The 57,671-nt window shown below is 44.6% G+C and carries 54 protein-coding genes and 1 pseudogene (2 of these 55 cut by a window edge); 27 read left to right on the forward strand and 28 right to left on the reverse strand.

All coding sequences use genetic code 11. The annotated features are described in order from the left end of the window. The 4 genes from sbcC to addB form a co-directional block, all read right to left on the reverse strand. A protein-coding gene (gene sbcC / locus CJU60_RS09735) for an exonuclease subunit SbcC (protein ID WP_095713671.1) crosses the window boundary here: on the reverse strand, positions 1-963 show its 5' portion. 2,430 nt of this gene lie to the left of the window's left edge; only the first 963 of its 3,393 coding nucleotides appear in the window; the start codon lies at positions 961-963; its stop codon lies beyond the left edge, outside the window. Next, the gene (gene sbcD / locus CJU60_RS09740; protein ID WP_095713672.1) at positions 960-2,138 is read right to left on the reverse strand and encodes an exonuclease subunit SbcD; all 1,179 of its coding nucleotides are present in this window, start codon (positions 2,136-2,138) and stop codon (positions 960-962) included. The genes sbcC and sbcD overlap by 4 nt, the downstream gene beginning before the upstream one ends. A 71-nt stretch (positions 2,139-2,209) precedes the next feature. Further along, the gene (addA, locus tag CJU60_RS09745; RefSeq protein WP_095713673.1) at positions 2,210-5,914 is read right to left on the reverse strand and encodes a helicase-exonuclease AddAB subunit AddA; all 3,705 of its coding nucleotides are present in this window, start codon (positions 5,912-5,914) and stop codon (positions 2,210-2,212) included. Continuing rightward, complete coding sequence (addB, locus tag CJU60_RS09750; RefSeq protein ID WP_095713674.1) at positions 5,901-9,401, reverse strand: helicase-exonuclease AddAB subunit AddB; 3,501 nt, start codon at positions 9,399-9,401, stop codon at positions 5,901-5,903. The genes addA and addB overlap by 14 nt, the downstream gene beginning before the upstream one ends. A 183-nt stretch (positions 9,402-9,584) precedes the next feature. Here addB and CJU60_RS09755 point away from each other — a divergent pair, with 183 nt between their 5' ends. Continuing rightward, positions 9,585-10,022, forward strand: a complete 438-nt coding sequence (locus tag CJU60_RS09755; RefSeq protein ID WP_095713675.1) for a ferritin family protein — start codon at positions 9,585-9,587, stop codon at positions 10,020-10,022. 128 nt (positions 10,023-10,150) lie between these two features. Beyond that, on the forward strand, positions 10,151-10,465 hold the full coding sequence (locus CJU60_RS09760; RefSeq protein WP_024120836.1) for a four-helix bundle copper-binding protein: 315 nt from the start codon (positions 10,151-10,153) through the stop codon (positions 10,463-10,465). Between the two features lie 33 nt (positions 10,466-10,498). Here the strand turns inward: CJU60_RS09760 and CJU60_RS09765 are convergent, their stop codons facing one another. Then, entirely contained in the window at positions 10,499-12,229 is a 1,731-nt protein-coding gene (locus CJU60_RS09765; protein ID WP_095713676.1) for an SgrR family transcriptional regulator, read from the reverse strand. Between the two features lie 115 nt (positions 12,230-12,344). Between CJU60_RS09765 and CJU60_RS09770 the strand changes: the two genes are divergently transcribed. Both CJU60_RS09770 and CJU60_RS09775 read left to right on the forward strand, forming a co-directional pair. Then, a complete protein-coding gene (locus CJU60_RS09770; protein ID WP_095713677.1) occupies positions 12,345-13,550 on the forward strand; it encodes an MDR family MFS transporter in 1,206 nt (401 codons plus the stop codon). Positions 13,551-13,657: 107 nt separating this feature from the next. Next, complete coding sequence (locus tag CJU60_RS09775) at positions 13,658-14,812, forward strand: AbrB family transcriptional regulator (RefSeq protein WP_024120833.1); 1,155 nt, start codon at positions 13,658-13,660, stop codon at positions 14,810-14,812. A gap of 172 nt (positions 14,813-14,984) precedes the next feature. On the opposite strand, the gene ntdR is transcribed toward CJU60_RS09775, so the two are convergent. Next, positions 14,985-15,974 carry an NTD biosynthesis operon transcriptional regulator NtdR gene (ntdR, locus tag CJU60_RS09780; RefSeq protein ID WP_095713678.1) on the reverse strand — a complete coding sequence of 330 codons (990 nt, stop codon included), beginning with the start codon at positions 15,972-15,974 and terminating at the stop codon, positions 14,985-14,987. 105 nt (positions 15,975-16,079) lie between these two features. Between ntdR and ntdA the strand changes: the two genes are divergently transcribed. The 5 genes from ntdA to CJU60_RS09805 all read left to right on the forward strand — a co-directional run bounded on the left by ntdA (position 16,080) and on the right by CJU60_RS09805 (position 21,115). Beyond that, positions 16,080-17,405, forward strand: coding sequence for a 3-dehydro-glucose-6-phosphate--glutamate transaminase (gene ntdA / locus CJU60_RS09785; RefSeq protein WP_095713679.1), 1,326 nt, complete (start codon positions 16,080-16,082; stop codon positions 17,403-17,405). Beyond that, complete coding sequence (gene ntdB / locus CJU60_RS09790; RefSeq protein WP_024120830.1) at positions 17,377-18,225, forward strand: kanosamine-6-phosphate phosphatase; 849 nt, start codon at positions 17,377-17,379, stop codon at positions 18,223-18,225. Before ntdA ends, ntdB begins: the two co-directional genes overlap by 29 nt. Positions 18,226-18,239: 14 nt before the next feature. Next, positions 18,240-19,292, forward strand: a complete 1,053-nt coding sequence (ntdC, locus tag CJU60_RS09795; protein ID WP_024120829.1) for a glucose-6-phosphate 3-dehydrogenase NdtC — start codon at positions 18,240-18,242, stop codon at positions 19,290-19,292. Between the two features lie 71 nt (positions 19,293-19,363). Next, a complete protein-coding gene (gene glcP, locus CJU60_RS09800) occupies positions 19,364-20,569 on the forward strand; it encodes a glucose/mannose transporter GlcP (protein WP_095713680.1) in 1,206 nt (401 codons plus the stop codon). A 348-nt stretch (positions 20,570-20,917) separates the two neighbouring features. Continuing rightward, positions 20,918-21,115, forward strand: a complete 198-nt coding sequence (locus tag CJU60_RS09805) for a hypothetical protein (protein WP_032731040.1) — start codon at positions 20,918-20,920, stop codon at positions 21,113-21,115. A 26-nt stretch (positions 21,116-21,141) separates the two neighbouring features. Here CJU60_RS09805 and CJU60_RS09810 read toward each other — a convergent pair whose 3' ends face one another. From CJU60_RS09810 to CJU60_RS09825, 4 genes are all read right to left on the reverse strand, one after another. Then, entirely contained in the window at positions 21,142-21,669 is a 528-nt protein-coding gene (locus CJU60_RS09810; protein WP_095713681.1) for a MarR family transcriptional regulator, read from the reverse strand. Between the two features lie 77 nt (positions 21,670-21,746). Beyond that, the gene (locus CJU60_RS09815; RefSeq protein WP_095713682.1) at positions 21,747-23,246 is read right to left on the reverse strand and encodes a monooxygenase; all 1,500 of its coding nucleotides are present in this window, start codon (positions 23,244-23,246) and stop codon (positions 21,747-21,749) included. 197 nt (positions 23,247-23,443) lie between these two features. After that, complete coding sequence (gene lepB, locus CJU60_RS09820) at positions 23,444-23,944, reverse strand: signal peptidase I (RefSeq protein WP_024120824.1); 501 nt, start codon at positions 23,942-23,944, stop codon at positions 23,444-23,446. Position 23,945: 1 nt separating this feature from the next. Further along, positions 23,946-24,566, reverse strand: a complete 621-nt coding sequence (locus CJU60_RS09825; protein ID WP_024120823.1) for a TVP38/TMEM64 family protein — start codon at positions 24,564-24,566, stop codon at positions 23,946-23,948. A 155-nt stretch (positions 24,567-24,721) separates the two neighbouring features. Here CJU60_RS09825 and CJU60_RS09830 point away from each other — a divergent pair, with 155 nt between their 5' ends. The 3 genes from CJU60_RS09830 to CJU60_RS09840 all read left to right on the forward strand — a co-directional run bounded on the left by CJU60_RS09830 (position 24,722) and on the right by CJU60_RS09840 (position 26,976). Continuing rightward, on the forward strand, positions 24,722-25,084 hold the full coding sequence (locus CJU60_RS09830; protein ID WP_095713683.1) for a YhjD family protein: 363 nt from the start codon (positions 24,722-24,724) through the stop codon (positions 25,082-25,084). Positions 25,085-25,309: 225 nt separating this feature from the next. Continuing rightward, on the forward strand, positions 25,310-25,510 hold the full coding sequence (locus CJU60_RS09835) for a DUF3311 domain-containing protein (protein WP_010333642.1): 201 nt from the start codon (positions 25,310-25,312) through the stop codon (positions 25,508-25,510). Continuing rightward, on the forward strand, positions 25,507-26,976 hold the full coding sequence (locus CJU60_RS09840) for a sodium:solute symporter family protein (protein ID WP_024120821.1): 1,470 nt from the start codon (positions 25,507-25,509) through the stop codon (positions 26,974-26,976). Before CJU60_RS09835 ends, CJU60_RS09840 begins: the two co-directional genes overlap by 4 nt. Positions 26,977-27,016: 40 nt before the next feature. On the opposite strand, the gene CJU60_RS09845 is transcribed toward CJU60_RS09840, so the two are convergent. Next, positions 27,017-27,286 carry an excalibur calcium-binding domain-containing protein gene (locus CJU60_RS09845; RefSeq protein WP_010333640.1) on the reverse strand — a complete coding sequence of 90 codons (270 nt, stop codon included), beginning with the start codon at positions 27,284-27,286 and terminating at the stop codon, positions 27,017-27,019. A 212-nt stretch (positions 27,287-27,498) separates the two neighbouring features. Between CJU60_RS09845 and CJU60_RS09850 the strand changes: the two genes are divergently transcribed. Both CJU60_RS09850 and CJU60_RS09855 read left to right on the forward strand, forming a co-directional pair. Next, positions 27,499-28,398, forward strand: coding sequence for an SDR family oxidoreductase (locus CJU60_RS09850; RefSeq protein ID WP_095713684.1), 900 nt, complete (start codon positions 27,499-27,501; stop codon positions 28,396-28,398). A gap of 189 nt (positions 28,399-28,587) precedes the next feature. After that, positions 28,588-29,007, forward strand: a complete 420-nt coding sequence (locus tag CJU60_RS09855; protein WP_095713685.1) for a hypothetical protein — start codon at positions 28,588-28,590, stop codon at positions 29,005-29,007. Positions 29,008-29,166: 159 nt separating this feature from the next. On the opposite strand, the gene comK is transcribed toward CJU60_RS09855, so the two are convergent. Then, positions 29,167-29,745: a competence transcription factor ComK gene (gene comK, locus CJU60_RS09860; protein ID WP_095713686.1), complete on the reverse strand. Its 579-nt coding sequence runs from the start codon at positions 29,743-29,745 to the stop codon at positions 29,167-29,169. A gap of 293 nt (positions 29,746-30,038) precedes the next feature. Here comK and CJU60_RS09865 point away from each other — a divergent pair, with 293 nt between their 5' ends. Then, entirely contained in the window at positions 30,039-30,272 is a 234-nt protein-coding gene (locus CJU60_RS09865) for an IDEAL domain-containing protein (protein ID WP_010333637.1), read from the forward strand. 28 nt (positions 30,273-30,300) lie between these two features. On the opposite strand, the gene CJU60_RS09870 is transcribed toward CJU60_RS09865, so the two are convergent. Further along, complete coding sequence (locus CJU60_RS09870; protein WP_059293097.1) at positions 30,301-31,158, reverse strand: SDR family oxidoreductase; 858 nt, start codon at positions 31,156-31,158, stop codon at positions 30,301-30,303. Between the two features lie 111 nt (positions 31,159-31,269). Between CJU60_RS09870 and CJU60_RS09875 the strand changes: the two genes are divergently transcribed. The 7 genes and pseudogenes from CJU60_RS09875 (at position 31,270) to CJU60_RS09900 (ending at position 38,120) form a co-directional block, all read left to right on the forward strand. Beyond that, positions 31,270-32,799, forward strand: a complete 1,530-nt coding sequence (locus tag CJU60_RS09875) for an FAD-dependent oxidoreductase (protein ID WP_095713687.1) — start codon at positions 31,270-31,272, stop codon at positions 32,797-32,799. A 257-nt stretch (positions 32,800-33,056) separates the two neighbouring features. Further along, positions 33,057-33,434, forward strand: a pseudogene (locus CJU60_RS22175) (protoglobin domain-containing protein); the annotation flags it as partial. A 9-nt stretch (positions 33,435-33,443) separates the two neighbouring features. Next, complete coding sequence (locus tag CJU60_RS22180; protein ID WP_373271219.1) at positions 33,444-34,238, forward strand: methyl-accepting chemotaxis protein; 795 nt, start codon at positions 33,444-33,446, stop codon at positions 34,236-34,238. 134 nt (positions 34,239-34,372) lie between these two features. Then, positions 34,373-34,930, forward strand: a complete 558-nt coding sequence (locus tag CJU60_RS09885; protein ID WP_024120814.1) for a biotin transporter BioY — start codon at positions 34,373-34,375, stop codon at positions 34,928-34,930. Between the two features lie 6 nt (positions 34,931-34,936). After that, positions 34,937-36,376, forward strand: a complete 1,440-nt coding sequence (locus CJU60_RS09890; RefSeq protein ID WP_095713689.1) for an acyl-CoA synthetase — start codon at positions 34,937-34,939, stop codon at positions 36,374-36,376. Further along, on the forward strand, positions 36,373-37,467 hold the full coding sequence (locus tag CJU60_RS09895) for an acetyl-CoA C-acyltransferase (RefSeq protein WP_095713690.1): 1,095 nt from the start codon (positions 36,373-36,375) through the stop codon (positions 37,465-37,467). The genes CJU60_RS09890 and CJU60_RS09895 overlap by 4 nt, the downstream gene beginning before the upstream one ends. Before the next feature lie 71 nt (positions 37,468-37,538). Further along, on the forward strand, positions 37,539-38,120 hold the full coding sequence (locus tag CJU60_RS09900; RefSeq protein WP_095713691.1) for a histidine phosphatase family protein: 582 nt from the start codon (positions 37,539-37,541) through the stop codon (positions 38,118-38,120). A gap of 28 nt (positions 38,121-38,148) precedes the next feature. Here the strand turns inward: CJU60_RS09900 and CJU60_RS09905 are convergent, their stop codons facing one another. The 3 genes from CJU60_RS09905 to CJU60_RS09915 form a co-directional block, all read right to left on the reverse strand. Next, positions 38,149-39,120, reverse strand: a complete 972-nt coding sequence (locus CJU60_RS09905; protein WP_095713692.1) for an ABC transporter substrate-binding protein — start codon at positions 39,118-39,120, stop codon at positions 38,149-38,151. A gap of 225 nt (positions 39,121-39,345) precedes the next feature. Beyond that, a complete protein-coding gene (locus CJU60_RS09910) occupies positions 39,346-40,338 on the reverse strand; it encodes an NADPH:quinone oxidoreductase family protein (protein ID WP_095713693.1) in 993 nt (330 codons plus the stop codon). Positions 40,339-40,409: 71 nt separating this feature from the next. Then, entirely contained in the window at positions 40,410-40,859 is a 450-nt protein-coding gene (locus CJU60_RS09915; protein ID WP_095713694.1) for a GNAT family N-acetyltransferase, read from the reverse strand. A gap of 441 nt (positions 40,860-41,300) precedes the next feature. Here CJU60_RS09915 and aprE point away from each other — a divergent pair, with 441 nt between their 5' ends. Beyond that, positions 41,301-42,446, forward strand: coding sequence for a subtilisin AprE (gene aprE / locus CJU60_RS09920; protein ID WP_095713695.1), 1,146 nt, complete (start codon positions 41,301-41,303; stop codon positions 42,444-42,446). A 40-nt stretch (positions 42,447-42,486) separates the two neighbouring features. Here aprE and CJU60_RS09925 read toward each other — a convergent pair whose 3' ends face one another. After that, positions 42,487-43,779: a M48 family metallopeptidase gene (locus tag CJU60_RS09925; RefSeq protein WP_095713696.1), complete on the reverse strand. Its 1,293-nt coding sequence runs from the start codon at positions 43,777-43,779 to the stop codon at positions 42,487-42,489. A gap of 142 nt (positions 43,780-43,921) precedes the next feature. Between CJU60_RS09925 and CJU60_RS09930 the strand changes: the two genes are divergently transcribed. Beyond that, a complete protein-coding gene (locus CJU60_RS09930; RefSeq protein ID WP_095713760.1) occupies positions 43,922-44,317 on the forward strand; it encodes a YhfM domain-containing protein in 396 nt (131 codons plus the stop codon). A 41-nt stretch (positions 44,318-44,358) separates the two neighbouring features. Here CJU60_RS09930 and CJU60_RS09935 read toward each other — a convergent pair whose 3' ends face one another. From CJU60_RS09935 to CJU60_RS09950, 4 genes are all read right to left on the reverse strand, one after another. Further along, positions 44,359-45,900: a fatty acid--CoA ligase family protein gene (locus tag CJU60_RS09935; RefSeq protein WP_024120803.1), complete on the reverse strand. Its 1,542-nt coding sequence runs from the start codon at positions 45,898-45,900 to the stop codon at positions 44,359-44,361. A gap of 117 nt (positions 45,901-46,017) precedes the next feature. Next, positions 46,018-46,662 (reverse strand): SDR family oxidoreductase, encoded by a 645-nt coding sequence (locus CJU60_RS09940; protein ID WP_095713697.1) that lies wholly within the window; start codon positions 46,660-46,662, stop codon positions 46,018-46,020. 63 nt (positions 46,663-46,725) lie between these two features. Continuing rightward, complete coding sequence (lplA, locus tag CJU60_RS09945) at positions 46,726-47,721, reverse strand: lipoate--protein ligase (protein WP_095713698.1); 996 nt, start codon at positions 47,719-47,721, stop codon at positions 46,726-46,728. Positions 47,722-47,733: 12 nt separating this feature from the next. Then, the gene (locus tag CJU60_RS09950) at positions 47,734-48,468 is read right to left on the reverse strand and encodes an MBL fold metallo-hydrolase (protein WP_095713699.1); all 735 of its coding nucleotides are present in this window, start codon (positions 48,466-48,468) and stop codon (positions 47,734-47,736) included. 157 nt (positions 48,469-48,625) lie between these two features. On the opposite strand from CJU60_RS09950, the gene yhfH reads away from it, so the two are divergent. Next, entirely contained in the window at positions 48,626-48,760 is a 135-nt protein-coding gene (gene yhfH / locus CJU60_RS09955) for a protein YhfH (RefSeq protein ID WP_024120799.1), read from the forward strand. Positions 48,761-49,031: 271 nt separating this feature from the next. Continuing rightward, the gene (gene gltT, locus CJU60_RS09960) at positions 49,032-50,321 is read left to right on the forward strand and encodes a glutamate/proton symporter GltT (RefSeq protein WP_059293110.1); all 1,290 of its coding nucleotides are present in this window, start codon (positions 49,032-49,034) and stop codon (positions 50,319-50,321) included. A gap of 41 nt (positions 50,322-50,362) precedes the next feature. Here the strand turns inward: gltT and CJU60_RS09965 are convergent, their stop codons facing one another. From CJU60_RS09965 to CJU60_RS09980, 4 genes are all read right to left on the reverse strand, one after another. Further along, entirely contained in the window at positions 50,363-50,770 is a 408-nt protein-coding gene (locus CJU60_RS09965) for an ASCH domain-containing protein (RefSeq protein WP_095713700.1), read from the reverse strand. A 14-nt stretch (positions 50,771-50,784) separates the two neighbouring features. Then, a complete protein-coding gene (locus CJU60_RS09970; protein WP_095713701.1) occupies positions 50,785-51,825 on the reverse strand; it encodes a M42 family metallopeptidase in 1,041 nt (346 codons plus the stop codon). A gap of 133 nt (positions 51,826-51,958) precedes the next feature. Next, the gene (locus CJU60_RS21820) at positions 51,959-52,141 is read right to left on the reverse strand and encodes a hypothetical protein (protein ID WP_081638270.1); all 183 of its coding nucleotides are present in this window, start codon (positions 52,139-52,141) and stop codon (positions 51,959-51,961) included. A gap of 91 nt (positions 52,142-52,232) precedes the next feature. Beyond that, on the reverse strand, positions 52,233-53,009 hold the full coding sequence (locus tag CJU60_RS09980) for a YhfC family intramembrane metalloprotease (RefSeq protein WP_095713702.1): 777 nt from the start codon (positions 53,007-53,009) through the stop codon (positions 52,233-52,235). Positions 53,010-53,130: 121 nt separating this feature from the next. Here CJU60_RS09980 and fabHB point away from each other — a divergent pair, with 121 nt between their 5' ends. Then, on the forward strand, positions 53,131-54,108 hold the full coding sequence (fabHB, locus tag CJU60_RS09985; RefSeq protein WP_095713703.1) for a beta-ketoacyl-ACP synthase III FabHB: 978 nt from the start codon (positions 53,131-53,133) through the stop codon (positions 54,106-54,108). A 42-nt stretch (positions 54,109-54,150) separates the two neighbouring features. Here the strand turns inward: fabHB and CJU60_RS09990 are convergent, their stop codons facing one another. From CJU60_RS09990 to hemY, 3 genes are all read right to left on the reverse strand, one after another. Then, positions 54,151-56,478, reverse strand: a complete 2,328-nt coding sequence (locus CJU60_RS09990) for a YhgE/Pip domain-containing protein (RefSeq protein ID WP_095713704.1) — start codon at positions 56,476-56,478, stop codon at positions 54,151-54,153. Positions 56,479-56,548: 70 nt separating this feature from the next. After that, positions 56,549-57,124 (reverse strand): TetR/AcrR family transcriptional regulator, encoded by a 576-nt coding sequence (locus CJU60_RS09995; protein WP_010333611.1) that lies wholly within the window; start codon positions 57,122-57,124, stop codon positions 56,549-56,551. Positions 57,125-57,274: 150 nt separating this feature from the next. Beyond that, positions 57,275-57,671 carry the 3' portion of a protoporphyrinogen oxidase gene (gene hemY, locus CJU60_RS10000; RefSeq protein ID WP_095713705.1) on the reverse strand. 1,016 nt of this gene lie beyond the right edge of the window, so only the last 397 of its 1,413 coding nucleotides appear in the window; the start codon falls outside the window, past its right edge; its stop codon occupies positions 57,275-57,277.

A 57,671-nucleotide genomic window follows, 5' to 3' on the forward strand; every position in this document is an offset into this window, starting at 1 on the left:
GGTGCGTTCTGTTAAATCCTTTTGGGCAAGCACTTCTTCCCTCGCGGCCTTCTCCTCATGCTGTACCGCTTCCAAGTATCGGTCCGCATACGGCTTTAAAGCGACTGCTGTTTCCGCTTCCGCCAGGCGTTTTTGCATGCTGCCGACATGCGGTTCTTTCTCTTCAAGCTGCTTTTTCTCTGCTTCATAAACGATTTTTTCCTTTTGGACATTCCAGATCTCTTGATGCTCCGCAAACCGTTCTTTTATTTGATCACGATTTTTTCTCACTGATTCCAGTTTGGCTTCCGCTTGTTCAACCGCTTGTTCAGCTTGTTCAACCGCTTCTGAACTCGCCTCGCCGAGACCCGATTGCTCTGCAAGCATTTCGTTTTTTCTCGCATTGGCTTCCTGCGCCTGCCGTCTCAGCTTTTTCACAAGGCGGTCTCCATACTGTTCCAAATTGAATAAACGCTGAAGCATATGCCTGCGTTCCGCCCCTTTTAAGGAAAGAAATTCAGCAAACTTCCCTTGCGGCAGCACAACCGCTCTCGTAAAGTCGTCGATGGTCAGCCCCAAGAGCTCCTCGACTCTTTTGTTCACTTCATTGGCCTTATCAGCAAGCACAGTTTGCTCATCCTTGATCTCGATGAAACGGCAAAGCGCTGTTTTCACTTTCATTTCATCCGTTCTCTTAAACACACGCTCGACTTTGTAAGAGGTTTGATGATTGGTCTGAAGCGCAAAGGTAAAGGAAACAGTCAGCGAATCTTCCGCATGGTTTAAGATCCCGTGCGTATTGTTCGCCGCCCGCTCTACCTTTCCGTATAAAGCAAGGGTCATCGCATCAAGGATCGAGGATTTACCGCTTCCTGTCGGCCCGAAAATACCGAAGACACCCGCACCGGAAAGGCTGTCAAAATCTATCGTCTGCTCCTCCCTAAAGCTGTGGAGCCCTTTTATCGTTAAGGCGATCGGCTTCATCTTGCTTCCTCCTCATCTTCTGCGCCTGATGCAAGCTCTAAAAACAGCTTCACCATTTCATCATCCGGCACTGCGCCGCCTGTCTGTTTTTCATAAAATTTCTTAAAACGGTCTTCGATGGACACATGCTTAACCTCGATCCGTTCGCGCTCACTATTTTGTTCTTCAAAGAGCGGCCTGATATGGATAAAGCCCGGATGTGCTTTTCGCAGTCTGTGAATGTCTTCAAGTGACAGCTGGTCCGTCACACGGATTTCAAGATCAATCCAGGCATTCTGATCCCTGCCTTCATCGAGCCAGCTGTATACCTCGCTTAAACCATTTTGCGCTTTCCATTTCACGAGAGACTTGCCGCTTGATAATAAAACCTCATGCCATGAGGCCTCTTCGCCAGGCTTTGCGTCTACAATGGTCACCGATTTGGCGTAGCCTGCCTCAGAAAAGCTGTAGGCCAGCGGAGATCCAGAATACCGCGCAAGCGTTCGCGCCCGTTTAATCGTTTGCGGCCGATGCAAATGGCCAAGCGCCACGTAAGCGGCATCCGCCGGCAGGCTTTCAGCGGCCACCGTATAAGCGCCGCCGACTTCAATCGGCCGCTCCGAGTCCGTTTGGTTGCCGCCCGCAACATAAATATGGCTGGCGGCAATCTTTACGGCGTCTTTTCGGAAGCGGCTTGTAATCTGTTCAAACGCCTGCCTGATTTTCACATCATAGTGATCACGGAGAAGTTTCTCATCAAATGTATCGGAAAGAACTTCATTTAACCGTGCCTCAGACGGATATGCCAGCGCTCCGACAGCCAAAAGCTCACCTGCTGAAGGCACTTCTATATGAAGCGGTTCAGTTGTCGGATAGCCGATTAAATAAATGCCGTTCTCATGTGTCAGCGGTGAAGCAGCGGACAATCTGTCAGGATTATCATGGTTTCCGGCAATGACAACGATCGGGCGCTTTCCTCTGTCACTGAGAGCGGACAGGCTTTCATAAAATAACTGCTCGGCTAAAGCCGGCGGGTTCACGGTATCAAACGCGTCTCCCGCCATCACAATAGCATCGATCTGCTCTTCCTTTACGATTGTATTCAGTTCGTCCAATACATCCGCCTGTTCACTCAGCCTGCTTCTTCCTTCAAGGGTTTTTCCTAGATGCCAGTCAGCCGTATGTAAAATCCGCAAATGCGTTCACCTCTCTTTTGTATAGAAAACGAGATCCGCTCCGTCTGAATTCCCGGAGCTTATGGATCTCGTTATAAAGTCAGAATGTGCCCTCCGTCAAAGAAATAAAGCGCACACCCTCTTACCTTCGTTTGAGCAATTTGTTCAACGGCCCTTGTGTACAGCTTAATTTGCGTTTCATATCTCTTTTTCAGGATCGGGGCTGCTCCTTCAAAGCCGTGCTGGAATTTACCCTCAATTCGGTCTGTTTTATAGTCCAGCAAATATAAGCCATCCTCTGTTTCGTAGAGACAATCGATGATCCCCTGCACCAATAGCGGCTCATCCGCCTCTTTCGCATCAGGATAAATCTCTTTTGCCGGAAGCGCCAAACTGAATGGAACTTCGCGGTTCTTCCATTTAGCGCCGATCAGTTTTTCGCCAATTTCCGTATGGAAAAATTGAACGATTTCCTCGATATTGATAGCGGATTGCTGTTCTTCGGTGAGCAGCTCTTTTTCATAAAGATGCTGCACTGTCCGCTCCGCTTCTTCTATCGTCGGCACATGTGTCAGCGGAATATGCTGCATGACCGTATGCATAGCTGTTCCTTTTTCTGCTGCTGTCAGGCCTTTTTTCATCATGAAAGCCGGGCGTCTGTACAGAATGCTTCCATCAGCCGGTTTAACGGGCGCCCGTCCGCTGTATTCGTCTTCGTACTCTCTTCTTCTCTTAATCTCAGAAACAGACTGCTTCGTGCGAATTTGTGTCACCTCGCGATGCGAATACTTCCAGGCCAGCCGCTCCCGAGCTTTTTCCTCAAATGCAAACGGGCCGGGAACCGGTTCACCACGGCGGATCGCTTCAAGACGTTCGCTTTTTTCTTCCAGTCTCTCTTCCAGCTCATCATCAAGCAGATCATATGAATGAATCATTTGAATAGCAAAGCGGGCCGGATGGCCTGATATATCAGAAACCGCTGCCGTACCGCCCTCAGCTAAAGACTCCAAGTCTCTGTGTCTGACAAGAGCTGGTCCGATGAAATCCAAATACGTTTTCGCCTGATAGCGGTCAAATTCCGGCAGAAGCCAGTCAGCTTGGGACGCGGATGCCTGCCATTTTGCCAGCTGTTTCTGATGATCCTTGCATGAGCCTACAAGAAACAGCTTTTCCTTTGCCCTCGTTAAAGCAACATAGAGGACACGCAATTCCTCAGACAGCAGTTCCCTGCGCATTTTTTTCTTCATCGCGATGAGTGGAAGCGTCGGATAGCTGATGCGCCATTCAGGATGGATAAATTTCGTGCCAAACCCAAGCTCCTTGTCCAGCAGGTAGGATTTGTTGAGATCCATCATGTTGAAATTCCGGCCGAGTCCCGCTGTGAAGACGACTGGAAATTCGAGCCCTTTGCTGCTGTGAATCGTCATTAAACGGACAACATCCTCCTGTTCGCTTAACGCTCTCGCCGTTCCCAGGTCATCACCGCGTTCCTGCATGCGTTCGATAAACCTCAAGAAGCGAAACAGGCCGCGAAATGCCGTCGATTCATATTGGCGCGCCCGGTCATAAAGGACACGCAAGTTAGCCTGGCGCTGTTTTCCGCCCGGCATCCCGCCGACATAATCCATATATTTTGTGTCGCGGTACACTTCCCAGATCAGCTCGGACACCGAATGGTTTTTCGAAAAAGCGCGCCACTTTTGCAAATGTCCGTAAAACGTTTGCAGCTTTTGATAGAGCTCATCGTTTCGGTCGCCGGCTGCCAGATAGTCTTTCATTGCTTCATAGTACGGCGCCTTTTTGTTTTCAAGCCGAATCAAAGACAGCTCGTTCTCGTCAGCACCGACAATCGGTGAACGCAGAACGGAAGCAAGCGGAATATCCTGATACGGGTTATCAATCACCTTCAGGACAGAAAGCACCACAGACACTTCCACCGCCTCAAAGTAGCCTGATGTTAAATTGGCGTAAACCGGTATGCCCTGAGCTCTCAGTTCCTCCATGATTTGCGGCGCCCACGGCATCGATCGCAGCAAAATCACGATATCGCGGTATTGAATATTGCGGTGTGTCTTCGTTTTCCCGTCATATACTTTAAATGGCGATGAGATCAGCTTGCGTATTTCTTTAGCGATCGCTTTAGCTTCGAACTGCACCGTTTCCAGCTCTTCCGCTTCCTCGCCTGCGTCCGCCTCCTCTGACTTGTCAATCAGCAGCAGCTCTGTTTCCGTTTCGTTGTTTTCCGGATACGCCGCTCCGAGTTTCAGCTCAGCCTGTTCATCATAATCGACCTCGCCGATTTTGCCGCCCATCAGCTGTTTGAACAAGAAGTTTGTGCTGTCTAAAATATCAGCCCTGCTTCGAAAGTTTTTGTTCAAGTCGATTTTCCGGCCAGTACCTTCTCCGCTCTCTGTAAACCGTTTGTACTTTGAAAGAAAAAGAAGCGGCTCCGCAAGCCTGAATCGATAAATCGACTGTTTGACATCTCCTACCATAAACAGGTTGCCTGTCTCTTCCGGCCCGCTTGTGACGAGCTGAAGAATGGATTCTTGCACCAGGTTGGTATCCTGATATTCATCGACAAGCACCTCATGAAACTGCTCTTGATAAAATCTAGCCGCCTCACTCGGCTCACGTTCGCCTTTTTCATTCACAGCGGTCAAGATGGACAGGCAATAATGCTCCAAATCAGAAAAATCGATAAGCGATTTCTCCTGCTTCGCGGCTTCAAACCGTTTCCCGTAGCTGATAACAAGCTGGACGAGTGTTTCAATGACAGGCTCCATGTCAGCCAAACTTTTTACATGCTGCTCCGGGCTTCTGGTGAAGTAATCGGTTTTAAGTTTTTCAAGCAGTTTTTTTGCGCCATTTCGTAAGTCTGTCGCTTCATCAAGCAAGACGGGATCAAACTCATCCCCCTTCACCGCTTTTGCACGCTTAAAGGAGACAGCGGGCACGCGTTGATAAAGTTCATTGAAGTCATCCTGATGCTGAATCAGGTCATCAATCTGCGCGAGATCATCGAGAAAATTTTCAGCGCGCGGCGCAGGTCCGCCCGGCGCTTTTGTCAGCTCAAGGGCACGCTGCAGCTTTTCCTTTGCTCCGTCCAGCACCATCGCAATATCTTCTTTGACATACGGATAAAACGGCAGTTCCTCGATCGCGCTCTTTTCTGTTACATCATACAAATGAACAAAGCTTTTCAGCCATGTCTCCGGATCAGGATGGGAACGGGAATACTCGTACACCTGTTTCACGAGATATTGCAGATCTAAGTCATGCCGGTCAGTCGTGTAGCGGTCGACAAGCTCAAAGAACGCCTTATCACCCTTTGCATATTCATCCTCAAACAGCTCATCAAGCACCTCGTCCCCGAGAAGCTCGCCTTCTGTCTGATCAGCAATCCGAAAGCCCGGATCAAGATCAATCAGGTAGTAATATTTTTTCAGCACCTGCAGGCAAAACGAATGAAGCGTTGAAATGCTGGCCCGGTTTAACAGCGACAGCTGGCGTCGGATATGCAGTGATCCTGGGCGTTTCACCAGCTCTTTTTCCAGTGCATCCGCGATCCGGTGTTTCATCTCTGCCGCTGAGGCGTTTGTAAAGGTGACAACGAGAAGCCGGTCTACATCAATCGGATTTTCTTCCGCCGTGATTTTCCGGATCATTCTTTCGACAAGAACAGCGGTTTTACCGGAGCCTGCCGCCGCTGCCACAAGGATATCCTGGCCGGTTGAGACGATGGCATTCCACTGGTCATCTGTCCATGTACTGTCTGCCGGTTTAGGAATGTTCATTGCCATCAGCCTCCTTCTTTATCCAATCAAGTACCGTCTTGTCCTTTTCGGCCTTTAACAGACGATACTCGTTTTCTTCTAATGATTCATCAAATTGGCATACTGATTTGAACGCACAGTATGTGCAAGGCGTCTTGTTCTTCATTTTATACGGCTCAATGGATACGCGCCCGTCAGTGATTTGCTCGCCTGCTTCTTGGAAGGTGCGGCGCACATGCTTCGTCAACAGCTCAAATTCTTTTTCACCGACTGCCGCTGAATCCGATCTGAGTGAGCCGTCTTTCTTCAGGCCCGCATTGATGATATTTGATCTTCCTTCTTGAAGGGTTGTATCCATGAGGCGAATCGCTTCCTGATCACCGAGGAGGAGGCCCTTCATCTTAAATTTCTTAAAAATTTCCTGTTCAATTTCATCAAGTCCGAGCGGAAGATTCGATTGGATCATCGGGTCATGAATATGGAAATACAGCACTCCGGCCGGCGTAGCTTTCATTCCTAGCCAGTCTAACGAATGTGTAATCGATAAATCCAGATACGTCAGCATTTGCAGCGCAAGTCCGTAATACACTTCCGCCAAGTCAAGGCCTTTATCGCTGGATTTATAGTCGACAATTCGGAGGAGCAGGCCTTTAGAGCTTTCCGCTTTATCCACGCGGTCAATCCGCCCGACGAGCTCCATCGTACAGCCGTTTCTCAGCTTAAAGGTAAGCGGCGGGAGCGGGCCCTTTCCGCCAAAGCCCAATTCAAGGCCGATCGGCACGAATCCGCTCGCTTTTGCATGCTCGCTTAAAATGCCGGATACGCGTGTCACAATTTTTTGCAGTTTTTCCTTCACGTAATAATGTCTGTTTGAACTGAGCAGAATTTCTTTTTGCAGTTTCGGCGCCAGCCGCTCGACCGCATCATAAGAAAACAGCTCGCACTGCTCCTTCGTTAGGTCGCGCCAATCTATTTTTTGCTCACGAAGCCGGTCTGAAATCAGTTTTAAGCTGGAGTGAAACAGCTGCCCGATATCCGGTGCTTCAAGCTTGAAAAATTGACGTTCCTTCAGATGCAGCCCGTGGGACGCAAAATGAGAGAACGGACAAGCGTTAAAGGTTTCCATCCTCGACACACTCCCTTGAATGCGTTCACCATAGAGCTGTCTCGATACAGAGCGTTCAAGCTGCTTGACTTCATTTCGGAAAAACAGGCTTGAGAAAAGCTTTTTCGACTCCAGCCTGTCAGGTGCATTCATCAGCGCATTGTACGCGCTCCACCAGACATCGCTGATCTCATATTCCCTCGTCCATAACCTGAGCTGGCTAGCGGTGTATGATTGTGCCACGCTTTTATTGACAAGGTACATAAGCTGTTCCTCATCGCTGACCTGCTCCGGTTCATTTGTCAATAGACGCTCACGATGCTGCGGAAACAGTTCTTCCAGCCGCTTGATTACAATCGACGGCAAAAGCGTTTTCCCTTCCGCATCAGCAATCGGATACGTCACATAAAGGCGGTCAGACGGGCTTGAAAGCGCCATATAGATGAGGAAATGCTCATCAAGCAGACGCTCCCGCCCGCCGGAGGAAAGCTCAATACCTATCGTCTTCAGCCACTCACGATCATCATCCGACAGCACCCCGTTTTCGTCAGGGCGAGCCGGCAGGACGCCGTCGTTTGCCCCGATCACAAAGGTGCATGAGGTGCCGTATATTCTGGACAAATCCATATTGCCGACAAACACCTGATCAAGCGCCGGAGGGATGAGAGAGAATGTCAGCGACTCTGCACCGGTCTCCATCATTTGCTGAAACAAATCGAGAGAAATGTCATCTTCGCCCATCATTTCCACAAACTCCTCAAGCAGCTGAATGACTGCATCCCACGCCTGCTGGTGCTGCTGTGCTTCAATGATTCTGCCGTCTTCCTCAGCCCGCTGTCTTTCCTGATCCAGCTTCAGCGGCACATCTGTCTCTTCTAAATAACGGTAAAGCGCCTCCGCCTTCTCTTGAACCGTTTTTGCTTTTTTCATTCGTTTCTGCAGCTGGAACAGCGGCGGAACAATCCAATCGCGCGTGTCATTCAGCATGTTTTCCATTTCGATTTCTTGATCGGTCTGCGCAAATTCATCATCTAACGACACAAAACGTCTGTAATGGAAACGGTCACCCTTTGTCCAGCGATCGCCTTTGATCCCGTAAGCGATACAGTAATTCTCCAGCTGATCAACCTGCTCTCTTACCTTGGCCTTCGGCTGGTTAAGCGGGAATAACAGTTCGGTTTTCACGCAGCGGAACACCGCTTCATAACGCCAATTTCCCTTTAATACGTCAAGGCTTGACCGGATAAATTCTACTAACGGGTGGTTCAGCATAGATGTTTTCCCGTCAATAAAATAAGGAATCTCGTAATCTGCAAATACTTCCTTGACCATATCCTTATAGTCTTCCGGCTGACGCGCTAGAATCGCCATATCCTTGTAACGGTAGCCCTTCTCTCTGACAAGGCTGTGGATTTCCCGGGCAATACCTTCCAGCTCTGCTCGTCTGTTTGCGGCCTGCATCACGGTAAAAGCCTCTTGTTTCTCAGCAAACGGAATAACCGGACGCGCTTCATACTGTGCTTCTAAATGGGCTAATTCCGGTGCGCGCTTGTGCCGCTTTGATTCATCAAGCTCTTTATAGGTGATGTCCAGATTCAGTTCCTTTGCCGTCTGGTGGAGGCGATAATACGTTTTTCCCGTCATTCTGAACAAATCAAGTTCCTGCGGCTCCCCCTCATGTGACGGCTTGTCCGCTGTGAGTGAAAACGTGATATGCTCTGCCTGAAGCATAAGCTGCTCTAACACCCTGAATTCCTGCGGTGTAAACTGATAAAAGCCGTCTACATAGACATGTGCCCCTTTCAAATCTTCCGCCTGCGGGATATGCTCTGCCAATAGTGTCAAATAATCCTCAGAATGAAGATACTGATCCTCAAGGCTTTTTTCCATCTGCTGGTACAGGATCGATAAATCATGAAGCTTTTCAGATAAAATACGTTCCCCCCGATACTCGGAAGCTGTTCCGCTATCCGCCATCCGTCGAATATCTTCCGGTTCCAGACAGTATCTCTTAAACTCAGTCAGCATCCGTTCTACCTGTGCGGTAAAACCGCTTTTATCACTTGCTTTTTGATAGACTTTAAACTCCTGTTTGTGCTCTTCAATGAGCTTCCGCAGGAGCATCTGTACGCCCGTGCTCGTAAGAAACGGCCTGCTCATTCCTCCCGTATGCTGGAGGACGCGCCAGGCCAGTCGTGAAAAGCTGAAGACTTGAGCACGAATCATGCCGCCCGTATCAGGCGTTTTAGCAAGCTCGTATTCCATTAAAAACGTCATTTGATCCGGGACTAGAAAAATGATCGGTTTCCCGAATGGAGCCCGGCGCAGTTCATCTTGAATGCTGTCGATGATCAGCTTCGTTTTTCCACTCCCGGACCTGCCTACTAAAAACTCTGCTCCCAAATTAGAAGACCCCTCTCTTTTTATCTGTTTATATTTTATCGAACATTGACGAAAATGACCAATCTGATCTATTGGTAAAAACGGCCTTTTCACTTATGAGAAGCTGAATTTCTCCGCACATGTTTTCTGGCCTCACATATACTTTTACAGAAGCCCAATTCCTTAAGAATGGAGTTGAACCCCTTGTATTACAGCTATTTTCCTTATCCAGCGCAATATCGGGAAGACCCTGTTTTGATTCAAAATCTCCAGAAAGCCATCAACGGAGAATTCAGTGCGGTTCAATGCTACCGCAGGCTTGCTGAACTTGCCCACCCTGCCGATGTCAGAAAACAAATTGAAGAAATCAGGCGCGATGAGATCCGCCATCTCCGTAATTTCTCCTCATTATACGGAGCCATTACAGGCAAACATATTATGCCGAAACAAACAGAGAAATGTCCGGACACTTTTACAAGAGGACTTGATGCCGCTTTTAAAGATGAACAGAAAACCGTTGACTTTTACTTACGCGCAGCTGAGGAAACCTCAAATGTAAAGGCAAAGGGTATCTTTACGCGCGCCGCACGAGATGAACAAAATCATGCTGTCTGGTTTTTATACTATTTGATGGATCGCTAGCACCCGATTTAGATCGACACGATCAGATTATATTTACACCCTCTCCCCCTAAAACACACTCCACTGTTTTTCTTAACCTCAGCCGGGAAACATAAAATCATACACGAACATATGAGGGGGAATCAAGCATGCAGCAAACCATTGAAGCTTGTATCGAATGTATGGAGGCTTGCAACCATTGTTTTACAAAATGTTTGGAAGAAAGTGCGCACCACGATCTGAGCGGCTGCATCCGGCTTGACAGGGAATGTGCGGATATTTGCGCGCTGGCAGTGAAAGCCATGCAAACGGACAGCCCCTTTATGAAAGAAATTTGCGCACTTTGCGCCGATATTTGTGAAGCCTGCGGCACTGAATGCGAAAAGCATGATCATGATCATTGCCAAGCGTGCGCGACGTCTTGCTTTGCCTGCGCCGATCACTGCCGCAAAATGGCTGCGTAACGAAGCATGAGAGGGGTCAAATGAGAGCCCTCTTCACTCTTTTGACAGCCATACAGAGTAAAAATCAATCCACCCCTCTTCATCGAGCATCAGACCCTCAACAGTTTCACTCGATGCAACCTCAAGCACATTTTGATACAGCGGAATCGCGCTGACATCGCCTATAAGCTGACGGTCAATTTGTTTTACTATATTCATTCTGGAAGACCGGTCGGGCAATGAAAAAAACCGTTCTATCATTTCTGAAAATGTCCGTTTCTGTTCATTTGAAAGATGCTGATGCAAAAAGCTGTTCTCCGAAAGCAGCAAATGCAAAAAACCAAACTCGCCTTCTTCATAAAACGTTGCGCTGTCATGAATGATGTCAGCCATTTGTACGATTTCCTGGCGGCGCAAATCGGCAGCAGTACAAAATTCCAGGTCAAGCCTAATGCCGTTCCGTTCACAAACCTCTTGAATCCATGCTGCGTCCTCGCGATGATCTGTTTCAGAAAAGGTAAACAGTGACAGCGTTTCCCCCGCATATCCGCTTTTTTTTATTAATTCCGCAGGTGAAGCATATCCCCAGTCAAAAGGCGCTGGGTGGAAAAAAGATGATACCGGAATTGTTCTGTGTCCTCCCGCCTCACGAACGAGCTGTTCAGATGAAATCAGCAGCCGAAGGGCTTTTCTCAAGCTTGGATGCTGAAGCGGCCCTTTCTTTCTGAGGTTTAGTGACAAGTATTGAACATGCCGTTCTTCAAAAACAGTTTGCCGCTCAGGAGGTTTCTGTTTTTCTCTAAGGGTAAATCCGTACATATCATCTGCTTGCTCAGAAAACACAAACTCAATACGATCTAAGAATGCCCGGCCCTTAAAATAACGCTCGTTGGCTTGAAGAATGAGCATGTGTTCGTCATGCTGAACAAGGCAAAAAGGTCCCGTCCCATTCACCCCGCCGTTCATTTCTGCCGGCAGGATAGACAGCCGTTCATCACAAAGAATATATGGCAAAAGCTCATTCGGCTGATCGAGCTCAATGTCCACACAAAAAGGCCCTTTCTCTGAAATCCGTTCAACACCTTTCAGCAGCCATTTATATGGATTTTCATCATGATCCATAAAACGCTGAAACGTAAATACAACATCCCTTGACGTCAATGGCTTTCCATTATGAAAAGAAACGCCTTTCCGAAGAAAAAATCTCCACCTTTTTTTCCCTGCCTTATTCCATCCGTGGATCAAATGCGGCTGCGGCTCTCTCTTTTCCCGATCAAATCGGAGCAGTGTATCATAAATCTGCTTGACAAAATGGCCCTCTGACCGCAGAAAAATCCTGCACGGATCAAAACTGCTTACCGCTGCTGGGGCTATAAACAAGCGCAGCACATCCTGTTCACCATTCTGTCCGGTTTGTGTTACAAAACCGAATACCTCAGAAAACCACATGTCATACATATTTTGAATCCCCGGAAATGCCGGCTGATAATGGTCAAGCAATCCTTTTGCTTTTTCAAGTTTACCGGCTGTTGTATATTCCTTGGCAGTTTGAAGCAGCAAATCTTCCGGCTGACGGAGAAAAGCGATTTTTGATTTATGGCCGCGCCCCGATCCGCTTTCGCGAATGATCCACTTTTTGCTCTCCATCTTATGTAAAATCAGCTTCGCATTTCTCTCTGTACAATATAAACATTTCGCAATCTCACTGAGCGGCATTTCCTTCATCTGTCCCGGTTCGCCCTTCTCAGCTTTTGCGAGCGCCACATAATGGTCAATCAGCTTCAATCCCTGCACCTCCTGACAAAAAAGGGGAATCTTTTTCTCTTATTTTCTTCTCTTTTTGGCCCGCCGCCCCTTCTATACACTACTACTATATCAAACAGCGAAAGGCGGAAATCACATGTTTATCCTCTTCCAATCAATTAAATCCCGCTACACAGCACCCGTTTGGCTCCGATTTTTCGGCGAAATGCTGACAAGCCTGACAGGGGCCATGATGGGGCCGTTTATGGTGCTGTATCTGCATGAGCAATTAAACGGAAGCGTGATGCTTCCCATGCTTATCATCAGTCTTCAGCCCTTCGCTGATATTTGCCTGACACTCATAGCGGGACGTGTGACAGATCAGCTCCTCGGACGGCGAACAGCGATCCTGACTGCCCTGCTTCTGCAAACAGCGGCAATGGCGGGTTTTGTTTTTGCTCATGATGCGTATTTTTTCGCTTTCCTTTATATCCTCAACGGCATCGGCAGATCCCTGTACATTCCTGCATCACGCGCACAGATCGCCGAAAGCACGCCGGAAAGCAGACGTTCGGAAGTTTTTGCCGTCATCAATGCCATCTACTCAGCAGGATTGACGGCAGGTCCGCTGCTTGGGCTGCTGCTGTACGCTCATGATCCCGTTTGGATATTTGCACTAGATGCCGCGGCGCTGTTCATTTATTTTCTTATCGCCGCCTTTAAATTACCAGAAACAAAGCCGCTAAAAGCAGATTATCCCGCAGCATTATCCGCGCGTTTCACAAGATATCGGCCTGTTTTGATCCTTTTGCTGCTTTCTCTCCCAATCAGCATGTTATATGCGCAAACAGAAACGACATACAGGCTGTTCAGCAAAAGTATGTTTCCTGATTACCTGTCCATGCTGGCAATCTACTCGGCGGCAAAAGCTTTATTAAGCTTTGTTCTTCAAGTCCCTTTAGTAAAATGGACAGAAAAGTTTCCGATGAAAGCGATTCTTCTCATCACCTATATCAGCTACTCACTTGCGGCCGCCGGCTTTGCATTCTCAACATCTTTGACGCTGCTTATGCTGACTGCTGCCATGATGACGGTTGGAGAAAGCATCGGACTCACTCATATCCAAACCTTTATTTCCCGGCTGGCGCCGCCGCATATGCTCGGCCGTTTCTATGCGATATACGGCTTGCATTGGGATATTTCACGGTCAATCGGACCGCTGGCCGGCGGACTGATCCTGACTTCGTTTGGCGGGGAAATCATGTTTTACAGTCTTTCCGCTTGTCTTCTCGCCGCCGGTTTCTTGCAGTCTCATATCATGGAGAGGATTGAATATAAGGTCATAAGAAAAATCAATGGCTGACAGAAAAAAATTCATAATTTCTTTATCAACAAAAATATACTATAGTAATCATACATTCACTACATGAACAATTGGAGCTGTAAGTTAATAGGAAGAAGGGTTTTATATTGAAGAAAGACAAAAATCTCCTCACAGATCTATGGTTTATCGCAATCAGTGCAGCCGGGGGGTTTATTCTTTCGTTAACCGGAATATCGATCGGATGGATGATCGGAACGCTGATTGTCGCCTGCTGTCTTGCTATGATACGGCCGGCTTGGCTGATGATGGCGCCAGACCAAAAAGGAATTAACCGCCGGTGGCTCGCTCTCGGGCAGATGATCCTCGGTATTGAATTGGGCCAAAAGCTGAACCTATCCGTTCTGTCTGTCCTCAAAGATCATTGGTTTTCGGTCGGCATCATGCTGATTTTATCGATACTTCTTGCCATGCTGTCAGGCTATGTGCTTTGGCGTTTCAGCAAAACGGATATGATGACCAGCTTTGTCGGCACGGCTCCCGGCGGACTGTCCGCCATGCCGAGTATTGCTCAGGAGGTCGGTGCCAATACCGCTATTGTCAGTCTCGTTCAAATGATGCGGGTGCTGCTCGTGGTCCTGTCTATTCCGTTTTTGGTTATCCTGATTTACGCTAAACAAGATGGCCCTGCAAATGCCGCAACACAAACGGTATCCGCTGCCACGACAGAAATCGGGCTCGCTCCCGTACTGTGGACCGGCGTTCTCATTTTCGTTGCCTGGGGAGCTTGTAAAGCGGCAAAATATTTAAAATTTCCCGCTCCGTGGCTGCTCGGCAGTATGCTCGGTGTAGCGGCCGTGCACATAGGCGGCGCTTCAATAACAGGCCATGACATGCTTGCATGGTGGCCGTCACAGGCTAACCATCTTTCGCAGATATTTCTGGGGGCTACAATCGGTTCTAAGATGTACAAAAGCATGTTTGCCGGCGTTACACGTATCATGATCGTCGGTTTCATTTCATCAGTCGGCTTAATTGCCGCTATGCTTTTAAGCGCGGTGATCGTTTCCAAACTGACAGGGATTTCGCTGATCACCTCTGTTTTGGCATTTGCACCCGGCGGCATTGCAGAAATGGCGACGACGTCTGTTACATTGCATGCCGATTCCACCTTTGTCGTTGCGGTTCAGGTCATACGCGTCATCCTTGTCATCGCCCTCTTGCCGCCGTTTTATCGTCTGCTTCACCATCTTCACGGTGAAAAAAAAGGCAAAGAGAGTTCGATAAGCGGCAGCAATGCCTAGTTAAAAAAGGAATACTTAGGAAAAAAAGGCAGGAGTGACTCTATTCTGCAGAGTATGGAGACTTCAAAATGAGGCAGGAAAGTGAAATTTCCTGATTGAAAAAGAGGTTATATATGATAACCTCTTTTTTCTATACAAAGTGATAAAATGATAAGGAAGTGAAAATTTACAGTTACGTTGATTCTCTTATAATAAGATTTGTTGGCAGTTTAATAATTTTTCTGTTTAAAGAAGTGTTACCCGAAATATACTCGATTATTTTCAACACAGCCTGTTGACCTAATTCTATTATGGGAATATCAATTGTTGTTATGGTCGGAGTAACGACTTGGCAAATCGAATGGTTGTCAAAACCAATTACAGCTAAGTCTTCTGGAACTTTAAAGCCATTTTTTATCGCCTGTTTAATAATCCCTGCGGCGACTTGATCATTTCCTGTAAATATTGCTGAGGGTCTGTCCTTTAGATCCTTTATCTTATGAAAAACACGAAAGCCATCCTCGATATTAAACAATTCGCCGAATATCCATTCGTTTCTATGATGTAAATTGTAATCTTGTAAAGCTTTCAAGTAACCCTCTCTCCTCTGACATTGAGCTTCGCTATATGGAGTATCAAAACAAAATCCAATTTTTTTATGTCCTCTTTCAATTAAATGTGCTACCCCCATGTATGCGGCTTCAAATTCATCATACCCAATGATCGTTATGTCCGCTGAGTGATGATATTCATTACACAATAAGATAGGACCATACTTTAAGAAAGGGGATATCTTATCCCATTCATTTTCTAAAGTTCCAAGAATAATGCCATCAACTTCTTTATGTTTCAATAACTCTAATAATTCCAGCTCTGTCTGTTGGTCATAAAAGGTTTGAAATACAATGACCTTGTAATTCTTAAACAGCGCTTCATGAGAGACCCCTTTTATTAATTGAGCAAAAAATGGATGGTCGATACTCGGAACCGATAAAGCTATCGTTTGTGTCTTATTTCTCCTAAAATTCCGAGCTAAATAATTGGGAGTGTAGTCAAGATCGTTAATAGCCTCTAAGATCATATCTCTTTTTTCTTTTGATACATAAGGATGATTATTCAATACTCTTGATACTGTGGTTTTAGACACATTGCACAATTTTGCTATTTCATCAATTGTAGGCATATTTTCCCTTCCTCAAAAAAGTTATTGACATGTTATCGGTTTCAGAAATTAGGATAAATTTGTATCAAATTTTCCAGATTATAAAAATCATTGGAGGTACTGTTCATGCAAAAACAGGTTAGAGTTTCAGGTAAAAGTAAAGAAAACATGTTATTGCTAAAACACTTAAAAGGTGACATGCAAGGAAAAGAACTTGTTATTGAAGACAGTATTGTAAACGAGCGGTGGAAACAAGTATTAAAAGAAAACACAGATATTGAAAACGACCTTTTCAACTACCAAAAGAATCGTGAAATCAGTAAAGTCCCTTTTATGCCTGTAGACAGATTAATAACCAATGATGAAGTGGATGATATCTTAAATACTTTAACTAAAGTTTTGCCAACTGGAAAATTTACGAGTGGTTCCTATTTAGAGCAATTCGAAGATGTTTTATCTACATATTTACATAAAAGGTATGTAATTGCAACCAGCAGTGGAACGGATGCTATTATGATAGGATTATTGGCTTTAGGGTTAAACCGCGGGGATGAAGTGATCATGCCAGCTAATAGCTTTGCAGCTACTGAAAATGCTGTGTTAGCTTTGGGAGGCGTTCCTGTCTATGTAGATATTAACCCGCAAACATTCTGCATCGATCCTAACAAAATTGAGGAAGCAATAACTCCTTCTACAAAGTTTATTCTGCCAGTGCATTTATACGGAAAACATTCAGAAATGAAGCATATCCGTCAAATAGCAAATCGTTATCAATTGAAAGTAATTGAGGATGCTTGCCAAGGAATTGGACTGACAGACTTAGGAAAGGATGCAGACATCACTACATTAAGTTTTAATCCATATAAGAATTTTGGTGTATGTGGTAAGGCTGGAGCAATAGCAACTGATAATGAAGAACTCGCTAAAAAATGCATTGAATTTAGTTATCATGGTTTTGAAGTAAATGTAAAAAATAAAAAAGTCATCGATTTTGGACTTAACTCAAAAATGGACAATTTACAGGCAGCAATTGGTTTAGAGAGGATTAAGTATCTTTCATTAAATAACTTCAAAAGACTATTTTTGGCGGATAGATATATTACTCAATTAGCAGAATTACAGAATAAAGGTCTTATTGAATTACCAGAATTAAGTGAAGATCATGTGTGGCATCTGTTTCCTATTAAGGTAAGAACAGAAGATAGGACAGATATCATGACGAAATTAAATGAAGATTTTGGTGTTCAAACAGATGTATATTATCCAATCCTGTCTCATATGCAAAAAACTCCTTTAGTACAGGACAAGTATACAAAACTCCAATTGGTCCATACGGAAAAAGCTCATAGCCAGGTACTGCATTTGCCATTATATCCGTCATTTACTTTAGAAGAACAAGACAGAGTAGTGGAGGGTCTGTTTCATGTTATTAAGCAAGAAGTCAGAGTATAAAACGTTATCCAAGGTTGACCATCCTAAGTATATTGTTTTTTGTGATTTTGATGAAACGTATTTTCCGCATACAATCGATGAACAAAAACAACGAGACATATATGAACTCGAAGATTATCTAGAACAAAAAAGTAAAGATGGGGAACTACTCATCGGATGGGTTACCGGGAGCAGTATAGAATCTATTCTGGATAAAATGGGACGAGGAAAATTTAGATATTTCCCGCATTTTATAGCTAGTGATCTTGGAACTGAAATTACGTACTTTTCAGAGCATAATTTCGGACAGCAAGATAATGAGTGGAACAGTCGTATAAATGAAGAGTTTAGTAAAGAAAAGATTGAAATACTTGTGAAACAGTTACATGAAAATCATAACATTCTTTTGAATCCCCAAACTCAATTAGGAACGTCACGGTATAAGCATAATTTTTATTATCAGGAACAAGATGAAATAAACGACAAGAAAAATTTATTAGCAATCGAAAAGATCTGCGAGGAATACGGAGTTTCAGTTAATATAAATCGTTGCAATCCCTTAGCAGGTGATCCAGAAGACAGCTATGATGTAGATTTTATACCCATGGGAACAGGAAAGAATGAAATTGTAAAGTTTATGTTAGAGAAATACAACCTAAATACTGAAAAAGCTATCGCATTTGGAGATAGCGGAAATGATGTTCGTATGTTACAGGCAGTAGGAAATGGATATCTACTTAAAAATGCAACACAAGAAGCCAAAAATCTGCATCAATTGATAACCGATAGTGAGTACTCAAAAGGAATTACCAATACCTTAAAAAAATTAATTGGATCATGAGGAGGAAATAGAGTATGAAGAAGATTGGTATCATAGGTGCAGGCGGTATTGCAAGAGCGCACGCAACTGCTTTATCTACAATTAAAAATGCAGAGTTAGTAGGGGTGTATGACATAAATCAACAAAATGCGGAAAGCTTTGTTAAAACTTTCGGTGGGAAGACATATGAAAATGTAGATGAACTAATTGATGTCTCAGAAGGTTTAATTGTAGCATCTCCAAACTTTTGCCATAAAGAACATGCTTTGCAAGCATTAGCAAAACATAAGCATGTATTGTGTGAAAAGCCTATGGCTATTTCTCTTGAAGAAGCAAGCATTATGAAAGATACTGCTGAAAGGTTAGACGTAAGAGCTAGTATGGGATTTAATTATAGATATTTGTCTTACGTAAATATCTTAAAAAGCTTAATTATCAATAATGAACTAGGTAACATACTGTCCATAAAAGTACACTTCAAGAAAAATAGTGCACTTAGACGTAAGAAGTTTACTTGGAGAGATGACGCTAATAGTAAGAAGACCAGCGGGTCATTGGGGGATCTGGGTATTCACCTTATCGACATGGTATGGTATTTGTTCGAGAGTGATTTCATCACAGAATCAGTAAGGGCAAAGATGAACACAAATGTAAAAACAAAAGAGGATAAACAGGTACTTGTAGATGACTATGCAGAAATTTATGGTCAACTGAAGAACAAGGTATTTGTAAATATCATCACATCAAAATGTTCTGTACCTGAAGACTGCGGTTTTAGCATTGAGGTAGTTGGACACAAAAAAGAGTTTAAATACCACACAGGCAATCCTCACGTTTACAAGCTCATAGATGGCTTGAACGTGGTAGACTGCCCAGTGCCGCAAAGTCTCTTAAACGATCCGCCAAACGAATTTTATGGTTGGGCTGATTCTTTTAGAAGCGAGTTAATCAATTGGATTTCATCAACTCAGAAAGATTGGGTTGAGATCCCTTCTTTTAACGATGGTTTTAGATCTCAGGAAGTATTAGAAATGTTCTTTGAGAAAGATAGCAACTCTCAAACAATGTCTGTTTTAGCAGTCAACTAGTATTTCGAAGAGATAAGTTACTGAAAAAGCAGGAATTTATTTTCCTGCTTTTTCATATAGGGGTGTAATGAATGTTAAGAGGGACATATTTATTTGGATATGCTTTCTTTTTCACAGTGGGTATTATCCATATATCAACAGGAAGTTTGACACCATTTCTTTTAGAGTCTTTTAACAAGACAACAGATGATATTTCGATCATCATTTTCTTTCAGTTTACCGGATTCCTAAGCGGAGTATTAATCGCACCGTTAATGATTAAGAAATACAGTCACTTTAGGACACTTACTTTAGCTTTGACAATTATGCTTGTAGCGTTAAGTATCTTTTTTCTCACTAAGGATTGGTATTATATTGTTGTAATGGCTTTTCTCTTAGGATATGGAGCAGGTACATTAGAAACGACAGTTGGTTCCTTTGTTATTGCTAATTTCGAAAGTAATGCAGAAAAAATGAGTAAGCTGGAAGTCCTCTTTGGATTAGGCGCTTTAACTTTCCCATTATTAATTAATTCCTTCATCAATATCAATAACTGGTTTTTACCGTATTACTGCATATTCACCTTTTTGTTCGTCCTATTAGCAGGGTGGTTAATTTTCATATCCAAGAACCGAAAGTACGCTAAGAATGCTAACCAGCAAGTGGCCTTGCCAAATGTAGGAGCATTTCAATACTTTATAGGAGATAGAAAAAAATCAAAGCAATTAGGCTTTTTTGTATTTTTTGCTTTTCTGTATGCTGGTATCGAAACAAATTTCGCCAACTTTTTACCTTCAATTATGATAAACCAAGACAATGAACAAATCAGTCTTATCAGTGTCTCCTTTTTCTGGGTAGGGATCATCATAGGAAGAATACTGATTGGTTTCGTAAGCAGAAGGCTTGATTTTTCTAAGTACCTCCTATTTAGTTGCAGTTGTTTAATTGTTTTGTTGATCGCCTTCTCTTATATAAATAACCCAATACTTCAATTGGGTGGCACATTTTTGATTGGTCTAAGTATAGCGGGCATATTTCCCATTGCTTTAACACTAGCATCAATCATTATTCAAAAGTACGTTGACGAAGTTACAAGTTTATTTATTGCTTCGGCAAGTTTCGGTGGAGCGATAATCTCTTTCTTAATTGGATGGAGTTTAAATCATGATACGATCTTATTAACCATGGGAATATTTACAACGATGGCGGTAATTCTAGTAGGTATTTCTGTAAAGATTAGGAGAACTAAAACAGAAGACCCTATTTCACTTGAAAGCAAAGCTTCAAAAACACAGTAAAAAAATTAAAGATACTAATAGGCGTATCGTAAGTAAGAAGAGGACTTAATGTCCTCTTTTTTATCAGGAGAAAACAGTGTTTTAGCAAGGGAGATAGTAGATGATAGAAGTGATTATGATTCTGTACCTGTCCGAGATACGTTCAGGTAACAAGCAAAGGTATTTACAGAATTGTTTTATGATACATCCATAAATCAAGGTATACTAGACTGTTGCTCCCCATCAAAAATAATTCCTAAATTTCCTCAGCATATTCTGAGGAAGCATCAAAAGCCAAAGATCGAATTTTGAGATTAACCGAAGATGCATGTAAACTAAAGGAGAAATCATAAAATTAATAGGGGCGTTATGATGAAAAAGATTTTTAAAGGGAGTTTGCTGCGCGACAACCCCGAGAAAGCAATGCACTTATATTATGGAATATGTTTAGGAATCTGGCTGATTTATAATTTGGTGACATCCAGCTCCCCTGGACTGCCGCTTATCATTTTAGCCGGAGGAAATCTGATTTACCTTACAATCTTGAAAAAGAAAGAAGAAACGTAAAAAACACCCACCTCAGTGCGTGTTTTTTATTTAAAAACGTTGTGAAACCCCTCTTCCATTTCTTCTGAGGACGGATACCATTTCGTCGCCAGATCCCGGAACAGCCTTTCCGCAAACAGAATCTCTTCCTCTGTATATCGGTCAAAAAAGGAAAGAAAACGCTGCTCAACCTTTTGATGATAGTATAGATGCAAGCTGTGCAGCTTCTTCCCTGCCGGCGTCAAACGGAAGTAGACCTCCTTCTTATTATCGCTGAGCTGTGTTCTGTGAAGAAAGCCGGCGCCAAGCAATTTTGTGCTGATGCGTGACACCGTCGCTTTCGTCGTATTCATTTTGTCGGCAATCGAAGTGACATTGATCGGCTCATGCTCCCCCACACAGGAAAGAACATGAATTTCTGTCATCGTTAATTGAGATTTTTGTCCGTGCTCCTGATCCAGCTTCTTCATTTCATCAGCCAAAAAGACTTTTATGAGCCCCTCCCATTTCTCCTGCTGATGAATGAGTTCCGTATATAATTCAAAAAGTGATCGCTTAGTATGTTCTGTATCCATACGGCTCTTCCATCCTTTATTAATCAATTGTTTCTTATATCATAACGTTTTGTTACAGATGAAACAATCGATTTGTGTTACACACGGCTGGCAATCGGCAGCCAGCGCCTGATACCTGTTTGAATCACTTCTGCCGCATCTGGCCCTGCGGCATCGACTGCCCAGGCGGCATAGCCATCAGGCCGAACCAATACAGTATGCACGTCTCTCCACTCTTCACGCGGTTCTGCAAGAGAAGCACGCACTGTGTGTAAGCCTTTAAATGGGATATGGTCATTATCAGTTCCTTGTTTCAGTGACAGCAAAACGTATGCCCCGTTATGCAGGCAGTTATAGAGGCGTTCCATACTGCCATCAGGAAGCCGCAGTTCCACATCCGGAAGTCTTTTGCCGTTCAACTGATGCGGCGGCATGTTTTGGTCAGCTTCATACCCGACATCGATTGCAGAAATTTGGCCCGCTATAAAGCGATTCACATCGGGAAAAGCAAGCATATCGGACACCATGCTTCGCAAATGGAGACCGGCCTTCGTGAAATCCATCAGCCGCGTCTGCGCCTCTGTGTTCCGAAGAAGATCTTCCGCCACCGGATGCCGCTCTGCGTGATAGCTGTCCAAAAGCCATGAAGGTGCAGAGCCGCCGACAGCCGCCGCAAGCTTCCATCCAAGGTTCATGGCATCCTGAAGACCGACATTCAGCCCTTGGCCGCCAGCAGGAAAATGAATATGTGCTGCATCGCCCGCAAGAAAGAGTCTGCCGCTCCGATACTCCTTCGTTTGACGGGAGGCATTCCCGAATCGGGACATCCACGTAGGCTCGTTTAAGCCAAAATCAGTTCCGCATATCCGGATGAGATCTGTTTTCAGCTCCTCTTCTGTGACAGGAGCATCTTTCGGCGTCTGCGTGCGGTAAGGGCTGATCAACACAACGCGGTACCGGTCAGGAGAAAGCGGAACAATCATGACTCCTCCCTCTGTCGTACAAAGCGACAAAACTCCTGATGGCGGCGGAGAAAGAAGCTTCACATCACCAAGAGCTGCGGTGACGGTGCTGTCTGTTCCAGGAAACGCAATTCCCGCCTGTTTCCGAACGACGCTCCCTGCTCCGTCAGCGCCAACGGCAAACAGGCTGCTCAACGTCCGCACAATGCCTTCCCGATCCTTGAAAACGGTTTGCACTGCCTCTTCGTTTTGCGTTACCGTTAGCACCTCTGCCCCCCGTAACACCTCTGCCCCCAGGCTTCGCGCACGTTCCTCAAGCAGCTGTTCAGTCTCGGTCTGCGGAAGCAATAGCGTATAAGGACAGCTCGTATCCAGACTGGAAAAATCAAGACGGGTATCGAGCATTGAAAAATGGCCGGAAGATATCTTTTTCCCACGAGACGCAAAACGCTCAAGCAGCCCTCTCATTTCAAAAAGCTCAAGCGTGCGGGGGTGCAGCGTCAACGCCTTCGAATACGGCACTGGCTGTTCAAGCCGCTCAAGCACGCATGTTTTTACCCCTGCCAATGCCAGCTCAGAAGCCAGCATCAATCCAACCGGTCCGCCTCCGATAATAACTGTTTCGTAATCCATCATGAGATCACTCCTTTTGTTTTATCTGCAACTAAACAAAAAGCCTAAGAAAAAAGAAATAAGTGTTAATAAATATTTCATTTTGTTACACAAGTAACAAAAATAATTATATCGGGTGACAAATGATCTCGCAACATATTTTTCCAAACAGCACAAAAAAGACGCCTTTCAAATGGCGCCTTTTTCTCAGTGTACAGTTCCTAATCCGAAATGACTCCGACAATGTCTTTTTCCCTGATCGGACCGAAATGCCGGCTGTCAAAGCTATATATGCGATTATCTCCGATTACAAAATATTGTCCCTTCGATAACGTCTTTTTCCCTGTCGTTTCTTTCAGTGAAAAATCTCCCGTTACATGGCTTCCGGCAGATACAGATTTCAATGGTTTCAAAAATGGTTCAGCCACCTGTTTTCCGTTCACATACAGCTGATCGTCATTATATTTGATCGATTCACCGGGCAATCCAATGACTCGCTTTATCAGCACTTTTTGATCAGGGCCTTTAAACAAAACAATATCAAAACGATGGATGGTTTTGAATCGATGTGAAAATTTATTGACCAACAGTTCGTTCCCTTCCTGAAAAGTCGGGTTCATGCTGATGCCTTCTACTTTGTAATCAATAAAGACGGCATTTTTGACTTGAATGGCGAGAACTACGGACACGACACCGGCAAGAAACCAAAACCGTTTTTTCATGTTACTGTCTCCCTCCATCATGCTCACGCTGGCTGGCTCTCACATGCAGATGCCGTTCCACCCTTTTGCCGACATACCATAAGACAGCAATCACCAGAACGGCAATAACCGTGCGAATCGGCTGTGTGATCAGCGCGTGAAGATCATATCCGATGAAGCTGATCATAAAAATCATGACGAGCTTTCCCGAAGCTGCCGCCAAAACAAACGGCCGCGTCCCGATCCTTGACAAACCGGCGACCACATTCACCGCGGCAGACGGTGTAAATGGAAAACAAAGCAGAAGAAACATCGGGCCAAAACCGTGTCTTTCCACCCATAACATAAGCTTTCTGACAGACGGATGCCTGCGGATGAATCCAAGAGCCCTTCTTTGTCCATAATGACGGACAATGAAAAACACGAGAATGGACCCCGCTGTTGATCCGGCCCATGACAGGATGAAGCCTTCCCACAATCCAAACGAATTTGTATTCGCCACTACAAAAACGATAAGCGGCAAAAACGGAAGAAATGCTTCAACTAAAGGCAGCAGCACAGCAATAAGCGGACCGAAAGCCCTATAGCTTTGAAATAATTCAGTTAAACGATCCTCTGTCAAATAGGATAAAAATTGCTCCAACGTTTATACTCCTCACCGGGTTTGTCTATCCTTATTCTACACATTCTCGGCGAAAAACTAAAAAGTTTTGGTGATTTTTTCTGTCTTGAAACATTTCACCAGCCGATATAGAATATAACAAGAACAAACGTTCTCTTAAGAAAGAAGGAGTTACCATGCCGCATTTGCAGCCGGAAGGATATGAATTGATAGAGCGGGCTCTCTTTTTGCCTATGGTCATTACCATTTTAAACCGCGATCTCGGCGGAATTGAGAAAAGCTCATTAAAATTGAAACACCCTTATATACAACTTATCAACGAATCATTAAAAATAGCACAAAAGGATCTGATTGAGGTCAGAAAAGAGCTGAGGAAAAGAAAAATTGCCATCCACGAGGCTGAGCGCGATGAAGCCTTTACGCTTTATTTATTTGTCATCGATGGCTACGAAGAAAAACACCGCTATTTTAACCCGCGAATCCGGGAGCAAGTAAGCAGTTTGTTAACATACTATTTATTTGCGCCGGACTCGCCATGAGTCTTTCGAATCATTCTGTATTCCCCTCCTTGCGCCCGTCCCCCCTTCTAGCTCCTCAAGAATAAATTTCTGACAATTCGCACTATACAAACAAAATAAATTTATTTATAATTCGTACCACAGCCTTTCACTCCCCAAAAAATGACATGTGCCGCCAAATTAGCGACATGATTTGCAGCCTGCACATGACACGCACCGCCCAACTTTTGATCAAAGGAGGATTTTATGAAACTGATTCACATTCTTGCCGCTTTGCCCTTCATCGGACTTTTGCTTGGCATCCCTTTTGCAAACAAAGTGACACCCTATCTGTTTGGCATGCCATTCATTCTCGCCTATGTCGTCATGTGGGCTTTGCTGACCTCTGTCCTGATGGCGATCGTGTATGTCCTCGACAAAGAAAATAAAAGGGAGGAAGCAGAATGAACGCAGCTCTCATCATCATTTTCGGTGTTCTGCTATTCAGCATGTTTCTCGGCGTACGCGCCCAAAAAGGAAAAGACATGGACCTTGAGCAGTGGACGGTTGGAGGCCGCGGCTTCGGTACTGTCTTTGTTTTCCTATTGATGGCAGGAGAGATTTATACGACGTTTACGTTTCTCGGCGGAAGCGGCTGGGCTTACGGAAAAGGCGGGCCGGCTTTTTACATCATCGCCTACGGCTGCCTGGCCTATATTCTTTCTTATTGGCTCCTGCCGGCGGTATGGTCCTATGCGAAACAGCATAAGCTGATGTCGCAGTCCGATTTTTTCATCAAAAAGTACAACAGCCCGCTGCTTGGCGTGCTCGTCTCACTTGTCGGCATCGCCGCGCTTATTCCTTATCTTGTGCTGCAGCTGAAAGGGCTTGGATTGATTGTATCGGAAACGTCTTACGGAAAAATTTCTCCTACTGCTGCCATTTGGATCGGCGTCATTTCAATCACAGTTTACGTTATGGTATCCGGCATCCACGGGTCCGCCTGGATATCCGTTGTCAAAGACATCATGATTTTGGCCGTCGTTTTATTCTTAGGCATATATCTGCCGATTCATTACTACGGCGGATTTCAAGACATGTTTCAGCAGATTGAAAACGCAAATCCCGGTTTTATTACCCTGCCCGAAACAGGGCAAAGTGCTGCATGGTTCAGTTCAACCGTGCTGCTGACGGCGCTGGGCTTTTATATGTGGCCCCATACGTTTTCCGCTTCCTATTCAGCAGAAAACCCAAAAGTCTTTCGAAAAAACGCCATTATTATGCCTTTATACCAGCTGGTCCTTCTATTCGTCCTTTTCGTCGGCTTTGCGGCTATCCTGCAAGTTCCCGGTCTGAAAGGCGCAGACGCGGATTTATCACTTTTGAGACTGTCTCTTCAAACCTTTGATCCTTGGTTTGTCGGAATCATCGGTGCAGCCGGACTGCTGACAGCGCTTGTGCCGGGTTCCATGATTTTAATGTCGGCCTCCACTTTGTTTGCAAAAAATGTTTATCAAGTGTTTGCTCCCCGCACGACGGAACAGCAGGTGTCATTATTAGCTAAATGTTTAGTGCCTGTGATTGCGCTGATTGCTGTGTACTTTACATTCAAAGGCGGGAACACAATCGTTACGCTTCTCCTTATGGGATACAGCCTCGTCACACAGCTATTTCCGGCCCTGCTGTTCAGCCTGTTCAAGCATAAGATCGTGACCAAACAAGGAGCCTTTGCCGGCATTATAACGGGAGTCGGAGCGGTTTCTTATATTACGGTTACGGAAACAACAATCGGCACTTTATTTCCGGCGCTGCCGCAAGCGGCGAAAGACTTAAACGTCGGCATTGTCGCTTTGCTGCTGAATGTTACGGTCATGATAGCGGTAAGTCTCGTGACAAGAAAAACGAAAAGCACAGCTGCTGATCAAGCCGCTTAAACAAGAAAAAAGCAATCTGGACAACAGATTGCTTTTTTGATTAGCGTTCGCAGGCGATAAAATCTTTATCACGGTCGCTCTTTTTATTGGCATCATAAAGCGCCTTAGATACGTAAGGCTTGTACTTCGTTTTTCCGCCTTTATTTTTCACCTTGGACGTACGGGCTACCCCGCCTTTGTACACTTTGTTTAATTCCTTGCAGTTCTTATACGTCTTTACCTTCGTTTTGGCTTCCGCCACATGGTCAGCTCCGTATGAAAAACCGAAAACGAGACCGAGTGACAGCAAAAGCGCCGCGGCTTTTTTCATGACAATATACTCCCCCATACCCAATATTTAGTTGTTTTATAGCGATTTTATCATAATTCAATTCGTCATATTTTACAAGATAAATATGGAAGGAGCGGCAGTTTTTTTTACTTTCTTTGTCTTGCAGAGATGCAAACTGCCAAAACATGTTTTTCTCACTTTGCTCAAGGGTACACATACGAATGTACACCACACAAAAAGGAGCGTTGATGATGTCTGATACAAAACGAAACAATCCTTTAACAGCATTTTTTCACGATGAATTTCCTGAACAATACCAAGAACCGCCCGGTCTGCAGCAAAAAATGAAGCCGGTTCCGGACTGCGGAGAAAAAAGCTATAAAGGAGCTGGCAAACTAAATGGCCGAAAAGCTCTTGTCACCGGCGGTGATTCCGGTATTGGCCGCGCTGCCGCCATCGCTTATGCGCGGGAAGGCGCCGATGTGGCAATTAACTACTTGCCCGCGGAACAGCCTGATGCAGAAGAAGTAAAAGAACTGATTGAAGCAGAAGGACGCAAGGCAGTCCTGATTCCAGGTGATCTGAGTGACGAATCGTTTTGTCACGATTTAGTCAAACAAGCGCATAACGAACTCGGCGGGCTGGATGTGTTAGCGCTCGTTGCCGGTAAACAGCAAGCAGTGCAAAACATCGAAGACCTTCCTACTGAACAAATCTATAAAACGTTTGAAGTAAACGTCTTCTCGCTATATTGGGTTGTTCAAGCGGCGCTTCCGTATTTACCGGAGGGCGCGTCTATTATTACCACAACTTCAGTTGAAGGCTACAACCCAAGCCCGATGCTGTTAGATTATGCGGCGACGAAAAACGCCATTATCGGCTTTACTGTTGCGCTCGGAAAACAGCTGGCGCCCAAAGGCATCAGAGTGAACTCTGTTGCGCCAGGACCAATCTGGACTCCGCTGCAAATTTCCGGCGGACAGCCAACTGAAAACATTCCGAAATTCGGCAAAGGGACGCCGCCGTCACCATTAAACCGCGCGGGACAGCCGGTGGAACTGGCAGATGTTTATGTATTCTTAGCTTCAGAGAATTCAAGCTATGTGACATCTCAAATATACGGCATCACCGGCGGAATTCCGACGGCCTAGCGTTAGAAGGGGCTCTCCTTATTTTACTGGAGTGCTCCTTTTTAATATCGATATCCAGACTCTACAATTTGAGGTTACATATTAATCACGTTTGGAAATTTGTAAATTTTGTTAACTTCTTGCTAACAAAAAGGATTTTCCAATTAATTGAAGTAATTTAACTATGTATTAAAAAAAGGAGGAATAACAATGAATAAAAAAATCCTTTCAGGAGCATTAGCTGTCGGACTACTAGTGACAGGAGGCACAAATGTTTTTGCAGCTGAAAACCACACACCAGCACAAAAAGCATCCTCAATTAAACCGATGAGTGCTGCTTATACAACCGTAACGGCTAGCAACAATCAGGTTACCTTATCAATCAATGGACTATCAAACCCGTTCACATCCAAATACTATAATATGGTAGCTTGGACAACTGATGGCGGCCAACCTGACAGCACGAAAAGCAATATCTTAGCAACTAAAAGAGCCGGAGATACAACGTCTATCACTTTATCCCTTGATGAAGTAAAAAGAAAATTGGGTACTGGAACAAGAATTTATGGATGGGCGCAAGCAGCAAATGGAACTTGGTACACCTGCGGAAGTGACTCAATTTCCCTTTAACAATTGATCATTTAATAAAGAGCTCAATACATTTTAACGTATTGAGCTCTTTTATTTCACCAACACTTTTTTATTTCTGAAATGCCTTAGCTAAATTTCCCTTAAAAAGTTTATGTTGCATCAACATTGCAAAGCACTCTCAAATTCACTTTTATCCTTCTAATACCGCTCCCCGAGCTCACGCAAAATAAAATCATAAATCATCTTCGTCCGCTCTTCCTTCGGATACAGCATAAATTCCTGCCGTTTCGGGACACGGTGTTCGATTCTGTCCTGAAATTTGGTTCTGAGCCATGCTGTCCGGTATACCTGATTCTCGAACGAATTGCAGGAGACCGGCAGTTCCATCGTTTTTCCGTTTGAAAACGTCACTTCCGTATCGTCGAATTCAGTCGGTTTGAATTCTTTTACATGCACATGGGAAATCCAGCCGCATTGGGGTCTAGTCGAAGAAAGTGTAGGGAATAAAAAGATTTGCTTCGAAGGGTCCACCATGATTGGCGGTTTGTGAGAAATTTTTGTCACTTCATAAGTTCCCGCTTTTCTTCCCGCGTAGCTTGATCCGAAAAATCGGCAGCTTCGGTCGACAATTTGCAGCGGCTTCATGCTGACGTAAAACATACAGTCTTTTTCAATGATTTTCGAACAAATTTTACCGTCGATTTCTTCTGGCAAAACGGCAATTGTTGCGCTGTTTACTTCATACGATTCTAATGGTGCGTCAGTTTTCTGACTCATGTTATGGCCTCCATCCTTTTTCTGCAAAATTTATACTAATAATCTATCATCTGTGTTTATAAAACGACAGGATTTTTTAACAAATGAACTAAAATCATCTTTTATTTATATTTTTTAGTTCTATTTTACTAGTAATAACCCGATTTTATTTTACTGCATGATCTCAGATCACAGCATTTCGCAGGATATGTCGATAGATTGCCAAGTATTAGTTGTCTAAAGATTATAAAAATTTATTGATTTTTTCGACCGTTATCCATATACTATAAAAAAGGCATTGGGGGGGATTCTTTATGAAAGAGAAAAAGTCGTACACTGAGCTCATGAAGTCCCGCAACACGCAAAAAACAAAAGAATTTGATGTAACAATGATGGATATTTACATTCAAATGGTGCTCGATGAATCCTTGTTTAAGCGTCGGTTGACCATGCTGACTGACCAAATCAACAAAGCCTTGGACGAAAAAGATAAAGATGCGTTTCTTACGCTCTCTAAAGAATATGCAGCGCTCAAACAGAGCGAATAAGCCAATCCTTAAGGATTGGCTTTTTTAATTACCCATTTACAATTGTTCCCCCGTTGACATGAATGGTCTGGCCGGTGACGTAAGTGGAATCATCGCTGGCAAGATATAAATAGCTCGGCGCCACTTCCACCGGCTGGCCCGGCCGTTCCATCGGCACATCCGAACCAAACACTTCCACATCTTTTGCAGCAAAGCTGGCCGGAATGAGCGGTGTCCAGATTGGCCCCGGCGCAACCGCATTGACACGAATGCCTTGCTGGACAAGCGATTGGGAAAGGGATCTTGTAAAAGTGACAATGGCTCCTTTCGTCGCTGAATAATCGATCAGTGTTTTATTGCCTTTGTACGCGGTGATCGATGCTGTATTGATAATACTGCTTCCTTTTTTCAAATGAGGCAGCACAGCCTTCGTTAAATAAAACATAGAGAAAATGTTCGTCTGGAAGGTTCTGATCAGCTGGTGGCTAGTGATTTTTTCAATGCTCGGCTGCACATGCTGCTCAGCGGCATTATTAACCAAAATATCTATGGTTGGAAAAGCCTGGCTGGCCTGTCTTACCACTTCATTACAAAAGGCTTCATCTCCGACATCTCCTGCAATCAGCAGGCACTTCACCCCTTCTTTCTCTACATACTCCTTTGTTTCTTCGGCGTCCTGATGTTCATTAAAATACACAATGACCACATTCGCCCCTTCTTTTGCGAATAACACCGATACAGCGCGTCCGATCCCGCTGTCTCCGCCTGTAATAATGGCCGTTTTGCCCGCTAGTTTTTTTGCCTTCTTCGGCTTATCAAATACCGGACGGGGATCCATCAGATATTCGAATCCCGGCTGCTGGTCCTGATGCTGCGGCGGCAATGTTTTCTTTTTCTCATTCGCCAATGCAATCACTCCTTTTCAACCCTATTATGGTATGAACAAAGCCTGCTTCCTATGTATGAAAAGATAGAAAATGGAAAAATTAAGAATAAATGATATTGGAGGTACAATGGTTTGTCTAATCAACCTTTTTCAAAAGAAGCTCCCGAAACATATTGGAGAACATCGGCGGACTTGCCTTCTTTTCCGGCGCTGCAAGAAGATACGGAATGTGATGTCACCATTATTGGAGGAGGCATTACAGGAATCACGACGGCCTATGAGCTGTCCAAAAGAGGCTTCCGTGTCGTTCTGATTGAAGCGAATCAGGTTCTGAATGGCACAACGGCCCACACAACGGCAAAAATTACAGCGCAGCACGACATGATTTATGATGAATTTATCCGCAATTTCGGACTGAACCACGCAAGGCTATATTATGAAGCGAACCAGAATGCAATTGATTATATAAAAGGAATTGTTGATGAACTTCAGATCGATTGCGAATGGGCCGAACAAGACGCTTACCTTTACACAACAAGTGAAGATGCTGTACAAAAAATCCGCACTGAGCATGAGGCATACACAAAACTCGGGATTGAAAGGGATCTCTTAAAAGATCTTCCGCTTCCCGTCGGCTCTAAGCTGGCGCTCGTGATGAAGAATCAGGCCCAATTTCACCCGCTTCACTTTTTAACCGGGCTCCTTGATCAGATCGTGCAAAAGGGCGGACGGATTTATGAAGAGACTGTTGCGCTTGATATTAAAAAAGGAGAAATGCCTGAAGTTGTTACAAAAAGCCGGCACGCCATTAAAAGCCGATTTATCGTATGCTGCTCCCATTTCCCTTTTTATGACGGGGGCGGATTATATGCAGCAAGAATGTATTCTGACAGATCCTATGTCCTCGCCGTCAAGCCGAAGATCGACTATCCTGAGGGCATGTATTTAAGTATAGACCAGCCGTCAGTTGCGCTTCGCTACACCATTGTGAACGGAGAAAAGCTGATTCTCTTCAGCGGCGTAAGCCATAAAACAGGCCAAGGCAAAGACATGTCGACCCATTACGAAACGCTGAGACAATTGGCAGAAAGCACAATTGGAATCGAAAGCATTCCCTATTACTGGTCCACACAGGATCTCGTGACAATCGATAAAATCCCATTCATCGGGCCTATGTCTGAAAACGAAGACAATATTCTCGTTGCGACCGGCTTCAAAAAATGGGGCATGACATCAGCAGCTGTCGCAGCTCAGCTTTTGTCAGACCTTGTGGAGAAAAAAGACAATCCATATGAGAGCATTTTTACACCGTCTCGTTTCCATCTGAATCCCGGCTTGCAAAAGGTGATTTCTTACAATGCAGATGTGGCTAAGCATTTCATTAAAGGGAAGCTTGAAAAACCGGACGTCGAGTTTGAAGAGATCGCGCCAGGTGAAGGAAAAGCCGTCACCATTAACGGCAGACGCGCGGGGGCATTCAGAGATGAAACGGGCTGCCTGCATCTTGTTGATACAACATGCACCCATTTAGGCTGTGAAGTGGAATGGAACGATGGAGAGCACACATGGGATTGTCCGTGCCACGGATCACGCTTTAAACCAACTGGCGAGGTAGTCGAAGGACCGGCCATCAAACCACTAAAACAAATTGACCTTGATTAAACCGTTCATATAACTGAACGGTTTTTTTATAAATATTTTCTATCTGCCGTCTTCATTCGTGCTTCCCTTGACCGATAAAAAAGAAAAAGGCTTAAAAAGCCAAAAGATAAAATTATATTTTCCCAAGGGGGATCACTGTATTGTTATTTAAAAAAGATAGAAAAAAAGAAACGGCTTATTTTTCAGATTCAAACGACCAGCAAAAAAACCGCATTCAGCTCACAAACAAGTTCTCAGATGTGAAAAAACAGCTCAAAATGGTCAGACTGGGAGATCCAGAGCTGCACGTGCTGCAGGAGCTACAGCCCTTAATCCAACAAAACATTGTTTACATCGTTGACGCTTTCTATAAAAATCTTGATCATGAAAGCTCATTAATGGATATCATTAACGACCACAGCTCAGTTGACCGCTTAAAACAAACGTTAAAACGGCATATTCAAGAAATGTTTGCCGGTGTCATTGATGATGAATTTATTGAAAAACGAAATAAAATTGCTTCTATCCATTTACGAATCGGCCTTCTGCCAAAATGGTACATGGGGGCGTTTCAGGAATTGCTTCTATCAATGATTGACATTTATGAAAAATCAATTACAGATCACCAGGAACTGCTGAAAGCAATCAAAGCAACAACTAAAATCTTGAACTTAGAACAGCAGCTTGTCCTTGAAGCGTTTCAGAATGAGTACAACCAAACCCGCGATGAACAAGAAGAAAGGAAAAATCTTCTGCATCAGAGAATCCAAGAAACCTCCGGGTCGATCGCAAATCTGTTCTCAGAAACAAGCCGATCCGTTCAAGAGCTTGTTGACAAATCTGAAGGCATTTCCGAAGCATCCAAAGCCGGCACAGTGACATCCAGCACCGTTGAAGAAAAGTCGATCGGCGGGAAAAAAGAGCTTGAAATCCAGCAAAAACAGATGAACCAGATCGATACGAGCCTCGTCCAAATCGAAAAAGAAATGGTCAAGCTGGATGAAATCGCACAGCAAATTGAAAAAATCTTCGGCATCGTCACAGGCATCGCCGAACAAACGAATCTTCTGTCGCTAAACGCATCTATTGAATCAGCCCGTGCAGGCGAACACGGCAAAGGCTTTGCCGTTGTGGCAAATGAGGTGCGAAAGCTGTCTGAAGATACGAAAAAAACCGTTTCTACAGTGTCCGAGCTTGTGAACAACACCAATACACAAATCAACATCGTGTCGAAGCATATTAAAGACGTGAACGGACTTGTCAGCGAAAGCAAAGAAAAAATGACACAAATTAACCGTTTATTCGATGAAATCGTTCACAGCATGAAAGTCAGCAAAGAACAATCAGGAAAAATTGACGTCGATCTGCAGGCCTTTCTCGGAGGGCTCCAGGAGGTCAGCCGCGCCGTTTCTCATGTGGCTGCTTCTGTTGATTCGCTTGTCATTCTTACAGAAGAATAATCATCAAAAACCGGCCGACCGCAGGGCCGGTTTTTTTGCACTTATTTGTAAACCCTAATTAAAATTAAGTTGACATAAAAGCTGTCTGCATTTATTGTATAACCATATTTTATTCGTTAGCTGGAGGATTTTATATGAAATTACTAGACATGATGCACATTGCAATCTTTACTGCACTGATGGCAGTGCTTGGTTTTATCCCCCCTCTTTTCTTATCCTTTACACCTGTTCCTATTACACTGCAGACGCTCGGTGTCATGCTGGCCGGCAGCATTCTCAGACCCAAAGCCGCTTTTTTAAGCCAGCTTGTCTTTTTGCTGCTCGTCGCCTTTGGAGCCCCGCTATTGCCCGGCGGCCGCGGCGGGTTTGGCGTTTTTTTCGGACCGAGTGCGGGTTTTCTGATTGCTTATCCGTTCGCCTCGTGGCTGATCAGCCTAGCTGTTTACAGACTGCGTAAGGTGACAGTGTTCCGTCTCTTTTTCATTCATATTGTATTCGGCATCGCCTTTATTTACCTGCTTGGCATTCCTGTACAAGCTTTTATCATGCATATTGATCTGTTACAGGCCGGTTTTATAAGTCTTTCATTTGTGCCCGGCGATTTATTAAAAGCGGCAGCATCTGCGCTGCTTGCTATTAAGATCACCCAAGCCTTGTCTCTTTCTGATACGATGTATACAAAAGGAGGCTGACATTCTGTGACCATTACACATACATATCTATCCTTTGCCAATAAAAATCCAAGACGGATTGCGATCCAGACTGAATCTGAACATATTACATATCGGGATTGGAACCGGCTCGTCACCCAAACTGCCAATTGGCTGCGGGCGCAGCCAAACGTTCCAAAACGTGTAGCCATCCTGCTCCCAAACAGCCTTGCATTTTTACAGCTGTTTGCCGGAGCTGCCGCGGCCGGATGTACGGCGGTTCCTATTGATACACGCTGGAGTGCGGCTGAATGCGATGAGCGGCTGGCATTAAGCGGTGCTGATTTTGTGGTGGCTTCATCTCTTTTTAAAAACAAACTGACAGATTGTCTGACACCCGTAGTTTGGCTGGAAGACTGTATGGCGCATATCTCAGAGGCATCCGCTGCCCCGGCCCCAGCCGTTGATCCGGAGCTTCCCTTTTATATGGGCTTTACATCAGGCTCAACAGGCAAGCCGAAAGCATTTACGCGCTCTCATCGCTCTTGGGTTGAAAGCTTTCATTGTACAAAAACTGATTTTTTGATCTCTTCAAATGACAAAGTTCTGATTCCGGGAACATTAATGTCCTCTCACTTTTTATACGGTGCTGTCAGCACTCTGTATCTCGGGGGAACCGTTTGTTTGCTTAAAAAATTCATTCCCGCTCAAACGAAGGAGTGGCTAACACAAAAATCCATCAGCGTACTCTATACCGTACCGACAATGACAGATGCCCTCGCCAACATTCACGCTTTCCCTGACAGCTCCGTTACAATCATTTCTTCGGGAGCGGACTGGCCGGCAGCATCCAAGGAGAAGCTTGCATCCAAATGGCCTCATTTGAAGCTGTACGATTTTTACGGCACATCTGAGCTTAGCTTTGTTGCGTATCTCTCACCAGAAGACAGCAAACGAAAACCTCATTCAGCGGGCCGCCCTTTTCATAATGTCCGCATAGAGATCCGCAGCGCCGCCGGGGACCTCTGTCAGCCGGGGGAAATCGGGAAAATATTCGTCAAAAGCCCGATGAAGTTCTCAGGCTATGTAAACAGCCGCACACCAGATCAATCGGAATGGATGACAGTAGATGACATGGGCTATGTTGATGCAGAGGGATTTCTGTACATAGCAGGACGAGAAAACGGGATGATCGTATATGGCGGATTAAATATTTTCCCTGAAGAAATTGAGCGCGTGCTTCTCTCCTGCCCAGAGGTTGAAAAAGCAGCTGTGGCAGGCATTCCGGACGAGTATTGGGGAGAAATCGCCGCGGCCGTCATTTGCGGTAATACAGACGCCAAAAAGCTGAAAGCCTGGTGCAAGCAGAAACTGGCATCCTACAAAATCCCGAAAAAATGGGTATTTACAGACAGTATGCCGGAAACAAGCAGCGGCAAAATTGCCCGTTCGAACGTAAAAAAATGGCTGCGGGGTATGGTGAATTGAACGCGGTTATTGCAGATGCAAAACGAACGATTTTCGGAAAAGAAAACGGACTGCTGAAGCAGTTTTTGCCGGAGGATTTGGCCGCTCCTCTCATCAGCTGTCTCGGCCGAAAGTTAGAGGATCAAATTGACGAGGTGATTTTGGGAAACGCCACTGGCAGAGGCGGCAACCTCGCCCGGCTGTCAGCACTTCAAGCTGGACTTCCTTTATCTGTTCCCGGCATGACGATTGACAGACAATGCGGCTCCGGGCTTGAAGCAGTGCGTTCCGCATGCAATCTTATCAAAGCGGGTGCCGGAAACATTTATATCGCAGGCGGCGCAGAAAGCAGCAGCCGATCGCCTTTTTCAGAAAGAGCCCGCTTTTCGCCGGACACTGTTGGTGATCCCGATATGGGCATGGCGGCCGAATATACAGCAGCACGCTATGCCATCCCAAGAAACATGCAGGACGAATACACGCTTCTCAGCTATCAACGCAGCTGGAGTGCTCATACCGAAGGATTGTACCGTGAAGAGATTGTTCCTCTCGGGGAGTTGGAAACAGACGAAGCTTTTCTGAAAAGACGGCCGATGGAAGCGATCATTTCTCGTGCAAAGCCGGTGTTTGACACCAGCTCCGGAACGGTTACAGCCGCCAATAGCAGCGGCATATCAGATGGAGCGGCTGCACTCCTTGTCATGGAAGAGAAAAAAGCTGCATCCCTCGGCTATAAACCTGTGCTGCGCTTTATCGGAAGCGCCGTTAGCGGCATTCATCCCAACTATCCGTCCGCCGCGCCGGTTGAAGCGATCAAAAAGCTTTTAGCTGCAAACGCGTTGACAACTGACGATATCGGTTTATACGAAATCAACGAAGCCTTTGCCGTTAAAATATGTGTCTGCTCACAAGAACTTGGCATTCCCTATACGAAGATCAATGTGCGGGGCGGCGCGTTAGCTCTCGGCCATCCTTACGGCGCTTCCGGGGCGGCACTGGTCACCAGATTGTTTTATGAAGCGCAGAGACGGACAGGCTGTCAATATGCTGTCGCCGCCATCGGAAGCGGCGGCGGAATCGGCTTGGCTTTATTATTTGAGGTTTTGGCATAGGCTTTTTCATAGGATGCATGCCTCTGATTTAGTATAATAGCGATAAGATCAAAGTCAGGAAGGGGAATTTTATGACAGCCGTTTGCTTAGTAAGACACGGAGAAACCGATTGGAACCTGCAGCAAAAATGCCAAGGGAAAACAGATATCCCGCTGAACGCGACAGGCGAACGCCAAGCAAAAGAAACCGGAGAATACTTAAAAGATTTCTCTTGGGATATCATTGTCACCAGCCCGCTGAAAAGAGCCAGAAGGACCGCGGACATTATTAATGAATACCTCAATCTTCCTATCGTTGAGATGGATGACTTTAAGGAGCGTGATTACGGGGACGCGGAGGGCATGCCGCTTGAAGAACGGACAAAGCGCTATCCGGACAAGAACTATCCAAACATGGAAACGCTAAAAGAGCTCACGGACAGGCTGATGGGCGGATTGGTGAAAGTAAACCACGCATATCCAAATCAAAAGGTACTGATTGTCGCGCACGGCGCAGCGATTCACGCACTGCTGACAGAGATTTCCGGCGGTGATGCCGAGCTTCAAAATACGCGCCTTGTCAATGCCTGCCTCAGTAACATTGAATTTGCAGAAGAAAAATGGAAAATTAAAGATTATAACATCAATAGCCACTTATCCGGTTTTATTCAATAAGAAAAGACAGGCGTTTGCCTGTCTTTTTTTATTTATTTTCTGCTGTCATATCATTTTGAAGCTCATCTAAAATCGCATTCGCTCCGTCCACACTGCGGCGCAGAGACCATACCTGACGATCAACATGGTACACATGTCCGTTTTTCACTGCTTTCAGCTTCTTCCACAGAACATTTTTTTCGATCGGGCGTTTGCCGTCCGCGTCAATGTCGTCTGTTTTTCCTGTCATCAGTATGATTACATCCGGGTCTGTTTTCAGCAGCTGCTCAAGTGTCATTTTCATGTTCACAGAGTCGCCGCCATTACCGGTTTTTTTGTTATCGGACGTGCTGATCGCATATTGATAGCCGACTTGTGTTAAAAGTCTCGATGTGAAGAAATTTTCATCTCTGGCCATAATCGTATCATTTGTATTTCCAATCAAAAGCACAGATTGGCTGTTCGCACTGATCTTTCTCTTTGTTTCATTCACTTTTTCTTCATGCGCTGTCAGCTTTTTCTCCATTTCCTTCTCTTTGCCGACTGCTTTGGCAATGGTAAGAGAAGCGTCAATTGTATCCTGATAATCAGCATTTAAATTATTAAGCGCGATCGTCGGCGCGATGTTTTTCAGCTGATCATATATCTTCTTATGACGGGTCGTGTCTGCAATAATCAAATCCGGTTTTAGCGAAGCGATTTTTTCCATGCTTGGCTGTGACCGTGTGCCGACAGAGGTGTAGCCGTCAATTTTTTTCAGTACATCCTTGTTGATCAGCTGCTTTGCTTTATTGTCATCCGCCACTCCAACAGGTGTAATGCCGAGATCAAGCAAAGTGTCGATAAAGCCAAGCTCAAGCACAACGACCCGCTTCGGATGCTCAGGCACGTTCGTTTTCCCTAAATCATGTGTTACCGCTGCTTTATTTTCTTCACTGTTTTGATGGCCGGCTGAAGAAGAACAAGCCGCAGTCAAAACAGAAAGAAGTAAAACTGTAAGAATAATCAGTGTTTTTTTCATAACATTCCAGTCTCTCCTGTATGTAGTTTCTCAATTAAGATGTCCAAAAGATAGTATAACACGGAATGATAATCATTATCACTATTATTATTGAAAATCAGTATAGAAAGTTTCACATCGAAGGAACGTTTCTCTGTTGCTATGAGATGCACTTGCATATTCTAAAATCAAACCAAAAAGCTTGCAGAAAAAGCATCGTTTTTTCTGCAAGCCGAAACTTCTCATTTACAGTTTTACAAGGACCCTTCCTTGAATGTGATTTTGCAAAATATCTTTTAGCGCATCAGGTGCTTCTGTTAATGAGACTTCCTTGTCTATGATTGTCAGAAGCTGTTCAGGCTTAAGATCGGATGCCATGCGCTCCCAAACCGCCGCTCTAAGATCCATTGGACAATAGACTGAGTCTATCCCCAGCAGGCTGACTCCGCGAAGAATAAACGGATACACCGTTGCAGGAACCTCTCCCCCGCCCGTTAAACCGCTCACCGCGACAGATCCGCCATATTGGATTTTGCTTAAAAGCGAGGCAAGCTGCTTCCCGCCGACAGGATCAACGGCTCCTTGCCATTGCTGCTTGGACAGCGCCTTACGTTTACCATCATAGACATCTTCCCTGCTGATTACTTCATTAGCACCGAGCTGCTTCAAATAGTCAGCCGCCTCCCGGTTTCCTGTGCTTGCGACCACGTTGTAGCCGCGTTTGCTGAGCATCGTTATTGCAATTCCGCCGACACCGCCGGTTGCTCCGGTGACAAGCACGCTCCCTTTTTCAGGAGAGAGTCCGTTCTGTTCAAGACGATGCACAGATAACGCCGCTGTAAACCCCGCCGTTCCGTACGCCATCGCTTCCTGCAGCGAAAGGTTCTTTGGCAAAGGCACCAGCCAGTCGCCAGGCACTGAAACATATTCGCTTAATCCGCCATGACGTGAGACACCAAGCTCATAGCTTGTCGCAATGACTTCATCCCCTTCGGCAAAACGCGGATCATTTGAAGAGACAACCGTACCTGCAGCATCAATGCCTAAAATAAGCGGATATTCTCTGACAATATTGCCGCCCGCTTTTCCGGCCAAGCCGTCTTTGTAGTTGATGCCTGAATATGCTGTTTTAATCAGCACGCCGTCTTTCGGCAAATCCTCTGTTGATATGGTTTTGATATTGACTGAAACATCATCTGCATTTTTTTCTGCCAGCAATGCTTGAAATAACGTTGACATTCGGCACACTCCTTTTCATCTTTATCGTAACCGAACATCGGCCAAAAAACCAAATCATGAGACCTCTATTTTCACTTCTCCGGCACATTAAGGCTGTAATGCACAAATGCGATTTCCTCTTCATAGCCGTTTTGCTCATATAAACTTCTTGCCGCCTGGTTGTGATGTTCCGTCTGCAGCTTTAAACATTTCGCTCCGTTTTCCGCGGCATAATCCTTTGCAGCGGAAAGCAGCCGCCGGCCAACTCCCTTTTTTCGTACAGAAGAATCGACGAATAAATCATTTAATATGTAAATTCTTTTCATAGCCACGGAAGAAAAGGCTGGATAAAGCTGTGTAAAACCAATGAATTCCCCATTTTCTTCTGCGATAAAAATAACAGACTCTTCCTTTTCCAGGCGTGCTTTCAAAAAAGCCTCCGCTCCTTCCAGATCCGACGCCTGCTTATAAAATTCCCGATACTGATTAAACAGCGGTGCTATAGCTGCCGCATCTGCTGGTAAAGCTTGACGAATGTTCATCTCGTTTCCTTCTCTCTATATGCTGTTAAGAATTACATTTTATATTTAATAGAATTTTCTGTAAACCAAATTGATCAGAATACTTTTTTCAGCATGCATGGAAAAAATATCACGATAATATCCATTGATCTCATAGAAAAACATGCAGGTCAATGGAACTGATTTATTCGACAGGGTTTTTTCTGGTCGCGGGAGGATTTAACCTGAAAAAACATGAAATTTCAACATAATGATTATTTACTCATGTCTATTTTCGTTCTTTTCTGTATGAATGCAGTTATTTCGAGTCTCTATAGAAATAACGAGAGATGATATACCTAAATAGAAATAAAACAATCTCAAAAAAATGGGTCTACTAAAATAGTATCCAATCTATTACAATAAATTCACAGAATAGTCTATTAATAGGCTGCTCTGAAATTGTAAAGGAGAGGGTAAAGAGTGAGAAGCAAAAAATTGTGGATCAGCTTGTTGTTTGCGTTCACGCTAATCTTCACGATGGCATTCAGCAACATGTCTGCACAGGCTGCCGGAAAAAACAGTGAAGAAAAGAAGTACATTGTCGGGTTTAAACAGACAATGGGAGCTATGAGCACCGCCAAGAAAAAAGATGTTATTTCTGAAAAAGGCGGGAAAGTTCAAAAGCAATTTAAGTATGTAAATGCAGCCACAGCAACATTGGATGAAAAAGCTGTAAAAGAACTGAAAAAAGATCCGAGTGTTGCTTATGTGGAAGAAGATCATGTTGCACATGAATATGCGCAATCTGTTCCTTACGGCATTTCTCAAATTAAAGCGCCGGCTCTTCACTCTCAAGGCTACACAGGCTCTAATGTAAAAGTAGCTGTCATCGACAGCGGAATTGACTCTTCTCATCCTGACTTAAACGTTCGAGGCGGAGCAAGCTTCGTGCCTTCTGAAACAAACCCATACCAAGACGGCAGTTCTCACGGCACGCATGTAGCCGGTACTGTTGCCGCTCTTAATAACACAATTGGTGTTCTGGGCGTAGCGCCTAGCGCATCATTATATGCAGTAAAAGTGCTTGATTCTACAGGAAGCGGCCAATACAGCTGGATTATTAACGGTATTGAATGGGCGATTTCTAACAACATGGATGTCATCAACATGAGTCTTGGCGGACCTACTGGGTCTACAGCGTTGAAAACAGTAGTCGATAAAGCGGTTGCAAGCGGTATCGTCGTTGTTGCCGCAGCCGGAAACGAAGGAAGTTCAGGAAGCACAAGCACAGTCGGCTACCCTGCAAAATATCCTTCTACTATTGCAGTAGGCGCAGTAAACAGCAGCAACCAAAGAGCTTCTTTCTCAAGCGCAGGTTCTGAGCTTGACGTTATGGCTCCAGGCGTGTCGATCCAAAGCACACTTCCTGGCGGCACATATGGCTCTTACAACGGAACCTCAATGGCGACACCTCACGTTGCCGGAGCAGCAGCTTTAATCCTTTCTAAACATCCGACTTGGTCAAATGCGCAAGTCCGTGATCGTTTAGAAAGCACTGCGACAAACCTTGGCAGCTCTTTCTACTATGGAAAAGGGTTAATCAACGTTCAAGCAGCTGCACAATAAGATAAAAGAGAAGCAGGCCACTCCATACCTGCTTCTTTTTTTATTGGTCGTCCCCCTGTTCTGAGGCCGGGTGTTCTGAGGTATTTTCTTCGGTTTCCGCATGTTGAATCCGCTCCATGATCGAAGGATGGCTCCCTCTGAAAAGTTTCACGAGAAAAGGCGGATCAACCTGGCTCAGCCCCGTAACAGCCAAATCTTGAAACGTTCTGACTGCGGCTTCGCTGTCCCCTGTCAGCTCAATCCCATATTGGTCAGCCTTATTCTCCTGATAGCGGGAAACAGCATTAGAAAAAGGCGTAACAGCAAAGCTCAAAACAGACACGATAAGCAATAACAGCGGCAATGCCGCAAGATCACGCCGGCCCTCTACATGAAACAGATTGCGTGCAAGCCGTACCCCCCGCTTGTAAAGCTTATCAACCACATAAAATCCCGCTAGCGACACAATTAAATAGCCAGCCAATCCGATATACACGTGCTTCATGACATAATGGCCCATTTCGTGCCCCATAATAAAGAGAATTTCTGAATCGTCGAGTTTATTCAGCGTCGTATCCCATAGAACAATCCGCTTATTGGCCCCAATTCCTGTCACATAGGCATTAAGCGCGTTTGTTTTCTCTGACATATTCACTTCATACACATGATCAGCCGGAATATTGGCTTCTTCGGCCAGTGCTAAAATTTTGCTTTCCAGCTCTTTGTTTTTCAGCGGATAAAAATCATTGTATAAAGGATCAATAATCACCGGCTGAATAAAAAACAGAAACAGCGAAAACGGCACTGTTAACAGCCAGGCGTAAAACCACCATTTTTTTTCATGCTTTTTGATCAGCCAATAAAACACCAGCACGCAAAGTGTAAAGATCGGAAAACTGATCCAAAAATCAATGACTTGATCTTTAGCCCAGCTGGAGGCTGTCTGCGTCGAAATATTGTAATCAAGTGATACCTGATAGCCTATCCAATCCAAAGGCAGCGTCACCAGAGCCGTGATCAGCGAAAGCACAAACACGAAACCGATGATCTGCAAAAAACGAAAACGCACAGCCGCTTCCATCCATTGCTTGATTTTCTTTGAAACACCGCTGGTCAGCAATACAAAAAACAGAAACCAATCAAGAGGAATACTGATAAAAAATAAAAAGTTCTTCACATCAGAATACTGTTCGGCGACAGCCAATTGAGACGGCTTCATGAAAGAAGCCGGGTCAGCCTGTGTTCCTTTCACGGCCTCCGGCACAGCGGAATCGCCGGACATAAAGAAATACCAATAGAAAAAAAGCCCATACAGCACATATGCAAGCCCTGCACCCGCAATCCACTTGCGCATAACGCCTCACTCCTCACATCTAGACCCATTACTTCTATTGTAATCATAAATTCAATTTCTTAGAACCAAGCTGTGAGTTCGGACTTTTTCGCATGGAATCGCCCTTTGCTGGAGAAACTAGCAAATGTTTGGAGTGATGCAGATGAAAAAAATAGTAGCAGCCATCGTGGTTATCGGTCTTGTGTTTATTGCATTTTTCTACCTTTACAGCCGGTCAGGCGATGTATATCAATCGGTTGATGCGGAATTGATCACCCTGTCTTCAAACGGGCGGGAAAAGATTGAAATCGAAAAAAGACAGCACGTCAAAGATATGCTGGACATTATGAATCAGGGAAAGCAGCTGAAAACCGAAAAAACATCAGCTCCTGATTACGAAGGCACGATTAAATTTCATAAAGACAGATTTGACTCATTCAGATTATGGATTGACGACAGCCAGCAGGCCATTTTTTTGAAAGACGGCACGTATTACAAATTAACGCGAAACGATACCAAAGCGCTGCAAATTATCATTAAAAAAGAAGCAAAGGATTAACAATGAAAAAAGCGAAGCCCACTGGCTTCGCTTTTTTCACATTAATGAGGCAGCATATCTTTGAGCGCCCGTCTGAGCATTTTGCCTGTCGCATTTTTCGGAATCTCATCAAGAAAGATGATCTCGGCAGGCCGTTTGTATTTTGCCAGATGCTTTTCACAATGCGCCATCATTTCTTCTTCTGTGACACCAGACCGTTTCGGTACGACATATCCCTTTACCGCTTCGCCGCTTTCAGCATCAGGCACGCCGATGACAACAGCCTCCTTTACGTCCGGGTGGCTGTACAGGACCTCTTCCACTTCACGCGGATACACATTGTAGCCGCCTACAATAATCATGTCTTTTTTCCGGTCAACAATGTAAAAATAACCGTCCTCATCCCGCCTTGCCAGGTCTCCCGTATAAAGCCATCCGTCCTTTAAAGCGTGCTCCGTTTCCATCGGCATATTATAATAGCCCTTCATCACATTGGGCCCTTTTACGATCAATTCGCCCACCTGGTGATCAGGGACCTCTCGGCCGAGCGGATCGACGACCTTGTTTTCGACATGCAAAATACTTGTCCCGATGGAGCCTGGTTTTCTCCCTCTGTCAAACGGGTTAAAGCATGTGACAGGCGATGCTTCCGAAAGCCCGTAGCCCTCCAAAATGGTGACGCCGAATTTCTCTTCAAATGCCGTAAGCAGCGCGACCGGCATGGCCGCACCACCCGAGATGCACAGGCGAATAGAAGAAAAATCATCTGCCTTGCCTTCTTCATGCTGGAATAAATAGTTATACATCGTAGGCACGCCGGCAAAAATCGTTGCCTGCCGCTGCTTTACAAGCTTAAAAACAGATGCGGGGCTGAACTGCGGTTCAATCAGCACGCATGCGCCGCTCATCAGCGGAGCGTTCATGCAGACAGTTAAGCAAAAAACATGAAACATCGGAAGAGCGCAAACCACATTGTCTTTCTCATCCATTCCCAAATACCCGGCGACATCGTTTGCATTGCTGAACAAATTCTGGTGGGTCAGCATCGCGCCTTTCGGTCTTCCCGTTGTTCCTGACGTATATAAAATTACCGCAGTATCATCAGGCACAACCTCTGGATGGCGTGCAGCACCGGGTGTCGGACGCAACATTTTTGTAAACGTTGTCATTTTCATTCTGACTTCGGGATCTGAAGCTTCCAGCTCAGTTTCTCCCGTCCGGCATAAAATGACGAGTTCGACCTTTGGCAAAGATTCGTGCATGCTTTCATAAATCGGCAAAAGCTGATCTACTCCTACGATTGCTTTGACATCGCCGTTTGTCAGCATATAGCCGATTTCTGTCGGCGTGTACGTCGGATTGATCGGCACCACCACAATACCGGCCTTTAATGCGCCGAAAAATGCGATGACAAAATCAGGCGAATTGCCAAGCAGCAAAGCAAGGTGATCCCCTTTTTCCATACCCGCTTTTTGAAGGCCGTCCGCAAAACGCTGAATATTGTCATTCAGATCCTTGTAAGTAATCACTTGATCCCTAAACCTGCATGCGATGCTGTCCGGCTTCTCAGATGCTGTCTCTTCTAATTTTGAAACCAGATTCATTCTCCCACCCCTTAAAGTGAATGAGTAGTCATTCATTATTGAAGATAAGCTTTCCTTTTCATTATAGAGAAACACAAAAAAACACTCAAGAGCAAAAAGCCCCGAGTGTCAGTAGTGTTATAGATTCTTCAAAGCTTCGGCAATCGGTGTATCTCCTTCAGTGAGATCAAAAGCCCGATTTTCCGTGTTGGTTTCATCTAAAGAGGCAATGACTGCTGCCGCAACGTCATCACGTGATATATCACCCCGCTCTAGATCTGCGGCTGCGGAAACCGTTCCTGTTCCCGGTTCATTGCGAAGGCCTCCCGGACGTATAATCGTATAGGCTAAGCCGCTGGATTCCAAAATTTTATCAGCATAATGCTTGGCCACGTAATAAGGTTTAAGTGCCTCATTCCAATTTTCACGGCGGTGGGCCTGCAGGGCGCTGACCATAATAAAACGTTTGATTCCCGCGATTTCCGCAGCCTCTATTGCTTTTGCCGCTCCGTCAAGATCCACCAGCAGCGTTTTATCATAGCCTGTGCTCCCGCCGGAACCCGCCGTAAAAATAATCGCGTCACAGCCTTTTGCCGCGGCTGCGATTTCTTCCGGGCTTCCTTCTAGATTTGCTAGCACAGCTTCCGCGCCGGCCGCTTCCAAAGATGCTTTCTGTTCTTCTTTTCTGACCATCGCTCTGACGGAATGATCAGCATTCTCTTTGAATAAAGAAACAAGTCTTTGTCCGATTTGTCCGTTCGCTCCGATTAAAAACACTTTCATGTGAATCCCTCCTGCCTCCATTATTCCAAAACACAAATTTCCTTTCAAACAATGTGTTTGACATTAATAAATCAGATCAAGAAAATCTTCTTTCGTAATGTTCCCAAAATAATGCTTCAGATTCACATCAGCCAGCGCATCAGCGATCACACTGCGCTCATATTGCTTTCCAATCAGCAGGTTTTCGATTTCCGACACATCGCCCACACCGAAGAAATCGCCGAAAATTTTGCAGTCTTCAATTTTCCCTTTTTTTACTTCCAAACGCAAATCAATGGACCCTACCGGATAACGCTTTGAATGGTTCAGGTTAAATTTAGGTGAGCGGCCGTAGTTCCAATCCCAATTTTGATAGCGTTCTTCCGAGATTTTGCGAATGACTTCCCAATCTTTTTCAGTCAGCTTATACTCCGGCACATCTTCAATGTGATTTGTATTGAAAATATGTCTGAGCAAATGACTGCGGAATTCTTCGGTCGTCATTTTATCATCAAGAAACTCACTGATGTTTGCCACGCGGCTTCTGATTGATTTGATGCCCTTTGATTCAATTTTATCCTTTTTGACTTTTAAAGCGGACACAACATGATCAATGGCTGAATCAAACATGAGGGTGCCATGGCTGAAGATGCGGCCTCTTGTGGCAAATTGGGCGTTACCTGATATTTTGCGGCCATCTACCACAATATCATTCCGGCCGCTTAATTCCGCTTCAACTCCGAGCTGATGTAGCGCTTGAATCACCGGCTCAGTGAATTTTTTGAAGTTATGAAAGCTTTCACCGTCATCCTTCGTGATAAAGCTGAAATTTAAATTCCCTAAATCATGATACACAGCCCCGCCGCCAGATAAACGGCGGACGACGATAATTCCGTTTTCCTCTACATACTTTGTATTGATTTCTTCTATTGTATTTTGGTTTTTTCCGATGATGATAGACGGCTGATTCACGTAAAAAAGCAAATACGGCTGTTCAGGGTCTAAATATTTAAGGCAATACTCCTCGATAGCAAGATTGATCCGCGGATCATTGATATTTTGATTGTCAATAAATAACATGGTGCTCCTCCTTTATCCTTCCCACACAAAACCAGATTTCGCAATGTTCACTTTCCCGTTAAAAACGGTCTTGGCTTCTTTGCGAAGATTGTCATGCACGCCGAAATGAGGCAGATGGGTCAGCAGCAGCTCGCCCGCTCCCGCTTCTTCTGCAATTCGCCCTGCTTCCAAGCTGTTCATATGGCCTGCGCTTGTCCCGTCTTGATCAGCATAAAAATTACATTCTGAGATCAATAAATCAGCGTTTTCCGAAAACGGAATAAATGAATCCTGATAGCTGGAATCAGCAGTATACACAACAGTATGGCTGCCGTCAGTAATCCGCATCGCATAACAAGTCACCGGGTGAACCGTTTTTAAAAAGGTGATCGTAAACGGACCGACAGTCAGCTGCTGATCAGGCTGATAGGCAATCCCTTTCGTATGCGTTTTATATGTAAGCTTTTGAAACTGTTCTATATCAGCATCATGTCCGTAAATCGGAAGCGAGTGCTCTCCTTTGCCGAGGAATGATCCGACTTGCTTCGCAAATTGCAGCGGCCCGATGTCGGCAATATGGTCATGGTGATAATGAGATAGAACCACCGCGTCCAGCTTTTCCGCCGGGACATATCCAAACAGCTTAGATAACACGGCACTTCCGCAGTCCACTAACAATGAAAAATCCCCCGATTGAAACAAGTAACCCGACGTCGCTTCATTTGCGGCCGGAAAACCGCCGTAGCATCCGATAACTGTAACTTTCATAATGTCCTCCTTCTTTTCAAAGAAAATTGATCCTCCTTCAATATACCCATTTTTCTAAAAAAAAGCATGTTTTAAACATTGTATCAAAACAGATGTTGAATTTCACTTTCTGTTATATTACAATGAAAACATTACAAAGGGGAAAGAGGGATTGGTTATGCTAGGGAAAATTACTGAATTTTTTAGAAACCTGCCTTCGAAAAAGTGCGCGGAATGCGGAAAAAAGATTGATGAGCAGCATGAGTGTTATGGTAATATTTGCAACGACTGTATAAAAGTAAGCGATATGTAAAGGGGCGAAAATCTCACGCATACAGTGTGAGATTTTCTTCATTCTTCTAACTTCTCTTTATATTGAAATAATAGTCAGGTTGGGTCAAAGCTCACCTGTTTTTAGATAATTATGGTGATTCACTTTATATTTTTGAATATTCTATATTTTCAAAATATAATTTACTATAGACGAACCTATTTCTTATCTATTATAATTTGATCTAATAGTGAGATTAAATATATGTCTATTCATGATATATGTTGATACTTTGTTTTTTGGGAGGTAATCTATGAAAAGAATTAGGTTTGGATTAGCCACGCAAATATTCGTTGGACTTATTCTAGGTGTTATTGCTGGCGTTATTTGGTACGGCAACCCAGCACTGCCTACTTATCTGCAGCCAATCGGGGATCTCTTTTTACGCTTAATCAAAATGATAGTGATTCCTATTGTTGTCTCCAGTTTAATCATCGGTGTAGCCGGAGCTGGAAATGGAAAGCAAGTTGGTAAATTAGGCTTCAGAACAATTCTGTACTTTGAGATCATTACGACCTTTGCCATCATTCTCGGACTAGCCCTTGCAAACATCTTCCACCCGGGTACAGGAGTTAATATACACGAAGCTCAAAAAACAGACATCAGTCAATATGTTGAAACAGAAAAAGAACAAAGCAATAAATCAGTGGCAGAGACATTCCTGCACATTGTGCCGACAAACTTCTTCCAATCCTTGGTCGAAGGGGATCTTCTTGCCATCATCTTCTTTACCGTACTATTTGCATTGGGAATTTCCGCGATCGGTGAAAGAGGCAAGCCAGTGTTAGCCTTTTTTGAAGGCGTTTCCCATTCGATGTTCCATGTGGTAAACCTTGTGATGAAAGTAGCGCCATTCGGGGTTTTTGCTCTAATCGGAGTTACTGTCTCTAAATTCGGACTCGGTTCTCTTCTATCTCTCGGAAAGCTTGTCGGATTGGTATATGTCGCACTTGCTTTCTTCTTAATCGTCATTTTTGGGATTGTCGGAAAAATTGCCGGTATCAGCATCTTCAAATTCCTGGCTTACATGAAGGACGAAATTTTATTGGCGTTCAGTACGTCCAGCTCTGAAACCGTTCTTCCGCGCATCATGGAAAAAATGGAGAAAATCGGCTGTCCGAAAGGTATTGTGTCTTTCGTTATCCCGATTGGATATACGTTTAACTTAGACGGCTCCGTTCTCTATCAATCTATTGCAGCGCTGTTTCTTGCACAAGTATACGGCATTGATTTAACAATTTGGCACCAAATTACGCTTGTATTAGTTTTGATGGTGACATCTAAAGGAATGGCTGCCGTTCCGGGAACTTCTTTTGTCGTCTTGCTTGCAACACTGGGCACGATCGGTGTTCCGGCAGAAGGACTTGCCTTTATTGCCGGTGTAGACCGCATTATGGACATGGCACGTACAGTTGTAAACCTGACTGGTAACGCACTTGCTGCCGTTGTCATGTCTAAATGGGAAGGCATGTTTAATCCTGCAAAAGCAGAAGCTGTCATGACCCAATCTAAAGCAGATCAAAACGCAACCATTTCCGGTTAATCCAAAAGCCTGCGGGATTCTCAACGCCCCGCAGGCTTTTTTTAATCTTGGACAAGCTCAAACAGCTCTGTAATCAAAACAGTGTCCTCATTCAGTTCCATTTCGCCATTTTTGATCAGCTCGGCCCATGCTCTTCGATGGTCCTCTTGAAATTCATCAATTCGGTCTCCGTTGCCCTCTCCTTTGACTAACCTCATATCAGGCGCTCCAAAGGTCGTTTCAAACACATCTGTCACTTTTATATTGCATCTCGGATGATCATGTTTATCATAAACGGTTACAAGCTGTCCCGCTGTTTGATATACATCACTCAGTTCATCTTTTGAATATAATGATTTCGGCGCGCAGGTGGCCGTTTTTTCTCCAGCAAGGATTTGCTGGATCAGCTGTTCTCCAAGAGCTTCATCGCCTTCCCAGCCGAAAGTGCTTTTCAGTTCATAGATTTTCATTTGTTTTCTCCCTCTTATACCATCGGTGATTGCACATAATAATACAGGAGCTTCGCTGTATGGCGGAGAGAAGACTTATGCGTGCGCTCAAAAGCGTGCGAAGCGTCAATTCCCGGCCCGATCAGGCCGTGCACAATATCATGCCCGGATTTGATCGCTGCTGAGGCGTCCGACCCGTAATACGGGTAAATATCAAGCTTATAGTCAATATGGTGCTTTTCAGCTAAATCGACCAAATGCTTTCTCAGCTGATAATGATACGGACCGCTCGAATCCTTCACACAAATCGAAACCGAATATTCGTCTGTCGCCTGACCGTCGCCGATAGCCCCCATATCCACCGCCAAGTATTCAACAGTTTCAGCAGGAATATTAGAGTTCCCGCCGTATCCGATTTCTTCATTATTAGAAATCAGAAAATGAGTCGTATACGGCAGTTCAATTTCTTCTGTTTGAATTTGATGGATTAAGCGAAGCAACAAGGCCACACTTGCTTTGTCATCTAAATGGCGTGATTTAATGAATCCGCTTGATGTGATCTCAACACGGGGATCAAACGAAACAAAATCTCCGACGCCAATGCCAAGCTCTTCCGTATCCTTACGGCAGTGCACAGGCTCATCCAGGCGGATTTCCATATTCTCTTCATTGCGCTCCGCTTTTCCCGCGTCTTTGTACACGTGCACAGACGTTTGATGCATTAAAATGGTGCCCGTATACGTTTTCCCTGAAGCCGTTTCAATTTGGCAATACTCCCCTTCGATCGAGTTATAGCGGAAACCGCCGATCAAATCGATTTTCAGCCGGCCGTCTGCTTTAATTTCTTTCACCATCGCGCCCAAGGTATCAACGTGCGCCGTCAGCATTCGGTGACGGGATGTATCGCGGCCCGGAAGCGTGGCGATCAAACCGCCCTTATGGTTCAGAACCGTTTCGACCTTCCATTCTTTTAAAAGGTTTTCAACGTATTTGATCACCTCATATGTATTCCCTGTCGGACTTGGAATAGAAACGAGTTCTTTAATCAGCTCCATTGTTTTACGAACGGACGTCATAGGACATTCCTCCTTTTATTTTCTATTTAAAATATACTCTTTTCCCGCTGAACCCGTCCAATCTTTTCCTATCAATCTAGCATATGCTGTAGAGAGCATGGGAAGAGGAGGGATATCTATGTGCTGTCGTCATTCACATGAACGGAAACATCATTGTAATTTTTGGTTTGATGATTTTTGGTTCTTTGACGAGTGGTTCGATAAGGATTTCCACGACCATTGCAAGAAAGAGAAAGAATGCCATGACCCTTGCGAGAAAAAGAAGAAAAAGAAAAGACATTGCTCTTGCAAAAAACGCTGCCACTCTTGCTGTCATTGCTAAGGACTGAGTCAGAAATATTCTGATACCCCATGCCTAAACGAATATTTCATTTTTCCAAGCGGGCTGTTACTGCTGCTTGGATTTTTTATTGAAACAGCCTTTTTGCCTTTACAATCCAAACCACTGATGCCGCGGCTATCCCAGCAACGATGAGTTCAACAGCCGCCGCATGTTCTATCACTCCTTTTTGGTATAAAACCGCCGGTACATTAAACAGCCCGTGTAAGAGAATCGAATACAGCAAAAACAGCGGCCGGCGGCTTTTAACCGCATACAGCACAAATAGTGACAGACCGATTTGAACAGAGATGGCGCTGATTCTTTCAATTCCGCCGAGCAGCCATTCATACGAAGGTGTATTCAGCAGCTGCGCCTGAATCGGCATAAGTGCCTGCTTCACATCTTGATTAATCAAAAGCTGTTCAAAAGTGCCGCTATTGATCGCAAAAGCGTACACGATAAGCGTAATGCTGGACAAGCCGGTTATTAGTATCGCCTCCAGACCGCCGTGGCCCGCTCCGAAGGCCAGACCGTCCGCCCAAGAAAGACGGCGCTTCATAAAGAAACGCATCATGATATACCTTCCGCACTCCTCAAAAATCCCGGCCATCAAGCATCCGTAAATGGCATACCAGACTGGATGCTTCATCACTTCTTTCGTCGTTTCATTCATTTGCAGCACATAAACATGAACGCCGCCCTCCAACAGCTGAGCAAAGACAAAAAACGTAAGAGCGCCAATAAAAAACACCTTAATCGGAGCATGATACTTTCGCCTAAACCATATCATCAATCCGATCGGCAACAAAAACGCAATAACCCCGGAAATAATCATAGAGGCTATCGCTCCTTGACTGACCATTTTTTTCCTCCTTTTCTGGTTTTCTACTGACAGTTTCTCTTTTTTTATCAAAAATCCTCTTTTTAGTACCAGATACTAATATCTAGTGTTATAATCTGATAATAAAAGGAGTTGTGTTATTATGTCAAAAGCAAACATTACAGCAATCGGCACCTATGCGCCGAGCCGGCGTTTAACCAATGCGGACCTGGAAAAAATCGTAGATACATCTGATGAATGGATTGTTCAGCGCACAGGAATGAGAGAACGACGGATTGCCGATGAGCAGCAGTTCACTTCAGACTTATGCATTGAAGCAGTCAAAGATCTCAAGAGCCGTTACGAAGGAACACTTGAAGATGTGGATATGATTCTCGTCGCCACAACAACAGCAGATTATGCCTTTCCGAGTACGGCTTGCCGGGTGCAGGAATATTTCGGCTGGGAGAACACCGGCGCGTTAGATATCAATGCGACATGCGCAGGACTGACATACGGTCTCCATTTGGCAAACGGATTGATTACATCCGGGCTTCATCAAAAAATTCTCGTCATCGCCGGAGAAACATTGTCAAAAGTGACTGATTATACAGATCGAACGACATGCGTTCTGTTCGGCGATGCTGCGGGCGCACTATTGGTTGAACGAACTGAAGAGGCACCGGGATTCCTCACCTCCGTCCAAGGAACATATGGAAAAGGTGCAGATATTTTGTATAGGGCCGGACTGCGGAGCGAACTCAACGGCATGCCGCTTGCGGATTCCGGGAAAATGGTCCAAAACGGACGCGAAGTGTATAAGTGGGCCGCAAGAACCATTCCCCGTGAATTTGAACATCTTTTACACAAAGCAGGGCTCAGCCGTGATGATCTTGATTGGTTTGTTCCCCACAGCGCCAACTTGCGCATGATCGAATCGATTTGTGAAAAAACACCGTTTCCGATTGAACAAACACTCACCAGTGTCGAATACTACGGAAATACATCCTCAGTCTCTATTGTTTTGGCCCTTGATCTGGCAGTGAAAGCCGGGAAGCTGAAAAAAGACCAAACCCTGATGCTTTTCGGATTCGGCGGAGGATTAACGTATACCGGACTTCTGATTAAATGGGGATGTTAAATCAAAAAAGACCTTGTTTCCTGAGAAACAAGGTCTTTTTCATTAGGAAGCCGGCTGTTCTTCTGAAGTGTCTTCCTTCCGGCTTAAGATCGTAAAGTAGGTAATGCTCAGCGCGATCATGACTAGAGCAATGCCGATTAAGACACCGGCCATCTGCCACATGTAGCCGAAATCTCCGTTTGAAATCACCGCTCTGAACCCGTTTATGCTGTAGGTCATCGGCAGCGCGCCATGGATCACCTGATAGAAATTCGGAAGCAATTCTAATGGGAAGGTTCCTCCGCTGGCCCCGAGCTGCAGCACTAAAATAATGACTGCAATAAACCGGCCCGGATTGCCCATCGTCGTGGCCAAAAATTGAATCATCGCAAGGAAAGCGAGACTCGTAATGATCGTAAACACGTAAAACCTCCACGTGCTCTCAACCTCGAGACCAATTCCCAGAAGAAGAACTGTCGCCACAATAAGTGATTGAATGATTCCTACCAGCATCATGACGTTAAATTTACTGAAGAACCACTCAAATCCGTTTCTCGGACGGCCTGATGCTTCTTTCAGCGGGAATACGACCGTCAGCATAATGCCGCCGACATACAAGCCCATTGATAGGATATAAGGCGTCAGCCCTGTTCCGTAGTTAGGGACGGAATGAATCGCGTCGTCATTAGTTTTGACCGGATCCGCAAACATACCGTATGTTTTATCATCAGCGCTGATATCCCCTGTTTGATCAGCCGCATCATTCAGCTTATTAGACAGCTGTCCTGTGCCGTCCAATAGCTTGCCTAAACCTGTATCAAGCGATTCAGATCCCTCAGCGAGTTTTGATGATCCATTTTGAACTTGTTTAGAACCGTCTAACAGTTTCAGTAAGCCGCCCGACACTTGGCTGCCGCCTGTCACCAATTGTTCTGAGCCCGCTTTTGCTTTTGCAAACTGTTTATTGTATTCTCCAATACCGGCTGTCAGTTTATTTTGGCTATCTGTGATCTGCTGTGAACCGTTGTATATCTTCTCGGTTCCTTCAGTTAATTTGTCAATTGCATCTTGCGTCGCTTTTGCACCGTTATAAAGCTTAGATGTAGCTTCCGGCATTGCTTTCAGCTGTGCCGCCTGCTCTTTTACATCTTCCAGAGAAGCTTTAATCGTTGAAATGTCAGGAAGCTGATCCACTGAAGGGAGCCGGCTAATGATTTGATCAAAATCAGGCGCATCTACTTGCGGAAGCTTCTTCTCAACAGAATTGATCAGCTGGCTTTTTTGTTCCGCTGTTAAGAACTCGCTTGAATTGATCACATTTTTAAATGCCTGATCACGGTTTTTCAAGCTGTTTTCAAACTCTGTCAGCTGCTTTTTAAATTCATTCATGGCAGTTTCAGATTTTTCAAGGTTGCTGACAGCTGTTTCAAGCTGTGTCAAATCGACTGCGTTTATGACCTTCTCTGCTTTTTTTACTTTCTGAGAAGCCTCTGCGGCCTTTGTATTAAGCTGATCCAGCCCGTTTGTAATCTTTGGAAATCCCTGCTGCAATGTCTGCTGGCCGGCTAGAAGTTCATTCAGCCTTCCTGTCAGCTCACTTGATCCCGCGGCAATTTTTCCTGAATTTTCATAAATGGTATTGCTGCTGTCCTGGAATTTGCCGAGCGAGCTGTCAAGCGATTGAATGCCGCTTGTTACTTTAGCTGCTCCTTCTGCAAGCTGCGCCGTTTTGTCGCTGATTGTCGCAGTGCTTTCTGTCAGCTTCTCCAGATTTTCTTTCAGCTTGGCGCTTCCGTTTTTTGCGTCCTTAGTGCCGTCATCAATTTTTTTCGCTCCGCTGCTCGCGTCGCTGAGACCTTTGGCAATATCTTTAAAGTTATCAAAAATCACTTTCGTATATTGCTCGGTCACTTCTTTAGAAACAGAAGCTTTCAGTTTATCAATCGCTTTTTCGCCAATCGTTGCTCCTACATAGTTTGAACCGGCATTCGTATGGTATTTCAAATCCAGTTTTTTCGGATTTTTGTCCATTACAGTGCTGGCGTTTTTAGAAAAGTCTTCTGGAATCTCGACTACTAAATAGTATTTTTGATTTAATAAGTCCTTTAACGATTGGTCGAGATCAGTGGAAAAATGCCAGTCAAAGCTTTTATTATCCTTTAATTCTTTTACCAGATCATCACCGATTTGTAGCTTTTCTCCCTCATATGTCGTTCCTTTATCCTGGTTGACGACAACGACAGGCAGCTGGTCAACTGTGCCGTACGGGTCCCAATAGGCCTTTAAGAAAACACCGCTGTAAATAAGCGGGACAAACAAAATGGCGATGATGGGAATCAATAATTTTTTACTCGTTACGATGTCTTTCCATTGACTTCGTATTGTGTTCATCCTGATGCCTCCATTCTAAAACTGACTCATCATGAAAAATGGTCATTTTCTTGTAAAGAGAAAGGATTATCTAGTTGGCTGACAATCCTTTGACAACATACAACTCAAGCAGTTCCGCAATCGTTTCTTTATCAAGCGGGGGATGCTGTTTTTCCCAATCAAAAATGAGCGCGATATAAAGCTTCAACATGACAAAAGCCGTCAGCTCAGGATCACACGGCTTGATATCTCCGTTTTCGACACCCTCTTCTATCTTATTTTTAATATAAGAAAGAATGGAACGCTCCATTTTCTGAATCACGTCCTGAACTGCCATTGTACCAATCTCAGCATTTTCTTGAAAAATTTTAATCGTCAGCTGATGTGTTTTCCTGAATTCAAGAATGGCAAACAGCGCTCTGTGAACATTTTCATGGAACGGGAGATCAGGCTCCATCGCTTCGTCAGCTTTTTGCTTCATTTCTTTTAATAACGTAGAGAAAATATCGTCAAACAGCTCTTCTTTATTTTTGAAAAACGTATAGATGGTTCCTTTTCCCACGTTCGCAAGCTTCGCCACCAAATCCATTGTCGTCGCTTTATAGCCAAACTGTGTGAAAGACTTTGTGGCAGCCTCCAAAATGAGCTTTTTTCGATCTATTGACATTGTATATCACCTCAAAACTGACCATTTGAACATTTTAGTCAATAAGTACATATGCAAATGTATCATACCACGCTGAACAATTCAAACATTTTTTACACAATATTGCCATCATCTAGGCACAAAAAACCTCCGTACGAGGTACGGAGGTTTTTAGTCGAATAAATATTTCAGCGCGTCTAACACAGCTGCTTTTCCTTGATCGATACAGTCCGGGATTCCAACACCCTCGAAGGATGCGCCCGTCATGTACACACCAGGATATGAGGAAGCCAGCGCTTCACGGAGCTCATTGATACTGCGTTTATGGCCGACATGGTACTGAGGCATGCTTTCATGCCAGCGCGTGACACATGTCATTTCCGGCTCACCGTTGATTTTCATTACTTTCTTTAGGTCTTCCAGCACAATGTTGATAATGTCGTTATCTGAGAGGTCGACGATGGATTCGTCTCCGGCTTTTCCGACATATGCCCGAAGCAGTGTTTTGCCTTCCGGCGCTGCGTGCGGCCATTTTTTGTTTGTCCACGTACAAGCTGTGATCGCGAAA

The sequence above is a fragment of the Bacillus sp. 7705b genome (genome assembly GCF_002289525.1).
GTDB lineage: Bacteria > Bacillota > Bacilli > Bacillales > Bacillaceae > Bacillus > Bacillus halotolerans.

Bases quoted from the DNA above. Each gene is read 5' to 3' on its own strand.
- addA (WP_095713673.1), bottom strand. From the start codon at position 5,914: ATGAACATTCCTAAACCGGCAGACAGTACATGGACAGATGACCAGTGG.
- CJU60_RS09760 (WP_024120836.1), top strand. From the start codon at position 10,151: ATGCAGCAAACCATTGAAGCTTGTATCGAATGTATGGAGGCTTGCAAC.
- CJU60_RS09770 (WP_095713677.1), top strand. From the start codon at position 12,345: ATGTTTATCCTCTTCCAATCAATTAAATCCCGCTACACAGCACCCGTT.
- ntdR (WP_095713678.1), bottom strand. From the start codon at position 15,974: ATGCCTACAATTGATGAAATAGCAAAATTGTGCAATGTGTCTAAAACC.
- ntdA (WP_095713679.1), top strand. From the start codon at position 16,080: ATGCAAAAACAGGTTAGAGTTTCAGGTAAAAGTAAAGAAAACATGTTA.
- ntdB (WP_024120830.1), top strand. From the start codon at position 17,377: ATGTTATTAAGCAAGAAGTCAGAGTATAAAACGTTATCCAAGGTTGAC.
- ntdC (WP_024120829.1), top strand. From the start codon at position 18,240: ATGAAGAAGATTGGTATCATAGGTGCAGGCGGTATTGCAAGAGCGCAC.
- glcP (WP_095713680.1), top strand. From the start codon at position 19,364: ATGTTAAGAGGGACATATTTATTTGGATATGCTTTCTTTTTCACAGTG.
- CJU60_RS09805 (WP_032731040.1), top strand. From the start codon at position 20,918: ATGATGAAAAAGATTTTTAAAGGGAGTTTGCTGCGCGACAACCCCGAG.
- CJU60_RS09810 (WP_095713681.1), bottom strand. From the start codon at position 21,669: ATGGATACAGAACATACTAAGCGATCACTTTTTGAATTATATACGGAA.
- CJU60_RS09815 (WP_095713682.1), bottom strand. From the start codon at position 23,246: ATGATGGATTACGAAACAGTTATTATCGGAGGCGGACCGGTTGGATTG.
- lepB (WP_024120824.1), bottom strand. From the start codon at position 23,944: ATGAAAAAACGGTTTTGGTTTCTTGCCGGTGTCGTGTCCGTAGTTCTC.
- CJU60_RS09830 (WP_095713683.1), top strand. From the start codon at position 24,722: ATGCCGCATTTGCAGCCGGAAGGATATGAATTGATAGAGCGGGCTCTC.
- CJU60_RS09835 (WP_010333642.1), top strand. From the start codon at position 25,310: ATGAAACTGATTCACATTCTTGCCGCTTTGCCCTTCATCGGACTTTTG.
- CJU60_RS09840 (WP_024120821.1), top strand. From the start codon at position 25,507: ATGAACGCAGCTCTCATCATCATTTTCGGTGTTCTGCTATTCAGCATG.
- CJU60_RS09845 (WP_010333640.1), bottom strand. From the start codon at position 27,286: ATGAAAAAAGCCGCGGCGCTTTTGCTGTCACTCGGTCTCGTTTTCGGT.
- CJU60_RS09850 (WP_095713684.1), top strand. From the start codon at position 27,499: ATGTCTGATACAAAACGAAACAATCCTTTAACAGCATTTTTTCACGAT.
- CJU60_RS09855 (WP_095713685.1), top strand. From the start codon at position 28,588: ATGAATAAAAAAATCCTTTCAGGAGCATTAGCTGTCGGACTACTAGTG.
- comK (WP_095713686.1), bottom strand. From the start codon at position 29,745: ATGAGTCAGAAAACTGACGCACCATTAGAATCGTATGAAGTAAACAGC.
- CJU60_RS09865 (WP_010333637.1), top strand. From the start codon at position 30,039: ATGAAAGAGAAAAAGTCGTACACTGAGCTCATGAAGTCCCGCAACACG.
- CJU60_RS09885 (WP_024120814.1), top strand. From the start codon at position 34,373: ATGAAATTACTAGACATGATGCACATTGCAATCTTTACTGCACTGATG.
- CJU60_RS09900 (WP_095713691.1), top strand. From the start codon at position 37,539: ATGACAGCCGTTTGCTTAGTAAGACACGGAGAAACCGATTGGAACCTG.
- CJU60_RS09905 (WP_095713692.1), bottom strand. From the start codon at position 39,120: ATGAAAAAAACACTGATTATTCTTACAGTTTTACTTCTTTCTGTTTTG.
- CJU60_RS09910 (WP_095713693.1), bottom strand. From the start codon at position 40,338: ATGTCAACGTTATTTCAAGCATTGCTGGCAGAAAAAAATGCAGATGAT.
- CJU60_RS09915 (WP_095713694.1), bottom strand. From the start codon at position 40,859: ATGAACATTCGTCAAGCTTTACCAGCAGATGCGGCAGCTATAGCACCG.
- CJU60_RS09925 (WP_095713696.1), bottom strand. From the start codon at position 43,779: ATGCGCAAGTGGATTGCGGGTGCAGGGCTTGCATATGTGCTGTATGGG.
- CJU60_RS09930 (WP_095713760.1), top strand. From the start codon at position 43,922: ATGAAAAAAATAGTAGCAGCCATCGTGGTTATCGGTCTTGTGTTTATT.
- CJU60_RS09935 (WP_024120803.1), bottom strand. From the start codon at position 45,900: ATGAATCTGGTTTCAAAATTAGAAGAGACAGCATCTGAGAAGCCGGAC.
- CJU60_RS09940 (WP_095713697.1), bottom strand. From the start codon at position 46,662: ATGAAAGTGTTTTTAATCGGAGCGAACGGACAAATCGGACAAAGACTT.
- lplA (WP_095713698.1), bottom strand. From the start codon at position 47,721: ATGTTATTTATTGACAATCAAAATATCAATGATCCGCGGATCAATCTT.
- CJU60_RS09950 (WP_095713699.1), bottom strand. From the start codon at position 48,468: ATGAAAGTTACAGTTATCGGATGCTACGGCGGTTTTCCGGCCGCAAAT.
- yhfH (WP_024120799.1), top strand. From the start codon at position 48,626: ATGCTAGGGAAAATTACTGAATTTTTTAGAAACCTGCCTTCGAAAAAG.
- gltT (WP_059293110.1), top strand. From the start codon at position 49,032: ATGAAAAGAATTAGGTTTGGATTAGCCACGCAAATATTCGTTGGACTT.
- CJU60_RS09965 (WP_095713700.1), bottom strand. From the start codon at position 50,770: ATGAAAATCTATGAACTGAAAAGCACTTTCGGCTGGGAAGGCGATGAA.
- CJU60_RS09970 (WP_095713701.1), bottom strand. From the start codon at position 51,825: ATGACGTCCGTTCGTAAAACAATGGAGCTGATTAAAGAACTCGTTTCT.
- CJU60_RS21820 (WP_081638270.1), bottom strand. From the start codon at position 52,141: ATGACAGCAAGAGTGGCAGCGTTTTTTGCAAGAGCAATGTCTTTTCTT.
- CJU60_RS09980 (WP_095713702.1), bottom strand. From the start codon at position 53,009: ATGGTCAGTCAAGGAGCGATAGCCTCTATGATTATTTCCGGGGTTATT.
- fabHB (WP_095713703.1), top strand. From the start codon at position 53,131: ATGTCAAAAGCAAACATTACAGCAATCGGCACCTATGCGCCGAGCCGG.
- CJU60_RS09990 (WP_095713704.1), bottom strand. From the start codon at position 56,478: ATGAACACAATACGAAGTCAATGGAAAGACATCGTAACGAGTAAAAAA.
- CJU60_RS09995 (WP_010333611.1), bottom strand. From the start codon at position 57,124: ATGTCAATAGATCGAAAAAAGCTCATTTTGGAGGCTGCCACAAAGTCT.